This window comes from Massilia sp. LXY-5, assembly GCF_059801075.1.
In genome coordinates, this window is record NZ_JBNNEH010000007.1 from 169,142 (window position 1) to 226,137 (window position 56,996).

Below are 56,996 nucleotides of genomic sequence, written 5' to 3' on the forward strand. Positions count from 1 at the left end.
ACTGGGAACTCGATGCCACCGTGATCGACCAGTACGCGCGCCTGAACGACCAGCTGTCGGGGCGCCAGGTCGAGACCGAAGAGCGCCGCTACCAGAACAACCGTGCGATCGAGGCGACGGGGAATGCGCGCGGCGCCTACATCGAGCGCCTGCGCTACACGATCAAGACCTATTCGAAGAACATCAAGGACCTGGGCGGACTGGCCGGCATCGACGTGCAGGCCGACCCGGTGCGCCTCGAGAACGACGACGTGCAACTGGCGCAAGCCGGCCTGCATGTGCGGTTCAAGTTCGACGGCAAGGACCAGATCGGCATGAACGACGGCGAAGCCTCGGGCGGCCAGCAGGTGATGAAGTCGCTGGTCTTGCTGATTGGTTTGCTCAAGTCGGAAGAGGGCTCGGGCGGCTTCGTCTTCATCGACGAACCGTTCGCGCACCTGGATATCCGGAATATCCAGCTGGTCGGCGAGTTCCTGAAAAACACCGACGCCCAGTACCTGATGACGACGCCGCTGACGCACAATACCGACGTCTACGATCCTTCGGAACTGACGCTCATCACGAGCAAGAAGAAGAAGGACACGCAGTGGGCGCAGCCGATTTTCGTGCTGCAGAGAAGGAAAGAAGAGGCGAAAGCCGCATAAGAGAAGGGGCCCGCCGGGCCTCTTTTTTTTTGACCCTACTATTCGAAAAGCTGATTGCGCGAATCAGACTCCGCCGAGTATGCAGCACCCGGGAACTTGGGCACACTAGGAGCAAACCAGAACCATACAACAGGAGACAAGACATGAAACATGCAATGTCCAGGATCGTCATCGCAGCGGCCGCACTCGGCGTCGGCTTGCTGGCGCAGGCGGCGGAGAACACCATCAAGGTCGGCCTGGTCGCGCCCTTTTCCGGACCGTTTGCCGACTACGGCAAGCAGATGGAAGGCGGTATCAAAGCCTATATTGCGCAACATGGCAGTACCGTCGCGGGCAAGAAAATCGAGGTCCTGGTCCGGGACACGACGGGCCCCGCGCCCGAAATCGCGAAGCGCCTGGCCCAGGAGCTTGTCACGCGCGACAAGGTCGATTTCCTGGCAGGCTTCGGCCTGACGCCCGAAGCGCTGGCCGTCGCGCCGCTTGCCGAGCAGGCGAAGAAGCCGATGATCGTCATGAATGCGGCCAGTTCCATCGTGACGACCAAGTCGAACTACATCGCACGCGTATCGATGACGCTGCCGCAGAGCTCTGCGCCGATGGCGACCTGGGCGCTCAAGAACAAGATCCGCAAGGTGGTCACCCTGGTCGCCGATTACGCGCCCGGCATCGATGCCGAAACGGCCTTCAAGGAGACCCTCACCGCAGGGGGAGGGACGGTGCCCGAGACGATCCGCGTACCGCTGAAAAATCCGGACTTTGCGCCCTACATCCAGCGCATCAAGGACGCGAAGCCGGACGCGGTATTCGTGTTCGTGCCGCCGGGCGAGCACACGATCGCCTTCATGAAGGGCTACCGCGAGCGCGGGCTGGCCGAAGCAGGCATCAAGGTGATCGGCACCGGCGACCTGACGGACGACCATATGCTGCCGGCGATGGGCGACGCCACGCTGGGCGTGATCACCACCTTCCACTACTCGGCGGCGCACAAGTCGCCCGAGAACGCCGCCTTCCTTAAAAGTTTTGCGAGCGCCAACCCGGGCGCGGGCCGGCCCAATTTCATGGCCGTCGGCGGCTACGACGGCATGGCGGCGATCTACGAGGTGACGCGCCAGCTCAAGGGCAACATCGACGGCGACAAGGCCATGGCAGTGCTGAAGCGCCTGAAGCTGAACAGCCCGCGCGGGCCGATCATGCTCGATCCCGCCACGCGCGACGTGGTGCAGACGGAATACGTGCGCCGGGTCGAAAAGGTGAACGGCGAGCTGTTCAACGTCGAATTCGACCAGTTTCCGAACCAGAAGGACCCGGGGAAAAAATAGCGCTAGTGGCCGGCGGCGTCGCCGCTGGCAAACAGCGCGGCCACCATCTGGCGCAGCCAGCGATTCGAGACGTCGGCATGATAGCGCTCGTGCCAGTGCTGCTTGACCTGGTAAGCGGGCAGCTCCACCGGGACCGGCAGGAAGCGGACCGCTTCACTGCCGGCCATCGCGCTGGCATAGCGCTCGGGGACGATGGCCAGCAGCTCGGTCTGCGCCACGATGGAGGCAACGCCCAGGAAGCTGGGCAGGTTCAGCACCACGCTGCGCTCGATCTCCTCGCGCGCCAGGATCTTGTCGACGATTGCGTGGCCGGTGCCCGAGGTCCGTACGCGCACATGTCCCTCCTGCCCGAGCTGCTCCACCGTCAGCGCGGCGCCCACGCGCGGGTGCGTTTTCGCCACCAGGCAGACGAAGTGCTGGTCGAACAGTTTTTGCTGGTAGAAGCCGGCCTCCAGGTGCGGCATGAAGCCGACGGCCAGGTCGACCGTGCCGTCCGCAAGTTCGGCCGGTGTGTCGGGCGAAATCCGCGATATCTCGAGATGAATGCCCGGGGCGATACCGCGCAGGTGGTTGAGGATGCGCGGCAGGAGCACGATCTCGCTGATATCGGTCATGCAGATCCGGAAGCGGCGCGTGCTGGCGGCGGGATCGAACAGCGGCTGGTCGGCCAGCGCATGCTGCAGGGCCAGGATCGCGCGGCGCACGTCCCCGACCGCGTTCTGCGCGCGTGGCGTCGGCACCATGCCTTTGGCGGTACGGCTGAACAGCTGGTCGTTGAAATGCCCGCGCAGCTTGGCCAGGGCGAGGCTGACGCTCGACTGCGGCAGGCCGAGGTTGTGGGCAGCCCGGGTCACGTTCCCCGTTTTGAAGATCTCGTCGAACACCAGCAGCAGTTCCAGGTCGAATCGCTTCATCGCGTACCAGTATTTAAAATTCCGATTATAGCAATCAAGAACCATCGGTTTTCAACATACTGCTTTTCCGTCACAGTGTTGACTACAACATCAGGCAGCAGCTTTCAGGAGACCAGCCATGCAATTCCATCTCGACGGATTTCGGCCCGGTGACCCACAGCGTCACCCCGCTTCACCCCTTGCCCGGCCGCACACGGATGCCGTACCGGCACAGGTCGACGTACTCATCGTCGGTTGCGGGCCGGCCGGCCTGACGCTGGCGGCGCAACTGGCTGCGTTTCCGGAAATTCACACGGCGATCGTCGAGCAGAAAGAAGGGCCTCTTGAAAAAGGGCAGGCCGACGGCATCGCTTGCCGCACGATGGAAATGTTCGAGGCCTTCGATTTTGCCGGGCGCGTGCTGCAGGAGTCGTGCTGGATCAATGAGGTGACCTTCTGGAAGCCGGACGCACGGAACCCGCAGGACATCGTGCGCCATGGCCGCGTCCAGGACACGGAAGACGGCTTGTCCGAGTTCCCCCACGTGGTGCTCAACCAGGCGCGGGTCCACGATCTCTACCTCGAGACGATGCGCAACTCGCCCAGCCGGCTGGAACCCCATTACGCGCGCAAGCTGGTGGGCGTCAGCGTGGACGAGACGCGCGGGGACTATCCGGTGACGGTGACGCTGGAACGGACCGACCCGCAACATGCGGGGCAGCGCGAGACGGTGCGGGCGCGCTATGTCGTGGGCTGCGACGGCGCCCGCAGCGCCACCCGTGCAGCCATCGGCCGCGAACTGGCGGGCGAGGCCGCGCACCAGGCCTGGGGCGTGATGGATGTGCTGGCGGTGACGGATTTCCCCGACGTGCGCTACAAGGTGGCGATCCAGTCCGAAGCAGGCAGTATCCTCATCATTCCGCGCGAGGGCGGTTACCTTACGCGGCTGTACGTCGAGATGGACAAGCTGAGCGAAAACGAACGGGTGGCGCAGCGCCAGATCACGGTCGACCAGCTGATCGATGCGGCGCAGCGCATCTTCCATCCTTATCGGCTCGATGTGAAGGAAGTGGCCTGGTGGTCGGTGTACGAGATCGGCCAGCGCATCTGCGACAAGTACGACGACGTGGCAACAGGAGAGGAGGGCAGCCGGCTGCCGCGCGTCTTCATCGCCGGCGACGCTTGCCACACCCATAGTCCAAAGGCGGGCCAGGGCATGAATTGCTCGATGCAGGATGCCTTCAACCTGGGCTGGAAGCTGGCTGCCGTCCTGCGCGGGCAATGCCCGCCGGCGCTGCTACATAGCTACAATGCCGAGCGCCAGTCGGTGGGCAAGCAGCTGATCGACTTCGACAGCGAATGGGCCAGGATGATCAGCGACAAACCGGCCGACGGCACGGGCGCAGGCCTGGACCCGAAGGCGTTCCAGACCTATTTCGAGCGGCACCTGCGCTACACGGCGGGCGTCGGCACGCAATACGGCGCCTCGCTCCTCTGCGGTGACCTCAGGCACCAGGCGCTGGCCACCGGCTTCGCGGTGGGAACGCGTTTTCACTCGGCCGAGGTGCTGCGCATCAGCGACGCCAGGGTGGTGCAGCTGGGGCATGCAGGCAAGGCAGACGGACGCTGGCGTCTCTACGCCTTCGCCGGCAGGGACGGCGCCCTGGACGACAAGGGCGGCGTGCGCGCCCTGTGCCGCTTTCTCGACGACTCACCCGATTCGCCGGTGCGCAGGTACACGCCTGCAGGCCAGGATCCGGACGCCGTGTTCGACCTGCGCGCCGTGTTCCAGGAAAGCCACGCCGACCTGGAAGTCACTGCGATGCCCGCCTTGCTATGGCCGCAGAAAGGCCCATATCGCCTGCACGATTACGAAAAGGTATTCAGCGCCCGGCTCAAGCAGGGCCCGGACATCTTCGACCTGCGCGGCGTGGACCGCGAGCAGGGCGCCCTGGTGGTGGTGCGCCCCGACCAGTATGTCGCCCTGGTCCTGCCCCTGGATGCGCACGGGGCCCTGGCCGATTTCTTTGCGGGCTTCATGTTGCCCCAGGCCTGAGACAGGGCCCGGCAGCTTGCGTCAGGCCTGTTCGATGGCCTGGCGCAGGCGCCGCCGCCACAGCAGCAAGCCCACCGAATACGCCCCGAAATACCCACCCGTCAGCCCCACGCACAGCATGGTCAGCGGGCTGTCCGTGAACCGCGGCGCCGGTACGCCATTACCCTGCTGGCTTGCATACAGCTCGACCCCGATATACAGCACGCGCGCCACCAGGATCATGGCCATCACGATCCCGAGCCGCATCGGCGGCGTGAAGAAATAGCCGCCTTCGGTGTCTTCGTACACGGTGCGCTTGAGTGCGAACACGCCCCAGAACACGCCCAGCGCAGTACCGGCCACGAGCGCGCCCAGCGCATACGGCCGCGTGATCACTTCCGACAGCGACACCAGGATCATCCCGACGAACACCAGCACGCCCGTGTAATGGCGCGACATGATCGAGCGCTGGCGCGCCATCTGCGTTTTGAGGCGCGAATAGATGCGCCAGACGAGGATCGGCGTCAGCAGGAGCAGGGCGAGCGTGGTGATGGTCATCGGTCAGGCGTACTGGTTGAGTCGAAGGGGGCATTGTAACCGGGCGTCAGGCGGGCACGCACCATGGTAAGGTGACAACACCGTTTTCAGGAGACCAGACCCATGTTCGCATCCACTCCCATCCCGGTGCGCGCGCACCGCGCGCCCGATCCCGTGCCGGCCGACGAGCCGGCGCCGGAACCCTTCGATGCGCCGCATCCGCATCACGTGCCGGTCCATACGCCGGCCAACGAAGACCCGGTGCCGGATCCAAAACCGAGCCTGCATTAAAACAAAAGAGGTCCCCGCGGGGACCTCTTCGTTCTTGAGTACGAATTGAATCGAATTTAATCGAAGGCCCAGGCGTACAGCACATCGAGCGCCGAGTTCGTCCCTGCCTGGAACTGCAGGGTGAATTTCGGCGTCAGCTTGTAGCGCAGGCGCACCAGGCTCGAAGCCGTCCCTGCGCCCTGTTCGAAGCTGAGGTAGGCGCGCGAGGAGATGCGCTTGCCCACCGTGACCACGGTATTGGCCAAGCCTTCGGCGTTGCCGTTGCGTCCCTGGCCGATGCCCAGTTCATCGACGCCGAGCGAGTTCGCCAGCTTCGACTGGATGCCGCCGGTGCCGCCTTTGCCGCCCAGCAGGGCGCCGGCCGCGGCGCTCAGCACATCCTTCTCGTTGCCGCTGGTGCCCTCCATGCCATGGCCCAGCACCAGCCAGGACAGCTTTTCGCTGTCCGGCACGTTCGGCGTCGACACCAGCCTGGCTTGCGGCGAGCGCGCCGTGCCGCGCACCTGCACGCCGGCTTCGACATTCGTCTCGCTCAGCTGGTCACCCTCCGGACGCTTGCGCACCGCCAGCACGTCGAGCGTCGGATTGTCGTAGGGGCCGCTGAAGGTGATCACGCCGCGCTCGATCGCCAGCTTCTGGCCATAGGCAGCGTAGTTGCCGCTGGCGACGCGGATGCTGCCGTTGACACGCGGGGCGGCGCTGCCGACCATGCGGACCCGGGCACTGCCCTCGAGCATGGCGTCGATGCCGAGACCGCGCAGGTGGAAGTTGTCGCCCAGGTCGGCGCGCAGGTCGACGGTCAGCGGCATGTCGGCCTGCTTTTTCTGCGGCGGGATCGGCTTGCCGCGGCCGAGCACGATGACGTCGTCCGAGATCGTCGGCCGGCCCTGTGGCGCGAACTCGATCAGGGCGCGGTCGGCCTTGAAGTTGCCCTCCAGCGAGTAGCGGCTGGCGTCGCGCACCAGGGCCGCCTTGCCCGAGACGATCACGGTGCGGTCCGGACGCGACAGGGCTTCCAGTTTATCTGCCACCAGGTTCAGCTGCATCGCCGGGTCGCCGGCGCCGAAGCGGATCGAACCGTCGGCGGTGGCGCTGCCCTGCAGGCCCTGCAGGTAGAGGCGCTGCAGCACCAGCCGGTCGCCCGCGAGCTGGGCGCGCAGCTGGCCGCCCTGCAGGCGCACGCCCTGTTCGGGCCAGCGCACGGCGATCGCGTCGCCGTTGACGGTGCCGTTCAGGCTTGGGGTGCCGATGGTGCCGGCGCCGGTCACGGCCAGTTTCAGGCTGCCGTCGAGTTCGAGGTCGCGCTGGCCGGCGAAGGGCGCCAGCCAGGCGATCGAGGCCATGTCGGCATTCGCCGTCATGCGCAGCGGACTGTCGCGGTTGACCTTCCCGCCGATCATCTGGACGGTGCCGTCGACGCGCGCGCTGCCGGTGCGGGTGCCGTCGAGTACGAGCTGGGTGCGCAGCGCGCTGCCCTGCACGTCGGCGCGCACATCGAAGCTGCGCAGGCCCATCGCGACCGGCGTGCCGGCGCCGACCAGGGCGTCGCCGCCTTCGCGGAAGACGTGCACGCCGCCGGCCAGCGCAGGCGCGCCGCCGGTGGCGGTCGCGGTACGCAGGTCGAGCGCCCAGTCCGCGCCCAGGGTCAGGTTGCCCTGCACGTTTTCGCGCAGCGCTTCGGAGAACTGGCCGAGGTAATTCAAGGGCACGCCGCTTGCCGTGCCGCGGCTGTTCCAGCGCGGTCCCGTCTTGGTGAGCGTAGCGATGTTGACGGTACCCGCCGGCAGCCGGATCAGCGCGCCGTTGAACGCGAGCGACTCCGGTTTTGCCAGGCCGGCGATGCCGGCGCCGGGCGCGACGCCGATGCGCAGCGGTACCGGCTGCGCCAGGGTCATCGCATAACGGCCCTTGTTCTGCAGGGCTGCCAGGGTGCCGGCCCAGGCATTGCCGCTCCAGCCGCCGCGCACCTCGGTGGAGGCGTCGAAGTCGTCGCCACGGGCGGCGGCGCGCAGGCTGTGTGCCGCGCGCGTGCCGCTGGTCTGCAGGCTCGCTGCCGCGATGCGGGTCTCGCCGCTGGCCAATTCGGTGATCTGGATATCGCTGACCAGAGGATCGGCGCCGCCGCGCCCGGAGCCGAGATTCGCGCTGGCGCGCAGCGTTTTGACACTGTGCTTGCCGAGCAGGCGCAGGTTCTGGCCTTCCAGGTTGGCGGTGAGCGAGGGCGTGTCCATGGTGCCGCTGACGGTGCCGGCGCCGCGCAGCAGGCCGGCGTAATCGGGACCGAGCGCGCCCAGTTGCGGCGCATCGATGCGCCAGTCGAGGCGGTCGCTGCCGGCGCCGAAGCTGCCCTTGGCCGCGATCACGTTGGCGCCCACGTGCAGGTCGACATCGGCTCCCGAGACGTGGCGTTTATCGGCCGCCAGGCGCGCATAGCCCCACAACGGCGATTTCGCCAGCGTCGATTCCTCGAGTTTTAAATTCAGGGCGCCGCGCCAGTCGGCGCCGGAGCGGCCGCTGGCGTCGAATGCGCCATTGATCGAACCGGGCAGCGGGCTGCCGAAGGCGGCCGGATTGAAGCGCGCCATGTTGCCGCTGCCCTTGGCCTCGACGAAACGCGCGCCTTCGCCGCCGGCGAGCCAGGCTTCGCCGCTGACGTGCAGGTTGCTGTTGTTGGTTTTGCGCTGGGCTGCAATCCAACCCAGTCCGTTCGCGTCGGCGACGAAGGTCGTGCGCGGGTTGGCCATGGTGCCGGTGACGACGCCATTCGCATCGACCGCGCCGTACAGGTCGGCGCGCAGGCTGGCGAGCTGGCGGCCTTCGAGGCGCCAGGCCAGGCGTTCGCCCGGGGCGCCGAATGCGCCGTTCAGGTTGACCGTGTTCTGGCCGAGAGCGAGGTTGGCGTCCACCCCGCTGACGTGCTTCGCGTCGGCCGTCAGCTTGCCTTTACCGGACAGCGGCTGGTCGAAAAGACGGCTCGGACGCACGGCGAAATCGGTATTCACGCGCCAGCTCGGGGCCAGCACACCGTTGGCGTTCACCAGCGCATTGATGTCGGCTTGCGGATAGTCGCCCAGCGCCGCCGGATTGAAGCGGCTGGCGTTCGCGCTGAGCTTGAAGGCCTTGTCTTCGCCCAGTTTCATGTTGCCGCGCAGGTCGACGCTGCCGCTGCCCGCCACCAGGCGCGCCTCGGATACGTCGACCTGGTTGTTTTCCAGCCTGGCCTTGGCAGTCAGGCGCAGGCCGCTCTCGACCAGGCGCATGTCGAGCGATTGCACCTTGCCGACATTCGCCACCGCGATGTCGCCGGCGATTTTGGTCGCCTTCATGCTGCCGTGGATGCCCTTCAAATCGAAGCGGTCGGTGTGCAGGGCGAAGTTGGCGGTGCCGAGGCCCTCCTTGTCTTCTCCACGCTGCACGCTGCCGCTGCCGGTAAACCGTCCGGCGTCGCCGAAGTCGAGGACGACGTCGGCCAGGCGCATCGCATCGAGGTTGCCGCCCAGCTGGCCGCGGAAGGCGCGCAGCGGCAGGCGCTGCTGGTCGATGGTGCCTTTCGGTCCCTCGTTGACCAGGTTGACGCTGCCGGAAACGGCGCGCGCGTCGTCCAGTTTCGCGGCCACCGTCAGGCTTAGATCCGCCGTCGGCAACGAGGGATTGAAGAAGCCCGGATCGATGTTGTGGGCCTTGAGGTCCATGGTGCGCAGCGGGATCTTGGCAAACGGCGACAAGGTCAGGCGCGCGTCGCCACCCGCGCGGCCGGCGTTGCCGGTGGCATCCAGGGTGGTCAGGTTCAGGTCGCCGCCGGCGCGCAGTTTCAGCTGGGCGGGCGTGGCGCCGGGGCCGACGTGCGCCTGCGACAGGCTGGCGTTGGCGTCGAGTTTGAACGGTTTGGTTGAGGCGATCTTGCCGTCGGCCGCAACCTTGCCCCAGGGCGTGGAGGCGGACGTGTCGCTCAGCTGCCACTGCACCTTGTCGCCGTTCAGGCGCATGCGCACGTCGGTGATGACGGTGCTGGCACCCTTGTTCACGAAGGTCGCTTTCGCCAGCCGTGCATCGTCGAGCGCAATCTTGAAGGGCGGGGCGAGCGAGGCCGGCATCGTGGTCGGCTCGTCGGATTGCTTCAGGGTCTCCATGCGCAGGTCGGCCGCGTGCAGCTTGTTGATCTCGATGCCTTTCGAGAGCAGCTGGCGCGGCGACCATTCGAGATCGATGTTGGTCACCGTCGCCAGCTGGGTCTCGGTGCGCCAGACGATGCGGTCGATGTGCATGGCACCGTAGATCGAGCCGCGCACACCGGTCATGGTCAGCTTGCCGTCGGTCGCGCGCGCGGCGCGCTCCGCAATCATCTGCAGCGTCGTTTCGCGGCCCAGGTACCAGAGGGCGCCGCCGCCGACGACGCCGGTGGCAAGCAGGCCGATGGCGACGCGCCGCGGCCAGCGCCGCACCTTCGGGGCGGGCGTCCTGGCCGGGGTGGGAGGGGTGGTGTTGTGATCGTCCATCAGAACGTGAATCCAAGTGAGAAGTGCAGGCGCACCTTGCGCACCGCCTGGCCATAGGCGACGTCGACGTTGATCGGACCGACCGGGCTGCGCCAGCGCGCGCCGACGCCGTAGCCGTATTCCGGTTTCAGCTCCTTGAACTTGTCGGCGGCGTTGCCCGCATCGACGAAGAAGGCCACGCCCCATGGCGGACGGAACCAGTACTGGTATTCGGCGCCGCCGGTGAGCAGGTAGCGCCCGCCGACGATGGCTTCGCCTTCGCGCACGCCCAGCTGCTGGTAGCCGTAGCCGCGCACGGACTGGTCGCCGCCGGCACGGAACAGGAAGGTACTTGGTACGCCGACCTTGTCTTTCGAGACGACGGCGCCGGCTTCGCCCTTCAGGATCAGGGTGCCGCTGGTGCCGACCGGTTTGTAATAGACGCCGCGCGTATAGCCGCGGATGAATTTTTCATCGGTGAACAGCGGCAGCGGCGCAATGCCCAGCTGCCAGTTGAGCGCATAGCCGCGCGTCGGCTGCAGCAGATTATCCAGCTTGCGCCGGGTGACGCTGTAGGTCAGCGGAATGCTCTTGCTGTAGGCGTTATCGATGCCTTCGACCTTGCGCTGTTCGGCCAGCGCTTCCAGGGTGATGCTGCGTTCGAGTTCCGGCGTGCCCCAGGCGCGGCGGGCGGCCACGCTGGCGGTAGTGGTGATCTCGCCGCGCACATCAAGGCGCTCGAAGCCGCCGCCGATGCTGTCGTTGTAGCCGTTCGGTTTCGTCGGCCAGTAGAAATCGGCGCGGGCCAGCTGGTGCTTCTGTTCGTAGACCAGGTCGCTCTTCATGCGCTTGCCGAACACGCTCAGGTCGTCGTAGCCGAGCGAAGCACGCCCGCCGGTATTGGTCGAGAAGCCCAGGCCGACCTCGAGGTTCTTCTGCTTGTTCTCGGTGACGCGCACCAGCACCGGCAGCACGGTCGGGCCGGGCGCGGTGGGCGGCTTGACGCCGGTCGTGGCCTGGCCGGGCACGGTGTCCTGGCCGGCGGCGGCGGCTTGCCCGGCCGGGGCCGGGGCGTCTTCGTCGTCCTTCAGTTCCTTGATCTCGGCATTGAGCACGGCGCGCATGTCCGCGCTGACCTCGACGGTGGCGAAATACCCCGTTTCCTGCAGGCGCGACTGAAGGGCCTGCAGGGCCGCTTCGCTGTACATGTCGCCCGGCTTGATCTTGTTCAGGTTGGTGATCACCTCGCGCGGATAGCGCTTCAGGCCGCGGATGCGCAATTCGCCGAAGCGCATTTCGGGGCCGCTGTCGATGACCACGCGCAGCGAGGCTTTATAGGCGTCGGGATCGACGGTGGCGCTGGTTTCGACCAGCTGGGCGCGCGGGAAGCGCGACTGCATCACCTCGCGCAGCAAATCGCGCTTGGCCGCTTCCCAGTCGGCCTGGCGGAAACGCGCGCCGACCGGCAGCGACCAGCGGTTGCGCAGGGCAGCGGCATCATACGGGGCGCCGCCCTGTTCGAAGGGTACGAAGCCCTGCAGCACGAGGTCGAGGTCGCTCACCAGCACCGGCTGGCCGGGATCGACGACGATGCGTGCGACCGGGGTGGCGCCGCTCGTATCGAGTCCGGCGGTGATGCGCGGCGAATAATATCCTTCGGTGGCGATCAGGGTTTTCGCTTCCTCGGGCGCGGCTTTCACAAGGCGCTGCAGCTGTTCGAGGTCGACGCGCGGGTTGCCGCGCCAGCGCAGCAGGTCGAGGTTATCCTCGAGCAGGTCGTCGAGCTTGCCCGGGGCGTCGATGCGTACCGTGTAATTGATACCCTGTGCGTACGCAGCCTGTGCGCCCAGCACGACATATACGGACAGCATGATTTGTGCCAAAATCCGTGATTGCCTTGGTCCCGCCTGTGCGGTCCGGTGGGATGTTGCGAGAACCATGTGTCTCCGTCTCAGTGTAAAAGCTGAGCGAATCTTAGCGGAATTGCAAAAATAATGGCGAACGTTTAACTTCCCGGAAAACCACACATGCACGCTCCCGACACCGCCCTCGTCCTCTTCAGTGGAGGACAGGATTCGACTACCTGCCTGGCCTGGGCATTGCAGCGTTATGCGCGCGTGGAAACCATCGGTTTCGACTATGGCCAGCGCCATGCGATCGAGCTGACCGTGCGCCCGACCGTGCTCGAGAAGATGCGCGCGCTGTCGCCCGACTGGGACGCGCGCCTGGGTGAAGACCACATGGTCGACCTGTCGCTGATCGGCCGCATTTCCGATACCGCGCTCACGAGCAATGTGGCGATCGAAATGCAGGCGAATGGCTTGCCGAATACGTTCGTGCCCGGCCGCAACCTCCTGTTCATGACGGTGGCGGCGACGGTGGCCTACCGGCGTGGCCTGACGGTGCTGGTGGGCGGGATGTGCGAGACCGATTTCTCGGGCTATCCGGATTGCCGTGACGACACGATGAAGGCGCTGCAGGTGGCCCTCAATCTCGGCATGGCAACGCGATTGAAAGTCGAGACGCCGCTGATGTGGATCGACAAGAAGCAGACCTGGGAGCTGGCGGAGCAGGCGGGCGGGCAGGTGCTGGTCGACCTGGTGCGCTTCGAGACCCACACCTGCTACCTGGGCGAGCGCGGCGAGCGCCATGACTGGGGCTATGGTTGCGGCACCTGTCCGGCCTGCGAACTGCGTGCGCGCGGTTATGCGCAGTTCGCCGCCGAGAAAGCCTAGACAGCCACTTTCTGCACGGCGCGGTTGCGGCGCGCCCGGCTGACCAGGTACCAGATCAGGGCCAGCGGCAGTAACAGCGGTAACAGGAAGGGCACGATCGCCGCCGCAACGGCCAGGCCGGCGATCGCCATTGCGCCGACGATGACGACGCCCACGCCGGCCATCACGACCGCCAGCACCACGCCCACTACCAGTACCACGAGCAAGCCGATCAGCGTGCCGCCGCCTGCGAACAGGATGCCGAGCATGGCGCCGAGCGGGCCGTCGATCTCGTCGCCGTCGATGTGGAAACTGGCGTCGCCGAAGGTGAACAGCAGGTCCCAGAGCAGCAGGGCGCACAGGAACAGGATGAGGTAGGGGGCAATCTTTTTCATGGCGAGGCCTCGGTAGTGGAGTGGTATGGCTTTACTGTAAGCATCTGCGAAGTCGCGGGCGAGCGCTCTGCGACGGGCGGCGTATTCGGCGGGCCGGAGCGCAGATGGGGCCGACGAATGCCCGTCTTTTCGACCTTGTAATGCGCAGATCGCCGCCTATACTGACAGCCTGCTCTGTTGTAGGAGGGATCCCATGCATGTCGTCAATTCAACGATGAAGGTGCATCGCGGTGCACTACTGCCAGTCCGGCTGGACAGGGGACCGAAGGGGCCGCCATCGGCTCCGCCTGCCATCCCGCCGATCATCATCAACCCATTCAGTCGCGAAGCGCCAAAGCAACCGAATATCGATCCGGTGCGCGTGCCGCCCCCGCCTCCGATCCGGCGCCCCGGCCTGCCCAGCATGCGCATGTAGGCCTGATGCCGGCTGCGCCATATTTGTACAAACCAATCCCCGGTTCTTATTTGTTTGCTATCGCATCGACCCTGCTGTTCCTCTAAAATCTTACCTTTGGGCGATAGTCCCGCAGAAGGAAACAGCGAGCGATGAACGACGATGTAACTGACCTGGAACCGGGCGAGGACGATGCGCCGGTGCAGGAAGCGCGCCTGTGGCAAGGCAATGGCTGGACCGCACGCGTGATCAAGAACGAGGATGACGAGGGCTGGGCCGTCGCCATGTACAAGGATGGCGAACCGGAGCCGGCGCTGGTCGGTCCGTGGACCATGGGCCGCGACAAGAAAAACCCGAAGCCGCTCGACGTCAACGCCTTCAATACCCTGATCAAGACGGCCTCCGAGGTCATTCGCCGCCACGAGCAGCACCTGCACGCGATGCTGCATAAAAGCACCGTGGTGTGGTGGGAAGGCAGCGAACTGAAAATCACGCTCGATATCAAGCCGGACGACGATGACCCGTATGCGCTGCTGACCGCCGTCGACGAGATGGGCGAGCAGTTGGCCCAGGTGCGCGTGGCCGCCAACTTCAAGCTGACGCCATCCTCCGCGCAGAGCTGGATCGAGAACGGGTACAAGGCACCGCGCTGATCGACGCGCGCATCGGCGCTTTATATACCGTCACGCCACAGTTTCGCGCAAGGAGCGTGCTTTAAAGCCCGCCCGCTGCTAATATTTCCCTTGGGAATTAATTCTTCAAGGGAAGCCATGGAACGTCTTGACCGGCTCGAAGCGGTCCAGTCGATGTTGCTCGAAATCGGGCAGACGTCGACCAGCTGCAGCGACATCACCGAATTCATCCGCGCCGTGCACCGCGCCCTGGGCCGCATCATGTATGCGGCCAACTTCTACGTGGCGCTGTCGGACCGCGACGAGGGCACGGTGCGCTTCGTCTATTTCGTCGACGAATCCGACGAAGGCCCGCCGCTCAACCATCCGGTGCAGCTCGCCTCGCCGGACGAATCGCCCACCGCCTGGGTCATCCTGAATCGCCAGACCCTGGTCGTGACCGCCGCCGATTTCCAGGCGCGCGAAGCGCAGGGATCGAACTTCGGCGCCGGCAGTGCGGCCGAGCACTGGATGGGCTGCCCGCTGCTCGACCAGCAGCACCTGCCGCTGGGCGCGATCGTGATCCAGAGCTATAGCCCCGAGAATACCTATAGTGCCGAAGACCAGGCCCTGTTCGGCGTGATCGCCAACCACGTCTCGGTGGCGCTGCAGAGCCTGCAAAGCATGGACCGCCTGGAACGCGCCGTGCAGGAACGCACCGCGCGCCTGGCCCATGAAGTGGCCGAGCGCCGCCGCGCCGAGCAGGTGCAACATGCGCTCTATCAGATCGCGACCCTGTCCGCGAGCGCCGCCGACAAGGAGGTGCTGACCACCAGCCTGCACCGCATCATCGGCGAATTGATGGTCGCGGAAAACTTCCTGATCGGCCTCTACCATCCCGAAACGGACGAAATCAGCATTCCGTATTTTGTCGACCAGAAGGACACCACCGCTCCGGTCACGCGCTTCCCCTATGGCAAGGCGATGTGCTCCTACGTGCTCGCCTCGAAACAGGCGCAGCTGCACGACGCCGGCAGCTTTGCGCGCCTGGTCGCCAACGGTCTGGTGCAGGAGCCGCTGGGCAATGCCGGCATCGCCAGCTGGATGGGGGCGCCAATGCTGGTCCACGACAAGCCATATGGCGTGCTGGTCGTGCAGAGCTACGATCCGGCCGTGATCTACACCAAGGCCGACCTCGACCTGCTGGCCTTCATGGCCAGCCACGTCGCCGTCGCCCTGGCGCGGATGCAGGCCGACTACCGCCTGCGTAAAACGAAGGACATGCTGGAAGAGCAGAATGCCGCGCTGAACACGGCCCTGACGCAATTGCAGCAGGCGCAGGGCGAACTGGTGCGCCAGGAAAAGCTGGCCTCGCTGGGGCGCCTGGTGGCCGGCGTCGCGCACGAAATCAACACTCCGCTCGGCATCTGCGTGACGGCGACCAGCCACCTGGTCGAGGAATTGCGCCTGACGCGCGAAGAACTCGGCGCCGGCGAAATGACCGAGGACAGTCTGAACAGCTTCCTCGACATCATCGACCAGTCGCTGCGCATCATGACCACCAACACCCAGCGCGCAGCCAGCCTGGTGCGTAGTTTCAAGCAGGTGGCGGTGGACCAGTCTTCGGACGACATCCGCAGTTTCAATTTGCGCAGCTATCTGAACGAAGTGCTGCTGTCCTTGCAGCCGAAACTGAAAGGCCGGCCGGTGAAGGTGGAGGTCGATTGTCCGCCGGACCTGGTGCTGGAAAGCTATCCGGGCGCCGTCTCGCAGATCGTCACCAACATGCTGATGAATTCGCTGGTGCACGGTTTCGAGCACGACCAGAAGGGCGCGATTGCGATCCGCGCGGCGGTCGATGGCGATGTGGTGTCGCTGTCGTATGCGGACGATGGCGCCGGCATGGACCAGGACACGCTCGACAAGCTGTTCGATCCCTTCTTCACGACCAAGCGCGGGAATGGGGGCAGCGGGCTGGGGGCGCACATCCTGTACAACCTGGTGACCGGGCCGCTGGGCGGCAGCGTGCAGGTGCAGAGTGCGCCGGGGGAGGGCTTGCGTTATGCCTTGAGTTTCCCGCGCAGCCGGAAGGAGCAGAAGCTGGCGGCCTGATGCCAGTCAGTCAAGCGAGAACTGTTACGTTAGCCTTCGTGCACCGTAGGGTGGGCTCTCCGAAGTGAAGCTGTCATTGAAGCCATTGGCTTCAATGACCCCACGCGTGATACGGACCGGCTCCGATGTCGTGCTCGACGATCTTGAGGGCACGTATCACCGCGTGGGCACGGAGTGCCCACCCTACATGTTCACCTGTTCAATCCGGCCATTGCCGGTTGATCTCCACCGCCTTGTCCATATTCTTGATCAGCAAATCCACATAGTGCGGATCGAGATGCTGCCCGGCGACTTCGCGCAGGTAGTCGGTGACTTGCTGGGTCGGCCAGGCATCCTTGTAGACGCGCTTGTGGCTCAGGGCGTCGAACACGTCGGCGACCGCGACGATGCGCGCGTAGGGGTGGATGTCCTCTCCCTTCAAACCCTGCGGATAGCCGCTGCCGTCGTATTTCTCGTGGTGCTGGTGGGCGATCACGGCGGCGGCCTTCAGGATCGGGCGGCTCGAGCCGTCCAGGATCTGCAGGCCGACTGTCGGGTGCTGCTTCATGACTTCCCACTCTTCCGGCGTCAGGCGGCCAGGTTTCAACAGCACCGCGTCCGGCGTCGCGATCTTGCCGATGTCGTGCATCGGCGCGGCGTGCATCAGCACCGCCGTCTCGTCTTCCGGCAGTCCGGAGGCCTGGGCCAGCAAATGACAGACCTGCGCCATGCGGCGCACGTGGTTGCCGGCCTCGTTCGAGCGCGATTCGACCACGTCGCCCAGGCGCAGGATGAGTTCGGCCTGGGTGTCGGTGATTTCCTGGTTCAGCAGGATGTTATCGAAGGCGATCGCCACGCCCGAGCAGAACACTTCCAGCAATTGCGCGTCGATGTCGGAGATTTCTTCGACGCCTTGCAGCACCAGCAAGGACGCCTTGCCGCTGTTGTTCGGGAAGTAGCCGACATAGGTGTCGCCATACAGTTTCGAGATGCGGTTGTGGCGCGCCTCGTCCAGCTGCGCCACCAGGGCCGGGTCGATGCCGTCGCCGAATTCGCCGATCTTGGCCAGCACCTCGTACTGGCTTTCTCCGCTGATCATGCTGGCGCCCTTCAGGCGCAGCAGCATGCTCTGTTCCAGGCGCAGCAGGGCGACGACCTGCTGCAGCAGGCCGCTGGCGAAATCCTTTAAATTGCGCTGTTTGAAGATGTGCGAGGAGGCGGCCAGCACGCGCTCCAGGCCTTCGCGGTAGCTCACCTGCACGCGGCGGGCATCTTCGACCTTCATGATGTCGCGGTAGGCGCGCAGCGCGGCGAAGGTCGTGGTGAACAGTTTCGTCCGGTCGAGCTCCGTCTTTTCCTTGTAGTCGTTGATGTCGTAGTCGACGATCACGCGCTCTTCGGGCGCCTGTCCCGGCTGGCCGGTACGCAGCACGATGCGGCTGAACTGGTTGTCCAGGTCTTGCCGCATCCAGCGCGCCACCTCCAGACCGCTGTCTTCGCGCTCCATCACCACGTCGAGGAAGACCAGCGCGATATCCTTTTCGCGCGCCAGGATTTCCTTCGCTTCGGCGCCGCTGTAGGCATGCAGGAAGCTCAAGGCCCGGCCGTCGAGGCGGAACCGGTTCAGCGTGAGCTTGGTGATGTCGTGGATATCCGGCTCGTCATCGACGAGCAAAACTTTCCAGGGCGCGAGCTTGGGCGTAGCGGCAGACAAAAAAGACATAACGTTTCCGATACCGTAAGGTCGATACGAACGAAACAACGGTTAAATGTAAGTCGAATCGATTGTAGTACGGCTACGCAGCATTAACAACAGGCAATACATTGGGACGGAATGCAAGGAATACGGAAGTGTTGGCTGGATGAGTCAATAGCCTCTAGTTATACCTCTTCTGGCACTTCTCGCAGAAGAAACTGCGCCGGTTGGTGCGGCCGAGGTGGGCCTTGGACAACGGGATGTCGCAGCGCGGACAAATCTTCTTGGCATGGGCCAGCCAATGCTGCTTGAGGACATACTGTCTCTTCCAGCCGAGGAAATCGAAGCTGTACTGGCGCGCTTCCTCGACCAGGGCGCGCAGCTTGGGGGCGGGCAGGGCGCCCACCGTCGAGGCCGGATGTACGCGGATCCGAAACAGCACTTCGTTCTTGATGATGTTGCCTACGCCCGAGAAGATGTCCTGGTCCAGCAAGGCGTCGCAGGCCAGCATCTCGGGACAGGCACGCAGCTTCTTGCGCGCCTGTTTCGGGTCCCAGGTCTCGCTCATGACGTCGGCGCTCCAGTCGTACTGGCTGTCGAGATCGGTATCGATCTCGCGCACCGCGCAGGCATAGAAGTTCAGCACCTCTCCCTCGGCCGTGCGCAGCCACAGGCGCGGCACTTTGCCCTCGCGCTCTTCGTTGACGCGGTAGGTGCCGAACAGCAGGAAGTGGATGCGGATCGCCATGTTCGGCAATTCGATAAGGAAATGCTTGCCCCAGGTGCGCAGCGACACGATCGTCTGGCCGAGCAGGCGCGTCGGGTCGATGGCCCTCACGTTGCCGCCGGCTTCGACGATTTGCCGGCCGACGAAGCGGGCCGTTTCTTCCTTCAAAATAAAAAGCGATGGTCCTTCTGGCACGGGCAACCCTCCTTGAAAACCAAGAGCGCCTACCAAAACCGCCATGGCGGCGTTGCATCGTCTCGCCGTACAGTCGTACTGTCTTCGACGATGCGCCTTGCCCTGACGCTTTTGTTAGGCGCTCTAAGTCTGCGCCTGCCGGGTGAGCCTGGCTGTGCGAGGACTAACAATCGGATACAGAATTTACCTGGCGTAGACGTCGCCATGCGCCAAAGGGGCGTATATTTGCATGGTAAAAATCAAGATACCGAAAGCGAGGAATCGCCATGAAGAACGTGATTCGACAACTGGCCTTGAGCGGCCTGCTGGCGCTGGCGGCCGGCGCGGCCTCGGCCGATGTGACCGTGAACTATATCCAGCCCGAGCGCTTTTCCGACCTGCCGTTCGCGCCCTGGGAACGTGAAGCGGTGCTGAAAGACCTGACCCAGCATTTCGCCAGGCTCGGCGCGCAGTTGCCGCCGGGGCAGAACCTGCGCATCGATGTGCAGGACATCGACCTGGCGGGACGCGAATACCCGACCCGTGGTGCGCGCGACCTGCGCATCGTCAAGGAAAACGGCGTCGACTGGCCGCGCATCGACCTGCATTACGCGATCGAGAGCAATGGCCAGGTGGTGCGCGGCGGCGACGTGAAGTTGCGCGACATGGCCTTCATGGACCGCATCGGCCGCTATACCGACGGCGACTCGCTGCGCTACGAAAAACGCATGATCGACGACTGGTTCTATTCGACGATCATGCCGCGCGAACGCGCCGCGCGGCGCTGAGCATCGCCCGCCTTCCATGAACCGATAATGCCGGCATTGCCGGCATTATTTTTATGCGCACGCCCAACATGTCGCCCCGAGTGCGCCGATCAACATGCGTGCTGTATCAAACCGGCGGAATCGATCGAATTGACTGCGCAATTTACATGTCGTCACATTCGTTTGCTGAACTAGAGGTATATTTGTGTCGTTGCATCCAATCACAATTGGCAATACGACAAATAAGGAGTCGTCATGAAGAAGGTAATTCATATGCTCGCTGTCACCGGTTTGCTGGCGCTGGGCGCCGGCCCTGCTTCGGCAGAGGTAGTCGTCAATTATGTCCAGTCCGAGCGTTTTGCCGACTTGCCGACGGACGCGCGGGAGCGTACCCGGGTGCTGAACGAGCTGACTGCACACTTCGTCAAACTCGGTGCCCAGCTAGCGCCGGGGCAGATCCTGCGCATCGACGTCGACGATATCGACCTGGCCGGACGCAGGGTGCCGACGAACGGCACGCGCGAAGTGCGCACCGTAAGCATTGCCACGGACTGGCCGCGCATCAATTTGGAATTCGAGTTGGAAAGCAATGGGCAGATCGCGCGCAGCGGCAAGGTAGAGTTGCGTGACATGGGGTTCATGGACCGTTCCAACCGCTATTACGATGGCGACGCGCTGCGCTTTGAAAAACCGATGATCACCGAATGGTTCCATGCGATGGTCGCGCCGCGACAGCATTACGCTAGCCGCTGAGCCTTGCCCTGCGGGCTGCGCGTCGTACGTGCCAGCCAAGCATAACGGTGAACACTACCTCCATGCCGGCTGCCGCCGGCATGGTCTTTTTCACTCCGCGTTTTTCCCCGCCACACCCGGCATCCGCTTGCCGATTTCGCGCACCTGGTAGTCCGACGGCACCGCGAACAGGGCCGCATCCGGCTCGCCGCGCTTGAGGTTTTCCAGGCGGTAGACATAGTCGCCGCTGCGCGGGTCGCTGTGTTTCGCATACACCGTCACCTGCAGGTCCGGCGCATACCAGGTTTCGTCGCTCACCACGATCGGGTTGCGGTTGCCCACTTCGCCGGCCGGGATCTCGTAGCTGCGCTGCTTGCCTTCGGCCTTGACGCCGTTGAAGTCGCGCGTGCCGAGATCGCGGCTGACCGCTTTCGCCGCCCATTTGTTGTCGCCCAGCGCGCCGGAGATGGCGCCGGCGATCATCGGACCGATGCGAGGGCCGATCTCCGCGGCCTCGGTGCCGGGTGCGCGCGGCAGGCGGATCACACGCACCGTCTCGCGGCGGCCATCCTGGTCGCCGGCGCGCTCGTCCTCCACCCGGCGCTCGACGCGGACGGTGACGCGGTCTTCGCCATCGGCCCGTTCGTGTGGCGGCAGGCGTCCTTCCTGGCGCAACCGTTCGACCTGTGCCCGCGCCGTTTCACGCGCGGTGCGCGCCGTTTCGCGGGCGGTTCGGGTGATGCGCTCGATCTCGGCGCGGGAAGGCAGGCGCTGCGCGGTGTGTGTCTGCGGGTGCAGGATCCAGGTCGCACCCAGCACCGGATCGTTGATCGTCACCGTGCGCAATTCTCCCTGGGCGTTGCGCAGCTCGTGGCGGGTGCGGCCGGCACTGTCGCGGTAGCTGGCCGAACTCGTGCGCCGTTCGATCTGGTTACCGTCCGGGAGTTGCTGCAGCCGCTCGGAGACGGCCTGGGCGCTGTACGGCGCATTCTTCACCGCTTGCGCATGACCGCGCTGGACGATGCGGACATCCTCGCCCGGGTGGCTCCATTCGCCCTGCGGCGGCAGGGGCGGGGCGGTTTCATCGGCCAGGGCAGGCAGCGCAAAACAGGCGAGCAGGGCAGCGAGCAGCAATCGGTTCGTGTTCATGGTGTCCTCGGGGGTGAATAAAACGGTCAATCGATGGAAGTCAGGCGCAGGGCCAGCGGTTCGCCGCCGGCGCCCACCAGCATTTCGGCGCGCACCGCCTCGCCCGCGTTTTCCGGCGTGACCGGCAGGCCGAGCGCGGCCAGCATGGTGCGCGGCACTTCGGTCTCGACCAGGCGCGGGTCGGGTTCCGCTTCGATGCGCTCGAAGGAATCGAGCGCGATGAAGGCGGCGCCGCTGTCGATGCGTACCAGCGGCTGCAGCTGCGACTCTCCCGCCAGGTGCGGCGGCAGCATCAGCAGTCCGAACACGGCGGCGGTGACCAGCAGGCAGGCGGCGGTCGCGCTCCACTCGAGCAGGCCGAGGCGCCGGTACCAGGGCCGCTGCCGGGCGAACTGGCTGGTAAAAGCCTGCATCAATTCCTTTTCCACGCAGCGCGGGGCGTCGACGCCGGCGAGGGCGCTGCGCAGCTGCGCCAGGCGGGTGTCGAGTTCGGGGTTGTCGTCATGCGTCATGATCGTGTCCTTGTCAGGAGGCTTGCGGGGCGTGGCTGCGCAGCGCCCTGGCCAGTGCGGCGCGTCCGCGCGCCAGGCGCGAGCGCACGGTGCCGATGTCGACCGCGCAGATCGTGGCGATCTCGAGGTAGGACAGGCCGTGCAGTTCGTAGAGGATGACGGCCTCGCGGTAATGCGGCGCCAGCCGGGCCAGTGCGCGCCGCACTTCCTCGGCGGACTCGCTGGCCAGCACCCGGTCCAGCGGACATGCGCCGTCGGCCGCCGGCTCCGGTGCATCCTCGTCCGGCTCGGGCAGGGGCGCTTCGCGCCGGCGCGGTTCCTCGTGTTTCAGGATCAGCAGGCGCGCCACGCCGAACAGGAAATTCGACAGCGAACCGCGCAGGGGATCGTAGGAAAGGCGTCCGGTGAGCAGACCCATGAAGGCTTCCTGCACGGCGTCGGCGGCGGTGCCGGCCGAGCCGCAGCGCAGCAGGGCGAAGCGGTACAGCGGGCCCTGGTGGCGCCGGTAGAGCGCGGCAAAGGCCTGCGCATCGCCGCTGCGCATCCTGCGCAGCAGCTCGTCGTCGGAAGTGGTCGGGGTGATGGGCATGGTGGTCATCTCTCACCCGTATTCCGGTTTCAAGGCCGGAAAGTTCCAACTATTTTTCGCGATGGGTGCCGGTGTTCAGTCGATCCAGTTCACGCGGTCGAACTTGGCGCGGAATCCTTCGGGCATGGCAACGACCTGGCTGGTCTTGTAGTTGAAGAAGACAAAGCCGGACTTGGCCATGGCGACCAGGGCCTTGTCTTTCGGTCGCGTGATGCGGAAGGTGATGTCGCCGCCGTATTTATTGAAATCCATGACGCCGACTTCGAACAGCAGCTGGTCGCGTGCATGCGCTTCGGCGCGGTAAGTGGTGGCCAGGTCGGTGACGATGATGCCGGTGCCGTCGCGCTCGGTTTCGGGGACGCCGAACTCGAACAGGAAGCGGGCGCGCGCCTCGGAGATCATCGAGATCATCGAGTCGTTGCCGAGGTGGTTCGCGCCGTTGATGTCGGTCACGCGCACCGTCAGCGGCGTGGAATAGTAGTACTGGTCTTCGGGGAAGTGGAGTTGTAAGCGTGCCATCCCATAATTTTACCTTCGGAATCCCGATAAACCTACTGCGCGTCGGATCTCCGGTCTGCGGTGCTCGCTGTACGCTTGTACAGCTCCGCTCCTCAACCGAAGCTCCTTCCGCTCGCTACGGTTTCTCGAGATTCCGTCAGCCCGCGCTGCCCCGCACCAGCTTGAAGATCCGCCCGCTTTCACTGACCACATACAGCTCGCCGGCCCCGTCGCGCCCGAAGGAGACCACCCGGCCGGCAGTGTTCAGGTTCCAGTCGCGCTGTTCGGCGACGCCGGCGTCGCCGGCAAAGAAGCTTTTAATATAGCCGCGGCAATAATCCGAATAGAAATAGCGGCCCGCGAGTTCCGGTATCGCCGTTCCGCGGTAGACATAGCCGCCGGTAATGGAGCAGCCATTCACGTTGTTCGCGCCATGTTCGTATTCGAAGACGGGAAGCGTGAGGCCGGTGCGGTTGCAGGTGGCGGCCTCGAAGCAGGCCGTGCCCTCGAGAATGTCCCAGCCGTAGTTCAGGCCGCCTTGCGAGGAACTGGCCAGGTTCACTTCCTCGCGCGCGGCCTGGCCGACGTCGGCGATATACAGGCGCTCGCCGTCGAACGCATAGCGCCACGGATTGCGCAATCCGGCGGCCCAGATCTCGGGCCGGCGTCCGGGCTGGTTCAGGTAAGGGTTGGTGACGGGGATCGTGTAGGGCTGGCCGCTGTTGGCCGTGCGCACGTCCACGCGCAGCAGCTTGCCGAGCAGGACGCCCAGGTTTTGCGCATTCCCGAACGGATCGCCGGCGCCGCCACCGTCGCCCAGCCCGGCATACAGCATGCCGTCCGGCCCGAAGGCGACCAGGCCGCCGAAATGGTTCGTGAACTGCGGATGGGCGGCGCGCAGGATGACCAGGCCCGAAGTCGGATCGGCGACGTTCGGTGTGGGCGAGCTGGCGTAGCGTTCGACGACGATGTTCTGGGCCGTGTCTGTGTAGTACACGTAGAAGTAGCCGTTGCTGGCGAAGTTGGGGTCGAAGGCCATCGACAGCAGGCCGCCTTCGCCGCCCGTGAATACGTTCGCGCTGATGTCGAGCCAGGCTTGCGTGAGCACGCTGCCGTTGCGTACGACCCGGATCACGCCGCGCCGCTCAAGCACGAACAGGCGATCGTCGCCGGGCGGGGCGGTGACGAAGGTGGGGCTGGTGAAGGTGGGGCCGATGTCCGCCAGCGCCAGGGCGAGGGCCGTGCCGGCATAAGCGATGGTCGCCGTGGCAGTGCCGCCGGCCGTCACGACCACGCTTTGCACCGCCGGGGTGGGCGTATAGGTCGTGCCGCCGAGCGTGATGCTGGACGCGGCCACGCTGTAGCTGCCGGCCGCCAAGTCAGGCAGCGTTTGCGTGCCGGCCAGGTCCCTGGAAAAATTATTCGGGCCGGTGATGCGCACGGCCGCATTCAGGCCCGTGGGCAGGCCAGTGACCGCCACTTGCAGCGAGCCGGTGGTCGCCGTCGGGGGAGGGTTGGAAGTGCCAGGAGTGCCGGGATTGCCGCCGCCACCGCCACAACCGGCAAGCAGGAGCAGCAGGGACAGGATGAACATCCGTACGCGATCGACCAGCATGGTGGGCCTCCAGGACGGAACGTCTCTGGGGGAGATTCTGCCAGTGTTCATCAATTGGCTGCGCACGTCAGCGCCCGTCAGAGCCCCCATGGCTGCGTTGCATCTTCTGAGGGCTTCGACAGGCGCTTATAGCGCGTGGTTCCTAGGGTGCCGCAGCTGCGCGCTGACGGGTTTTCGCAACGACCCCGGACGGGTCGATCAGCACGACGAATTCCGTAAAGCGCCCGCCGCCGGCCGGCGACTGGTAGAGCCAGGCTTCGTAGCCGCTGTCGAAGACCACGCTTTTCGTCTTGCCGAAGCTCGCGAGCAGTTCGGCCTTGGTGGTGCGGCCGGGCACGATCGAGGAGGCAAGGCGTTCGGCCGGTGCCTGGGTGCCGGGCGTGGCCTGGCCGATGGCGCAGCCGGCCAGCAGCAGGGCCAGCACGAGGGGCAGGAAACCGGCGCGTTTCATCGGCCGGCCTCCGGCGGCTGCGCGCCCGGCGCCGCGTCCGTCATGTAATCGAATTCGACCAGGGTATCGTCGGGCCAGCTCTTGTCCCACAGGGGCGCGTAATAAGTGCGGTCGAGCAGCACCTGGCAGTCGCAGAAGCGCAGCATCTCGGCCGTCTGGTCGCCGCCGGCGTAGAGCATCTTGAAAGGCAGGTCCTCGACCCGGTTGCCGGCGCGCAGGCGCACGCCGAACAGCGGGCGGTCGGCAAAGAACAGGTAATTGCCGTTCGGGCTATTGCAGACCTGGTCGGCGCTCGTCAGGGCGTTCGACAGCCAGGCGAACAGTTGCGAATTGTTCGACACCAGCCCGGCTTCGGTGCCGACGCGGCACTCCAGGCGCAGGTCGCCGAGTCGGCGCGTATCGGGCGGCAGGCCGGGGCTGCGGATCAGGGCGCGCCAGGTCATGCTGGTGGTCTTGCGGTTCGCGAGCACGGCGGCGTCTTCCTTGAGCGCCTGCTCGTTGCGGGGAAGCACAAAACTGTTATCAGGCCCGATCGGCACCGGCACCGAGACCGTGTCGCCGGCCACGCGCAGCTTGATGCCCTCCATGTTGACGTCGGGCGTGCGCGGCAGCAGCTGGAAACGCAAAGGGGCGTTGGGGGCGAAGGCATGCTCGCGCTCGAAGCGCTCCATGCCCTTGATCATCTTGCGGTAGGATTTGTCGACCGGATCGCGCGTCGTCGAGACGGTCACTTTCGCAGCCGGCTCCTGTGCCGCAGCTGCTCCCGCCGCCGAGACGGCGAACGCGAGCAGGAGGAAGGGCAGGAGCCGGCGCATGGCTTACCAGTAACGGACCCGGCCGGTGTCCATGTGGACGAATTGCGAGTCCGGGTAATAGCCGACCCCGCCGGCCTTCATCGACATGGCGGCCTTGTGCAGCTGGGCCAGGTCCTTGCCCGGCATGCGGATGTCGATCGCCTTGCCGTCCATGTGCATGCTGTGCGTGGCCACGCCGCTGGAGGCCGCCGCCAGCTTGGCATTCGATTCGGGCGAACGGTAGCCGGAAATGATGTGCAGCACCTGGTTGTCGCCGAATTTTTCGCTGACCTCGTTGAGCAGCACGATCAGTTTCGGATCCATCTCGGCGATCTTGTCGTTGCGGTGGTCGCGCAGCAGTTTGTTGATATCTTTGAGCGCGTCCGGAATGAACTGGCCTTCGGCCCAGAAAACACTACGCAGGCTTTCACCAGTATGGGTGTTGTACAGGCGCAGGGTGCGTTCGGCGGGAGCCGGCTGGGCAGCTTTTGCCAGGACCGGCATGCCGATTGCGGATGCGAGCACAACAGAGCTTTTGAGGAAAGAGCGTCGCTGGTTCATTGAACATCCTTACGCAAGTTCAGAAACAACGATGATACGCCGATTTCGCTATCTTTGCTGAAAAGCGCGGTTTTTGCGACACGATGACGGTTGATTAACAACTTTTAAAGGAGGTTTGCATGCAATTCAGTCAACTGGGATGCCGAACGTTAACTCTTGCATGCCTTGCCGGCGCACTCCCGGCCCTGGCCCAGGTCCAGGCCAGCGGCGAGCCGCCGGCAGTGAAGGGCTGGCGTACTGAAACCGTCACCGACGCGCTGCCGCAAGCCTGGGGCATGGCCTGGCTGCCCGATGGCCGCATGCTGGTCACCGGCAAGGAGGGCACGCTGCACCTCGTGAGCGGCAACAAGGTGCAGGCGGTGCCGCTCGAAGGATTACCGGCCCTGATGACGAGCGGCCAGGGCGGCCTGCTCGATATCGCCCTCCACCCGGCCGACAAGGGGCCGAAGCTGCGCGTCTACATGACGATGGCCAACGGCAGCAGCGGCGAGAACCGGACCATCCTCGTACGGGGCGTGTTCGACGGCAGCAAGGTCTCCGGCATCCAGACCCTGTTCACGGCGTCTCCCTCGAAGAGCGGTACGGAACACTTCGGTTCGCGCCTGGCCTGGCTGGCGGACGGCACCCTGCTGATGAGCATCGGCGACGGCGGCAATCCGCCCCAGCGCGTAGGCAACATGCTGGCGCGCGACCAGGCCCAGAACCTGGCCAGCGACAACGGCTCGATCCTGCGTCTGACCGCGGAGGGCAAGCCGGCGCCGGGCAATCCGCTGGCCGCGCGTCCCGGCGCGCGCCCGGAAATCTGGTCCTACGGCCACCGCAACATCCAGGGCCTGGTGGTCGATGCGGCGAGCGGGCGCGTGTATGCGAGCGAGCATGGCCCGCGCGGTGGCGACGAGATCAACCGTATCGAAGGCGGCAAGAATTACGGCTGGCCGCTCCAGACCTTCGGCGCCGACTACAGGACGCGCGAGCCGGTCGGCAAGCACAGCGTGCCGGGCATGGTCGATCCGCTGGTCGCCTGGGTGCCGTCGCCGGCGCCCTCGGGCCTGGCCTTCTACACGGGCACGGCCTTCCCGCAATGGCGCGGCAGCCTGTTCAGCGGCAGCCTGGCCGCCATGGACCTGCGCCGCATCGCCCTCGACGGCGACGGTAAAGTCGTGCGCCAGGAAAAGCTCGATATCGGCAAGCGCGTGCGCGACGTGCGCCAGGGGCCGGACGGGCAACTGTATGTGCTGACCGACGAGGAGCATTCGCGGATTCTGCGCATCGTGCCCGACAAACCCTGAGAGCGCCCGAAAAAAGCCTCATGGCGGCGTTGCACCTTCTCGCCGTACTGGCGTACTGTCTTCGACGGTGCGCCTTGCCCTGAGACTTTTGTCGGGCGCTCTGGCGCTCTGGTGCGTGCGCCGCCGCCGGACTGATTGTCCGATACTCGATCGACAAGGAGGAAGCGATGGACGACTTTTCAATTGATCTGGCCGGCACAGCCCTGGTGCTGATTGACCTTCAAAACGGCAACATGGCACGCGAGCTGGCGCCGTATTCGGCGCAGGCCGTGCTCGGCAACTGCGTCCTGCTGGCACAGGAAATGCGCAACCGCGGCGGCATGGTGATTTTTGTGCGCGTATTGATGAACGAGCTGCAGTCGCCGCCGGCGGATGCTCCGCTGCGCGCAGCCGGCGCGCCGCCGCCGCCGCCCGACGCCTCGCATTTCGCGCCGGAGGCGGGTGTCGAGGCGACGGACATCGTGATCACCAAGCGCCAGTGGGGCGCCTTCTATGGCACCGAGCTCGACCAGCTGCTGCGGCGACGGCATATCAAGACGCTGATTCTTGGCGGCATTGTCACGAACATCGGCGTCGAGTCGACCGCGCGCGCGGCCTATGACCGTGGGTATGGACTCGTGTTCGCCGAGGACGCGATGAGCGGCATCACGGCCGAGGCGCACGCGTTTGCGTGCAAGAACATGTTCAGGATGATGGGGAAGGTGAGGACGACTGCGGAGCTGATCGACGCGTTGCAGGCGGGGACCGGAGAAGCGTAGGGTCATGGAGGCCATTGGCCTCCATGACCCCTGCAATACGTGTTACGCCGCGTCGCGCACCTGCGCCGTAATCTCGTACGAGCGCAAGCGCGCCGCGTGATCGAAAATCTGCGAGGTAATCATCAGCTCGTCCGCGCGTGTGTGCGCAATGAATGCCTTCAACTGCTGCGCCACCGTCTCCGGCGAGCCGATCGCCGAGCACGACAGCACCCCGTCGAGCATCATCCGTTCCGACGGCCCCAGCGCTTCGAGGTAGCCGCGCACCGGCGGCTGCAGACGCGTCGGACGGCCGCTGCGCAGGTTCACGAAGGCCTGCTGCATCGAGGTCGCGCGGAAATGCGCTTCCTCGTCGGTGTCCGCGGCGAACACATTAAAGCCGAGCATGACATAAGGCTTGTCCAATTGCGCGGACGGCTTGAAGTTCGCGCGGTACAGTTCGATCGCCTGCATCATCATCTGCGGCGCGAAGTGCGAAGCGAACGCATACGGCAGGCCGAGGTGGGCGGCCAGCTGGGCGCCGAACAGGCTGGAACCGAGGATCCACAGCGGCACGTTCAAACCGGCACCGGGCACGGCGCGTACCTGGCGCCGCGGCGAATCGGCGAAATAATCCTGCAGCTCGAGAACGTCCTGCGGGAATTCGTCGGCATCCGACGACAAGTTGCGCCGCAGGGCGCGCGCGGTGATGTGGTCGGAGCCGGGCGCGCGGCCCAGGCCGAGGTCGATGCGGCCCGGGAACAGCGATTCGAGCGTGCCGAACTGTTCGGCAATCACGAGCGGCGAATGGTTCGGCAGCATGATGCCGCCGGCGCCGACCCGGATGGTCGAGGTGCCGGCCGCAACATAGCCCATCAGCACCGAGGTGGCGGCGCTGGCGATACCGGGCATGCCATGGTGTTCGGCCAGCCAGAAACGGTTGAAACCCCAGCGTTCGCCATGCTGGGCGAGGTCGAGGGAATGGTGGAAAGAAGTGCGTGCGTCGCTGCCTTCGGCAATGGGCGACAGGTCGAGTATCGAGAAAGGAATCATGCGTTCCATGATACGCCGAAGGATTTATTTTCGCTGGCGACGCCACGAAACCGTGGCGCGGCGGGGCGCCGGCGTAAAGATTGACCGGCAGAATTTGCCTGCCTATCATGGCCAGTTTCTTCGCCCGGCCTTGCGCCCGCTTCTGCGCCCGCGCCGCGTCCGCCATCTCTTCCTGCCCAGGTTTTCCATGCGTCCTTTTTCTCTCCGCCGCTCCCTCCGGTACCAGGGCGCGCTCGCCGCTGTGGGCCTCGCCGTCCTCGTCTCCGGCTGCACCGGCTTGCCGGGCGCGCAGCCGCGCCAACTCGACCGCACCCAGTTCGCCCGCATCGACGCCGCGATCGACCAGGCGATCGCCGAGCGCCGCCTGCCGGGCGCGGTCTTCCACCTGGAACGCGAGGGTGCCGTCCACGAGCGCGCCTACGGCCGCTTCAGCTACGAGGCCGATGACGGTCCCAATCCAGCGCCGGTGACGACGCACACCGTGTTCGATGCCGCGTCCTTGAGCAAGGTGCTGGCGACGGCGCCCTCGGTCCTGCTGCTGGCCGAAGACGGCAAGCTCGACCTGGACGCGAAACTGGTCGACTATTTCCCCGAGTGCCGGGGCGGCGGCAAGGAGGCGATCACGATCCGCCACCTGCTGACCCACACCTCGGGCCTGGCGGCCGGCTTGCCGGGCAAACCGGCCTGGCGTGGCGACGAGACAGCCCACGCCATGGCCTGCGCGCAAACGGTGACCCATGTGCCGGGAACGTATTTCCGCTATTCGGACATCAACTACATCCTGCTCGGCCAGCTGGTCCGGCAAGTGTCCGGCATGGGCCTCGACGTGTTTGCGCGCGAGCGCCTGTTCGGGCCGCTGCGCATGGCGCATACCGGCTACCTGCCGCTGCGCCGGATGGACGCCGGCGCGATTGCACCGACGCACAAGGCGGCCGACGTCGGCGAGCCGGTCCTGCACGCGGACGTCGGCGCGGGCGGCATGCTGCAGGGCGTGGTCCACGATCCGACGGCGCGCCGCATCGGCGGCGTGGCGGGCTCGGCCGGCGTGTTCAGCACGGTGGGCGACATCGCCCGCTACGCGCGCATGCTGCTTGCAGGGGGCGAACTCGATGGCGTGCGCGTGCTCTCGCCCGAGAGCGTGCGCCTGCTCACGACGGTGCAGAGCCCGCCGGGTATCGCCGCGCTGCGCGGCCTCGGCATGGACATCGACTCGCCGTTTGCCCAGCGTCCGCGCGGCACGCTGTTCCCGGTCGGCAGCTACGGCCACACGGGATTCACCGGCTGCGTGCTGTGGATCGATCCCGGTTCGCGCAGCTTCTACGTGTTCCTGTCGAACCGCGTCTACCCGGACGACAAGGCCAATGTGCTGCCGCTCTACACCGAGATCGCCACCCTGGCGGCACGGGCCGCAGGTGTCGGCGCAACAGGGGGAGTGCGGGGTGTGGCGGCCCCCTGACAAGTGTCGGATATCTTTCCAAAAGGCTAGCGTGCGCTGCTCTCCCGTCGACCTCTCTAAACTCGGCCACTTCAATAATGTCGGTATGTCATTGATATTGTTGAGCTTTCCACCGCCCCGAAATGCAATATAAGGAGATGAACATGAATAAGCTTTTGAAAGGCCTGCTGGGAACCGCAGTTGCCGCCGCGATGGCAGTTTCGTTCAACGCCAGTGCACAATCGACCAGCACCGAGCAGACGGGTAGCGCGAGCGCACAGTCCGGCGACCACGCCAAGGCGACCACGCACAAGAGCGCGGCCAAGAAGCAGAAGAAACACAAGAGCAAGTCCAGCAGCAGCGCGAGCGGCAGCAGCGGCTCCAGCGGCTCCTCAAGCAGCGGCTCGATGGGCACCAGCGGCAGCGGCAGCGCCAGCGGCACCAGCGGCAGCGGCATGACCAGCGGCTCGGGCAGCAGCAGCGGCACCTCGGGTACGTCGGGCACCAGCGGTACCTCGGGCACGAGCGGCTCGATGGATAGCGGCACCTCGGGCACCAGCGGCACGACGGGCGCAACGGGCACCAGCGGCTCGATGGGCAGCGGCGCCAGCGGTACCAGCGGTTCGATGGGCACCGGTACCAGCGGTTCGATGGGCACCGGTACCAGCGGCATGAGCGGCTCGACCGGCACCGGCACCAGCGGCTCGATGGGCACCAGCGGCACCTCGGGCACTTCCGGCACGACCGGCACCTCGGGCACTTCCGGTACGACCGGCACCTCCGGCACCGGCACCGGCACCACCACGACCGGCACCGGCCGCTGATCCAGCGGGCGCATCCGTCAGCGGATGCGCCTGCGCAGGCACGGTATGCAAAAAAAACACCAGCCCGCGGGCTGGTGTCGTCGTTTGTGCGGCAGTTAGATTTACACCTTGCGCACGAATTCGGTCTTAAGGCTCATCGCCCCGAACCCATCGATCTTGCAATCGATGTCGTGGTCGCTGTCGACCAGGCGGATGTTCTTGACCTTGGTCCCCTGCTTGATGACGCCGCCCGACCCCTTCGGTTTCAGGTCCTTGATGACGGTGACGGTGTCGCCGTCCTGCAGGATGTTGCCGGCCGCGTCGCGGTAGACGCGCGCCGTCTCGGCGGCTGCACCCGTTTGCGCCGACCACTCATGGCCGCATTCCGGGCAGACGAGACTGGCGCCGTCCTCGTAGGTATAGGCGGACTGGCAAACGGGGCAGGGAGGCAGGGACATGAGGTGCGAGGACAAGGGAAACGGCGAGTATAGCGCCTGTCCGCCTGCCTTGCCGGTCAGGATTCGTTCTCGAGCATCGATCCGGTACGGCGATAGCGCTCATGCCAGGCGAACGCCTTTTCCAGCACGTGCGGCGTGTGGCCGCCGCGCTCCTGCGCCTCGCGCACATACGCGCGCAGCATGTCCTGGTAGGGCGCGGCCACGCAGTTGGCGATGATCGCCTCGGCGCGCTCGCGCGGGGCCAGCGCACGCAGGTCGGCCAGGCCCTGCTCGGTGACGATGATGTCGACATCGTGCTCGGTATGGTCGACGTGCGGGACCATCGGCACGATCGATGAGACCCTGCCGTCCTTGGCGGTCGACTTGGTGGCGAAGATCGACAGGTAGGCGTTGCGCGCGAAGTCGCCCGAGCCGCCGATCCCGTTCATCATGTGGGTACCGGCGACGTGGGTCGAATTCACGTTGCCGTAAATGTCGGCCTCGAGCGCGGTATTGATGGCGATGATGCCGAGCCTGCGGATCACCTCGGGGTGGTTCGACACCTCCTGCGGGCGCAGCACGAGCCGCTCCTTGTAGCGGCCGAAGTCGCCGAAGACCTGGGCGCTTTTCTGGGGCGACAGCGTGATCGAGGAGCCCGAGGCGAAATCGAGCTTGCCGGCGTCGAACAGGTCGAAGGTCGAATCCTGCAGCACTTCCGAATACATCGTCAGGTGTTCAAAGGGGCTGTCGCAAAAGCCGGCCATCACGGCGTTGGCGATCGTGCCGATGCCGGCCTGCAGCGGCAGCAGGCTGCGCGTCAGGCGGCCGGCCTCGATCTCGTTTTCGAAGAAGCGCACCAGGTGGCCCGCAATCGCCGCGGTCTCGGCGTCCGGCGGCAGGATGGCCGAGGTGCTGTCCGGCTGGTCGGTGATCACGATCGCCGCGATTTTCTCCGGCGGGATGTCGATGGCGAGTGTGCCGACGCGGCCCTCGGCCGACATCAGCGGGATCGGCTCGCGCATCGGGCGTTTCTTCGGGATCCAGATGTCGTGCAGGCCCTCCAGCGCGCGCGACTGCGCCAGATTGATCTCGACGATCACCTTGTCCGCCAGGATCGCGAAGCTGGCGCTGTTGCCGACGGACGTGGTGGGCACGATGGCGCCGGACTCGAGGATGCACACCGCCTCGATCACGGCGATGTCCACCGGCTTCATGTGGCCGGCGCGCAGCACCTCGACGGTTTCCGACAGGTGCTGGTCGATGTACATCACTTCTCCGCGGTTGATCGCGGCGCGCAGCACGGGGTCGACCTGGAACGGCATGCGGCGCGCCAGCGCGCCTGCTTCGGTGAGCAGGCGGTCGGTGTCGTTGCCGAGCGAGGCGCCGGTCAGCAGCGTGATTTTCAACGGTTCGCGCCGCGCCCGTTCGGCCAGCGCGGCCGGCACCATCTTGACGTCGCCGGCGCGGGTGAAGCCGCTCATGCCGACGGTCATGCCGTCGCGGATCAGCTCAGCCGCCTGGGCCGCGCTCGTGACACGTTCGCGCAGCAGCGGGCAGCCGATGCGCTCCTGGTAGGTTTCGATGTTCATGTATCGCCTTGCCTTGGTGGGCCTGGTACTGCGCCCGGGGTGGGGCCGCGTCAGCGCAGCCAGTTATTGACGGGGGTGAGCGGGGGCGGCAGGTCGGCGTCGCCGAGCGCGTCGCGCATGTCGATCTCGATGGCGCGGCAGATGGCGTCGAGCGGCAAATCGTTCGGCGACAGGCCGAACGGCTCCTCGATCTCGTCGCCCAGCGCGTCCAGGCCAAAGAAGGTGTAGGCGACGATCGCCACCACGAGCGGCGTCATGTAGCCGATCGTATCGACCAGGCCGAAGGGCAGCAGGAAGCAGTACAGGTAGGCGGTGCGGTGCAGCAGCAGCGTGTACGAAAACGGCACGGGCGTGTTCTTGATGCGCTCGCAGGAGGCGGCGGTCGCCACCATCGCCGAGATGGTCGCATCGAGCGTGGCGGCGCGCACGCTGTCGACCAGGCCGGCGCGCCGGCAGCGCGCCAGGTCCTCTCCCATTTCCAGCATCAGCGCCTGGTGCAGGTTGACGCGGCCGCGCATAACGTCCCACTCGGCCGGGTGCAGGTGCGCGGCGACGTCGTCCCCGGCGTCGCTGCGGCGCAGGTTGTGGCGCAGCGCATGGGCAAAGGCGACCGTGCGCCGGATCATCCGGGTGCGCAGGTGTTCGGCGGCAGGCTTGTTGGCCTCGTCGTCGACCAGGCTCAGGCACTGGCGCGCGAAGTTACGGCTGCGCAGTACCAGTTCGCCCCACAGCTTGCGGCCTTCCCAGTAGCGGTCGTAAGCGGAGTTGTTGCGGAAACCGAGGAAGATCGCCAGCGGCAATCCCATCAGGGTGAAGGGGATGGTGGTCAGGTGGATCGTGTGGCCCCACAGCCCATGCGACAAGGTGACCAGGATCGCGAGCAGCGTGGTGACGGTGAGGCTTTTCCAGATGCTCGGCAGGATCGAGCCGCGCATGGTGAGGAAGAGGCGCAGGCCGTTTGGACGGTCGCGGACGATCATGGCGCCACTCCGAATGGGGTGTCAGGGGCGCTGGCGATCTGGTAGCTCATGCTGGAAACGGTAGTGACGATGACGGTGCAACCGCGCCGGCGGTATGCGCCGGTGCGGTAAAAGTGGAAGGGCCATTCTCGCCGCCGATTGCGTAATTGCCCAATTCACATTCCAGATGCCGGTTATTGATCAGGTGAATGTTTGTTCTTGAGTCAACACTTGAAGCGGTCGTTCGCCTCACTCCTGGGGCGTGGGCACCAGCTTGCGCACATCGAGTCCCTGGCCCGACAGGCGCGCCACGAGCGCGTCATAGGCCGATTTTTTCACCGTCGGCGTGCGCGAGAGAATCCACAGGTAGTCGCGCCCCGGTTCGCTGACCGCCGCCAGCCCGTAGTCGCGGTCGAGGTCGATGATCCAGTAGTCGCCCCAGACTTGCGGGATGAAGGACAGCGCGGCCGGGGCGAAGCGCACTTTCAGGCGCGGCGAATCGGCGCCGCCGACCTGGCGCGCCACGCCGATGGCGACATCGGTCCCGCCGTCGGCCAGGCGGCAGCGGTTCTCGACCTGCACCCGGCCGTCGGGCAGGGCGGTGTAGGTCGCCTTCGTGAAACCGGCGCACTTGCGCTGGAAACGGTTCGGGAACTTCGCGATCTCATACCACTCGCCGAGGTAGCGCGGCAGGTCGAGCGAGGGGATGGTCGCCAGGTCGCTGCGCGGGTTCGCCTCCTTGCTGGCGGCCCAGGCCTTCATGCCGACCAGGACGACGGAGGCCAGCAGGGTTCCCTTGATCAGGGCGGGAGTCAAGCGCTTGTTCATGGTGATCCTCGTTCTTCGATACCGCCATGGTAGGGCTCAATGACAAACCCGGCCGCACGAATCACAGCGCGCCCGTGCAGCCTTGGTGCGGACGAAAAAAAGCCAGCCGCGGAGGGCTGGCATGATGCGGCTGGCCGCGCGCGGGATTTATCCTGCGGACTTGGCCTGGGCCGCCTGCAGCTGCTCGCGCAGCTGGTGGACGGGCACTTGCGTGTAGTCCTTGTTGAATTCCTGCTTGATCACGGCCTTGACGTGCGGGTCGAGATTGTTGCGCAGCGTACCGAGGAATTGCGGCGACGCCGACAGCACGAGCTGCTGGTAACGGCCTTCCTGCTGGGCTTTCAGCAGATATTGCGAGAGGTCCTTCGCGAACAGCTCGGTTTCGTGCTCGGCCGGGGTCTGGTTCGGTTCGTATTGGCTATTCGGCGCCCCGGCGGCTGCGTTGTGCTGGGCCGGGCCTCCTTGCGCCCCGCCGATGTTGTGGCCGCTCTTGCCGGCAGCCAGGGTCCCGAGCTGGTCGGTTTCGGCTTCCTGCGCCCGCAGGCGCGCGCCGTTGTTGATCATGTCTTCCAGTTCTTGCAGTGGTTCTGCTGGACCGTCCTCGGAGAAGAACCTTGCCCGGCCCGCATTGGCCGTGATAATCCAGGTTGTTGGCATGCTACCCCCTGTCAGTAATGAATCATGAATGATGTTCGATCCCGCAACCAGGCGATGCTCGGCGCGGCACGAGTGCGAACGCATAAGACTGGCAATCGCATACAGATGAGCCCTGTCAGGATCCGTCGACGCCTGCGCACACCCGTCATGGGCACTGCGCGGACCGGCGCCAGGCCAGTCCAGGACAAGCTGGCACCCTGTCGATGGATCGACCGCCGTGACGGAGGGCGGAATACGAATGAGTTTGACGGAAGGTTCATCTGCACGATCGTCGCGTTGATCCAGTGTAGCACCAGGGTCCATTACCCCGACGCACCGTTCCGAACCGCATGTGCGCGCCAGTGCGGGGGCGGCCTGGGGCAGAATCGAAGTCGATGACGCAATCCATCAACAGGAGATCGACTATGGCAAACGAGCAAGCAAACAAGGCCAGACAAGCAGCCTTGAGAGACATTTCTTCGCAGGCAGCCCGATGCAGCGCACACTGATCGTCATCGGCCTCGTCGTTGCCGCCGTCGGGCTGGCCTGGCCCTGGCTGCGCCGGCTGCCCTTCGGGCGCCTGCCGGGCGACATCCACATCGTGCGCGAAGGCTTCAGTTTTCATTTTCCGATCGTCACCTGCATCGTCATCTCGATCGTCGTTTCGGTCATTCTCTGGATGTTCCGGCGCTGACGGCGGCGGAGCCCGGCCTGTCGTTTCCACACGTCAGTAAAAAATAAAAGTTATCTTTAAGAAAACTTCGCCTTTATAATTTTGTTTCTTATTTTTAATAATAAAATGACAGGTGGAGAGCATGGTTTTCGGAAAATCGGCAATGGCCGGGATGCTGGCTGCGGCGCTGGTCGCGGGCTGCGGCGGTGGCGGTGGTGGTAGCTCGGCAGGCGGCGGCTCGGTTGGCACGGCACCGGGGACCAGCGGCCAACCGGTGGGCAATACGAATGGAAGCTGGTTGACGCTGACGCCGGGCGTGGTGACAGTCACCTCCTACGAGGGCGAAAGTGCCGGCTTCAAGGTCAGTGCCGTGTCGAGCCGCACCTTCGACAAGCCCTTCAACGCGGCGGTCGTCGACAGCAAGGGCGTGGTCACGACCGAGATGTCCTTGACCAAGGTCTCGGACCTGCAGTACACCGTTGAGCTGCACACGAAAGCGGCGGCAGCCGGCACTTACACGACCGACCTCGAACTGCGCCTGTGCGAGGATGACCCGCTGGTCTGCCGCACGCCGCTGGCAGGCTCGCCGTGGAAGATTCCGGTGACGCTGACTGTCGCCACGGCCACGCAGGCGCAGGGACGCCTGACACTGACGCCGGCGACATTCGACCTGACGACCTACCAGGGCGAGCCCGCGTCGTTCTCGCTGCGCGCGAGCGCGGTTTCGCCCTTCACGCAGGGCGTCAGGGCAGCCGTCTTCGACAGCACCGGCGTACTCGCCGCGCCGGTGTCGATGCGCGAGCTCACGAGCGGCCAGTTCAGCGCCGACCTGGCGACTGCGTCGACGCTGGGAGTGGGCGAGCACAGCGGCTCGCTCGAGCTCCGCGTGTGCTACGACGACCCGGCGACCTGCCGCTCTCCCGTGAGCGGCTCGCCGTGGCGCGTGCCGGTGAAGGTCAGCGTGAAACCTGCCATCAACTTGACGACGCTGAGCACGATTGCATCGCTGTCGCCATGGAGCACCTACAACGGGACCGCCGCACAGAATCCCTACGTTCCCGCCAGCTTCGATCCGACAGCGTTCAGCCGTCGCTGGAACCAGCCGGTCAGCGCCGGCATGACGACGAGCGCCCCTGTCGCCGACAACGGCAAGGTGTTCGTCATCCGCAACAGCGCCAGCAAATGGGAACTGTCCGCCATCAGCGAAGCGAGCGGCGCGGAACTGTGGCGCTACGATATCGGTGCCGCCACCGGCCCCAATCCGCTGGCAACCGGGAATGGCAAGGTGTTCGTGCGCTCGACGGGTAACGGCGGTTCCTTCCTGTGGGCCTTCGACCAGGCCAGCGGCCAGTTGCTCGGCAAGACGCTGATCAATACGGCACCCGAGCTGCACCAGGCACCGACGGTCATCGGCGACATCGTCTACATGGGCAACACCGCAGGATTGGAAAAGTTCAATGCAACGACCAGCCTGATCGAGTGGAGGACGGGCATCCAGTTTGCCGGCGGCCTCTGGACGCCGGCAGTCAGCGGCCACTTCGCCTATACGGTCCAGTACGACAGCCTCGTTGCAATCGATACCGACAACGGCAGTACCGTATTCCGCCTCCAGGACCCTGTTATTGCCGGAACCAGCGGTCAGCCGAAATCGCTGGTCGTGGGCGATAACCTGGCCATCGCCAGGATCGGCTACCAGCTGGTGGGCATCGACTTGCAGTCGCATGCACGGACCTGGACAGCCGGCGGCAGTACCGTGGGACAGCATGCGCTGGCGAACGGCACCTTGTATTCGCTGGCAGACGGCGGCATGGCGCTGGAAGCACGCACGGCTGCTACCGGGGTGTTGGAATGGAAGACCGGTTGGCTTTTCGAGAACTCGAACGGCATGGACAAAGGGCGCATGATCGTCAGTTCGAACCTGGTGTTCATCAGCGGGCCCTCCAGAACAGTCGCGGTCGACCGGACCACCCACCAGGTCGTGTGGATATATCCGTTCGGCGGCGAGCTGGCGCTCTCGGACCGTGGCGTGCTGTATATCGCTTCGTCTTCCGGCAACCTGTACGCCATCAACCTGCGCTGATCCACTCGCGCACGACGACGCCACCTCCGGGTGGCGTTTTTTTTTCGCCTTGCACGCAGTCGCGTTTTCGATAGCGACTGTATTGACGGGCGTTGTGCGAAAGCGGCATGCATATGCGATTGCCCTTCCCATTGCTTGGCACTGCCGGGCTTTTCCATTAGGATCGCCCGATTACAACATCGAAACTCGGAGTAAACATGAAGCGTACCCTGTGCAGCAGCCTGATCGCGGGCTTGTTCGTCACCGGTATTCACCTTGCGGCCCACGCCGGCGGCAACGACGACCATCCGAAGGCGGCGGCCGCCGCTGCACCAGTCGCCACCGTCTCCGGTGTCGACGTCGCCGCCATCGACACCGGCGTGCGCGCACAGGACGACTTCTTCCGCTACAGCCAGGGCAAGTGGCTGAAGGACGTCGAGATCCCGTCCGACCGCGCCAGCTGGGGCGCTTTTAATATTGCCCAGGACAAGGTCGAGGACCAGGTACGCACCATCATCGAGGGCGCCGCTGCCGACAAGGGCGCGCGCAAGGGTTCGAACGCGCAGAAGATGGGCGACTACTACGCCAGCTACGTCGACGAGGCGCGCCGCAACGAACTGGGCCTGGCGCCCCTGAAGGCGGAACTGGCGCGCGTTGCGGCCCTGAAGGACAAGCGCGGCATCGCCGCCCTGGCGGCGCACTTCTCGCGCATCGGCGCCGGCGCGCCGCTCGACATGTATGTCCACCAGGACAACAAGGACTCGACGCGCATGATCGTCGACGTCAGCCAGTCCGGTCTCGGCATGCCGAACCGCGACTACTACCTGCAGGACGAGGCGCGCCTGAAGGACATCCGCGCCAGATACCAAAGCCACGTCGAGAAGATGCTGGCGCTGGCCGGCCATGCCGACGCCGCCGCAGCCGAACAGGCGGCCCGGATCGTGGCGCTGGAAACGGGGATCGCGCGCGTGCAGTGGAGCGCCGTCGAGAACCGCGATCCGGTCAAGGGCTATAACAAGATGGGCCTTGCGCAACTGAAGGCGCTGACGCCGAACTTCGACTGGAGCGCCTGGATGAAGGGCGTCGGCGCGGCGGGTCAAGTCGACTCCCTGATCATCAGCCAGCCGACCTATTTCGCGGGCCTCGACAAGATCATCGCCGCCACCCCGCTCGACACCTGGCGTTCGTATTTCGAATTCCGCCTGCTGAGCGCCTACGCACCTTACCTGTCGCAGGCTTTTGTCGACGAGAGCTTCGCCTTCCGCGGCAGCGTGCTGGCCGGGACCAGGGAGAACCGTCCGTTGGCGAAGCGCGCGATTGCCCAGGTCAACCGCGACCTGAGCGAAGTGGTGGGGCAGGCCTATGTCGAGCAGCACTTCCCGGCCGAGCGCAAGCAGCAGGTCGAAGCGATGGTCAGGAATTTCATCATCGCCTTCCGCGAAGGCATCCAGACGCTCGACTGGATGACGGACGATACCAAGAAGCAGGCGCAATTGAAGCTGTCGAAAATGAAGGCGAAGATCGGTTATCCGGACAAGTGGCGCGATTACTCGTCGCTGGACATCGTCCGCAACGACCTGGTCGGCAACGTGCTGCGCGCGCGCGAATTCGCGCACCAGTACGGCATCAATAAACTGGGCAAGCCGGTCGACCGCGCCGCCTGGAGCATGTCGCCGCAGACCGTCAACGCCTACTACAGCCCGGAGCTGAACGAAGTCGTGTTCCCGGCCGCGCGCCTGCAGTATCCGCTGTACGACACGGAGGCCGAACCGGCGATCAACTACGGTGCGGTCGGCATCTCGATCGGCCACGAGATCAGCCATGCCTTCGACGACCAGGGGTCGCAATTCGACGGCGACGGCAACCTGCGCAACTGGTGGACCAAAGAGGACGCCGACCAATTCGCCGCGCGCGGAAAGGTGCTGGTCGCCCAGTACGGCGGCTACAGCCCGCTGCCGGGCTATCACCTGAATGGCGAGCTGACCCTGGGCGAGAACATCGCCGACAACGCCGGCGCCATCATGGCCAGCCGCGCCTACAAAATCTACCTGGCGGGGCGCCCGGCACCGGTGATCGACGGCTTCACGGCCGAGCAGCGCCTGTTCATGGGGCTGGCCCAGGCGCGGCGCGGCAAGGCGCGCGACGCCGCCCTGATCTCCCAGGTGAAATCGGACCCGCACTCGCCGTCGGAATTCCGCGTCAACGGCAGCCTGCGCAACCACCCGGGCTTTTACGAGGCCTTCGGCGTGAAACCGGGAGATAAAATGTACCTGGCGCCGGAGCAGCGCGTGATCTTCTGGTAAGTCGTGCGTAAAACGGTATCCGGCGCGGCGGCGCCGGATACAAAAATTACACAATTTGCTGTGCCGGATGTGACAATCCGCGCAATTTCAGCCCCCCTGCGGATGCTAGAGTTGGCGTTTTCATCGTCCGCCGACCTGCATGACCACGAGCCCCCGCATCCTGCCGCGCCTGGCCTGCCTCCTGATCCTGGCAGCGCTGGCATGGCTCGCCTTTGCTCGTTCCATGGCGCCCAGGCGGCCGCAGACGCCGGCGGCGCCGCTGCCGTACGAGGTGCACCAGGTCGTCTTCGATAACGCCGGCATCGGCCTCGAAGGCACGCTGACCGTGCCGCGCACGCCGGGTCCGCATCCGGCGGTCGTGCTCATTCCCGGCTCGGGCGAAGTGGACCGCGACGGTTCCCTGTTCGGCCACCATTTCTATCTCGTGCTGGCGGACGACCTGACCCGGCGCGGCTTTGCCGTGCTGCGCAGCGACAAGCGGGGCCTCGGCCGCTCGGGTGGCGATTTCGCCAGTGCGACCAGTTTCGATTTCGTCTCCGACATCCAGGCCGGTCTCGCCCTCCTGCGCGGCCGCCCGGATATCGATGCCGACCGCATCGGGCTGGTTGGCCACAGCGAAGGGGGCCTGGTCGGCAGTATCGTGGCGGCCAAGGCGCCGCGCATCGCCTTCCTGGTGCTGATGGCGGGGAGCGGACTTCCGGCGCGAGACCTGCTGCTGTCGCGCACACGGCGCCGCATGGCCCAGGATGCGCCCGATCGCATGCAGCAGGAGCTGGCGCTGCAACAGGCCGTCCTCGCCGAGGCGAGCGTGCCGGGCAGCGCCGCCGAGCGCAAGGCGGCCGTACGCACCCTGTATCGCGCCGCAAACAGCCGCTATGGGCGTCCCTGGTCGGAAGACGAACTGGCGCCGGTCCTGACGCCCTGGATGCGCACGCTGCTCAGGATCGATCCCCGGCCGCTGCTGCGCCAGGTCGCGTGTCCGGTGCTGGCCCTGGTCGGGGAGAAGGACGAGGTCGTGACGGCCGACGAAAACATTCCGGCCCTGCGGCAGGCGCTGGCAGCCAATCCGCAGGCACAGGTCCAGCGCCTGCCCGGCCTGAACCACTTCTTCCAGAGCGCGCGCACGGGCGCACTGGCGGAAGCGGCCGATATCGAGGAGACGATGGCGCCGCGCGCGCTGGCGCTGATCGGTTCCTGGGCGGTGGAGCAGGCGAAGCGAGCGCCGGCTCGATAAGAACGCACTAACGGCGCACGCCGAAGACCTGGGTCCAGTAGACAAAGCCGGGCATCCTTGCGCGGCTGATTTCGTAGCCCGCGCCCATCTCCGTAAACGCCGGATTCATCAGGTTGGCGCAGTGGCCCGGGCTGTCGATCCAGCCGGCGACCGCTTCGCTTGCCGAAGGCTGGCCGGCCGCGATGTTCTCGCCGATCAGGCGCCAGCTGTAGCCGGCGCGTGTGGCGCGCACCGCAACCGTGCTGCCGTCCGATCCCTCGTGCGCCATATGACGGCGCGCCGCCATGTCGCGGCTGTGCGCCAGCGCCGCCGCGCCCAGCGCATCGTTCCAGGCCAGCGGCGCGGCCGCGGCGAAGGCGCGCTCGCCGCAATTGCGCGCAACCGCGCGCGCGGCGTTCACGGCATCGAGGATCTCGCGCCCCACCACGTCCTGCGCGGGCAGGTGCAGGGGCAGCAGGGGCCGGGCCAGCACGATGGTCCATTCCTGCCCCTGGCGGACGACGCCGATGTCGCTGTAGGCGGGATTCGCCAGCACGCGGCAGTAGGGCTGGCGGATCGCGTCCATCACGCCGGCGGCATCGGGCGCGCCGCGCGTAAAAATGACTTCGACCTGGGCCGCGTCGTAGCCGACGCGTTCGAGCTCGTATTCGGGAAAGGAGCCGGTGCCGAAACGCACCCGCGCGAGCAGCGGATTGCTCGTCAAGGCCGGTGCCGGTGCGCGACGGGTGCCGCCGCACTCGCCCGGGCTGGCGCGCCAGTCGTTGATCAGCGCCACCAGACGGGCGTCGTTCTGCGCCTGTGCGCCGCCGGCAAGAAGCGCGGCAGCGGCGAGGACGACCCTGAAGCCGGCATGGCGCATCGGCGCGGCGGCGCTGCAGCGGTCAGCGGCGGCAGGAGAGGCGCAGGGTGTCGCCTTGGCGCGCCACGACCCGCATCGCTTCGCTGTCGTCGCACCGGTAGGTGACCTGCAGGCGCTTGACCTTGCCCGGAGCGGAATCGCCACACAGCTGGTCATTGGCAACGACCCTGCCGTTATTGCGTTCGACCTGGTCGCGCACGGACCGGCGCGCATTGCAGGTCATGCCGCGCACGCCATAATTGGCTTCCTCAATGCGCAGACCGCCTCTGTCCTGGCCGGGGCCGGGGCCACGCTCCTCGCGGGCAGCGGCATAGCCGTCCTCGTAACCACGGCGATAATCGGCGCTCTGCGCAAAAGCGGACGTGGAGGCGGCAGTCAAGGCCAGGACGGCGGCGACGCGCATGATGTGTTGTTTATAAATGCTCATTTTTTTCTCCTTTGTGATCAACCTATGTCAAGCTTGCTCCGAAAATCCGGAGTGCTCTGTTCGCACGGACACAGTGTCTCAGCGAAACCGGAAAAAATCTGCCGCCTGACTGTAAGTAGGGTTTCAATCTGTAAGCAGGGAGGACAGCGTGCTGGACTGCGTGCGTCGAGCTCAGCCCCGGCTGCCGACCGTGCCAAGCTTGCCGAGCGCATCATGCGAAGCGCCGTCGGCTGCCAGCATCGGCGAGATGTCCGGATCGCGCGAAAACGCGTCGGCGAAGAAGGAAACGAAGTGGCTGATCTTGATCGAGGGCCGGCGCGCCGGCTGGAACACGACGTTCAGCGGCAGCGGCGGCAGCCGGTAGCGGGTCAGGATCGGTTTGACGCGGCCGGCGCGGATGTCGTCGCCATACACCCACTGCGGCGTGTAGCAGATGCCCAGGCCCTCGACCACGGCCTGGCGGATCGCCTCCGAACTGTTCGACTGCAGGTGGCCATTGACGCGCACGGCGTGCTGGCCGCCTTCCTCGTCCTGGAAGTTCCACTCGTTCATCGTGGCGAGACCCGTGTAGACGATGCATTGATGATCGCGCAGCTCGTGCGGATGCTGCGGCTCGCCGTGGCGCGCCAGGTAAGCGGGGGAGGCCAGCGCGGCGCGGTGCGCGGTGCCGATGCGGCGCGCGATCAGGCGGCTGTCCTTCAGTTCGCCGACGCGGAAGGCGACGTCGATTCCGCCCACGACCAGGTCGACGAAGCCGTCGTCCAGTTGCAGGTCGATCTTGAGTTGCGGATAGCGCTCGAAAAAGGCGGGCAGGCGCGGCACGATGTGCAGGCGCCCGAACGAGGCCGGGGCAGCCACGCGCAGCACGCCGGCGATGTCGTTCTCGGTGCGCTGGATCTCGACCCGCGCTTCTTCCAGCGTGTCGAGCACCTGGCGGCAGCGCTCGTAATAGCGCTTGCCGGCTTCGGTGAGCGCATGGCTGCGCGTCGAGCGCACCAGCAGTTTCGCGCCGAGCAGGGTCTCCAGCGCCTGGATCTGCTTGCTGATGCTCGATTGCGTGGCGCGCTCCTCGCGCGCGACGGCCGAGAAGTTGCCGGTCTCGACGACCCGGACGAAGGTTTCCATCAGCCTCAAGCGGTCCATATCTGCTCCATCTATTCCCGGTTGGAATAAATCATATCATTCGTGCGGCCTACCCATAGTCTCCAGGAATACGCATACTGGTGACTGTAGTGGCCGCCGGCGTCCGCTCCCTGACAGCGCAGCGACCGGCGGCCCGATCATTCCAATCTACGAACAAGGACCGAACATGAGCCACAAACTTTTTGAGCCCGCCCGCATTGGCGACATCGAGGTTGCCAACCGTGTCGTGATGGCCCCGCTGACCCGCAGCCGCGCCGACGAAGCCGCCGGCGACGTGCCGGGCAGCCCGATGAACGTCGAGTACTACCGCCAGCGCAGCAACGCCGGCCTGATCATCAGCGAAGGCACGCAGGTCTCGCCGGTCGGTAAAGGCTACATGGCCACGCCCGGCATCTACTCGGACGCCCAGGTCGAAGGCTGGAAGCCGATCACCCAGGCCGTGCACGAAGCCGGCTCGAAGATCGTGGCCCAGATCTGGCACGTGGGCCGCGTGACCCACCCACATCTCACCGGCGGCGCGCAGCCGATCGCTCCCTCGGCCGTGGCGCCGAAAGTGGTCGCTTACACCCACGCCGGCAAGGTCGAGGCACCGGAGCCGCGCGCCCTGGCGCTCGATGAGATCAAGGAAATCGTTGCCGAATACCGCCGCGGCGCCGCGAATGCGATCCGCGCCGGTTTCGACGGCATCGAACTGCACGGTGCCAACGGCTACCTGATCGACCAGTTCCTGCGCGACGGCGCCAACAAGCGAACCGACGAATACGGCGGCTCGATCGAGAACCGCGTCCGCTTCGCGCTGGAAGTCGTGGACGCCGTGGTCGCCGAAATCGGCGCCGGCCGCGTCGGCATCCGCCTGTCTCCGGTGACGCCGGCCAACGACCTGGCCGACAGCAACCCGCAAGCCGTGTTCGGCCATCTGGTCGAGGAACTGAACAAGCGCAATATCGCGTTTATTCACTTCGTCGAAGGCGCCACCGGCGGCCCGCGCGATATTCCCGGTTTTGATTTCGAATGGGCGCGCAAGACCTTCAAAGGCACGTATATCGCCAACAACGGTTACGACCGCCAGATGGCGATCGATGCGGTCGAATCGGGCCGCGCCGATGCAGTCGCCTTCGGCCGCGCCTATATCGCCAATCCGGACCTGGTGCAGCGCCTCAAGTTGAATGCGCCGTTCAATACGCCTAACCCGCAGACCTTCTATGCGCCGGGCGAGGCCGGGTATATCGATTATCCGACGCTGGACCAGGCGGCCTGATTGCCTGAGCTGCAGTAATGAAAAACGCCAACCCGAGGGTTGGCGTTTTTTTTTGCAGCAACGTGTCGATTTCATGCATCATCGTTCGTCGTCAGGATGCAGGACTGATCCATTCCACCTTTAACAGACGAGGAACGCATGAACAAGAACGTGATATTCAATCTCCCGGTCAAGGACCTGGAAAAATCCAAAGCCTTCTTTGCCGCACTGGGCTTCGGTTTCAATCCCGACTTCAGCAACGAGCAGGCGGCCTGCGTGGTCGTCCTCGAAGGCAGCATCTACGCGATGCTGACGACCGAAACGTTTTTCAAGTCCCTGATCAACAAGCCGGTGGTCCAGGCCCGGGAAGCCAACGAGGTCGTCATCTGCCTGAGCTGCGAGAGCCGGGAAGAGGTCGACAGCCTGATCGCCAAGGCCACCGCCGCCGGCGCCCGCATTCCCCATCCGCCCGAGGATAACGGCTTCATGTATGACCAGGGCTTCGAGGACCTCGACGGCCATTTGTGGAACCTGGTCTGGATGGCGCCCAAGGGGTGATGCGGCTGGCCGTGCCGTAGCCCGGCGCCGGCACCGGATGACCTGCACGGTGGATCGACAACGCCAGCCCGCGGGTTGGCGAATTTGTTCATGCATCGTTATTCATTGCCTGAGCGTGTACACCGGCGCTTCGCTCTCTCCCTTTTCCACCATGGCCAGCGCCCGCTGCAGGCTGGCGCGCAAGCCCTCGTCCTTGTTGGAGGCAAGCAGCTGGCGCAGGATGGCGGCGTGCGCCGTTTGCTGGGCCTGGGCTGCCGGCACCGCGATGTCCGGTTTCACACCGACGTGCTCCCAGCTGGTCCTGGTGACGGGATTGATCGCCTGCCCCCTTGGGATGGCGACCACGATGCCATGTCCGACAGCGAAAGGACTGACCGGATTGGCGCCGCCGCCCGTGGTTTCGCCGACAAGCGTTGCCCGTTTCTGGGTTTGAAAATCGTAGGCGCATTCCTCGCCGCCGGAAAAGGTGCGGGCCGAGGTCAGCACGTACACGGGTTTGTCGTAGCGCTGCGTGATTGCCGTGCTGGTCCAATATTGCTGGGTGGTATTGGTCGGCCTGTCATAAATGTCGTTCAGATGGCGCTCGTCGCCCAGCGGGAAGAAATGGCTCATCAGGTAAGCGACGCTGGCCGGACGTCCGCCGCCGTTGCGGCGCAGGTCCAGGATGAGCGCATCCGTTCCCGACAATAAGCTCAGGGCGGCGGTGTAGGCGGGGCCGACGAATTCGGTCGGCCCGAAACCGCGCAGCTCGATATAGCCGACATTGCCCGCCAGGCGTTCCACTTTCTCGATGCCATAACCCAGCTGGGCCGTACGGTCGCGCTGCGCTTCCATTTCCGCGCGGTCAGGTACCTCATTCTCACCGCTGCGCTCACGGAAACGCTCGTCATGCACGGCCCGGAAATGCTTGTCCTTGCTCAGTTCGCGCAAATCCTGCGACAGCGCGGCACTGAATGCCTGTGCGCTCGTTGCCATGGCATAGCCGCCATCGGCATTCTTCTTGACGATGGTGGCGGCAACCCGTTGCGCCACGTCGGGGAGGACGTAATTCGCTTTCAGTTTGGTCGCAAGTGTCTGCACGACCTCCTGGCGTGCCGCATTGCTCAATGGCGCATCCGGTGCCGCGAGGGCTTGATGCGACAACAAACTGCCTGTGATGAGCGCTGCGATTGCATAGTTCCTGACTGCCATGTCTGCCTCCGGAGTGAAGATGAGATGCCTGAGCGTAGCGGATGAGCAGCCAGAGAAGTTGCGCCGAGTGACGAATGGTGGAATAGACGGGTCGAAAGTGGGTTTGCTGCGGATTAACGAATCGGGCGCCGGCCGGCTCGGCAGTACAATCGAGCGCACCTTCCACGAAAAAAAATCTCCATGCGTAGCCCTGCCATCCTTGCTTCCGTGCTCGCGCTTGCCGCGGCACCGTCCCACGCCCAACCTGCCACCCAGCCCCTGCAAGTGAAAATCGGCACGGCGTCTCCACTGTCCGGCACCGGCGCCCACCAGGGCAAGGACATCGAAAACGGCGCCCGCATGGCGATCGACGAGCTCAACGCCAAGGGCATCGTGCTCGGCGGGCGCAAGGTGCAGTGGGTGCTGCAGCCCGAAGACGACGCGGCTGACCCGAAGACCGGCGCGGCCGTCGCGCAAAAGCTGGTCGATGCAAAAGTCGCGGCCGTGGTCGGCCACCTGAATTCGGGCACCACGGTGCCGGCCTCGAAGATCTATGCGAATGCCGGCATCCCGCAGATTTCTCCGGCGGCCACCACGCCGCTCTACACCCACCAGGGTTTCAAGACCGCCTTCCGCGTCGTCGCCAACGACAACCTGGTCGGGCGCACGCTGGCGACCTATTCGATGAATACCCTGAAGGCAAAGAAGATCGCGGTGATCGACGACCGCACCGCCTTCGGCCAGGGCCTGGCCGACGAATTCGTCAAGGGCGTGAAGGCAGGGGGCGGCGGCGCCAGCGTGGTCAGCCGCCAGTTCACCAACGACAAGGCGACCGATTTCAACGCCATCCTGACCCAGATCCGCGCGCGCGATCCGGACGTGATCTTCTATGGCGGCATGGATGCCGTGGCCGGCCCGATGCTGAAACAAATGAAGGCGCTCGGCCTGCGCGCGAAACTGGTGTCGGGCGACGGCGTCTGCTCGGAAAAGATGCCGCTGCTGGCGGGCGACGCGCTGGTCGACGACAAGGTCTATTGCGTGGTTGCGGGCGGCGTCACGGGCCCGCAGGAAGCCGGCCTGAATGCGTTCACACAGCGCTACCAGCAACGCTACAAGCTCCCGGTGGAGACCTATGCGCCCTATGCCTACGATGCGGTGATGGTGTTTGCGAAAGCGATGCAGAGCGCGAATTCGAGCGATCCGGCCATATTCCTGCCGGCGCTGGCAAGCGTCCAGTACGAAGGCGTGACCGGCAGCATCGCCTTCGACCCGAAGGGCGATCTGAAAAATGCCGCGCTGACCTTGTACACCTATCGCCAGGGGAAAAAGACGAAATTGCAGGTGCTGCGCTAACCTGCAATTCGATCGGCGGCACGGCGCTCGAGCTGGTGATCGCGGCGGTGAATATCCTGACCATCTGCCGGATGGTGCGCGAGGCACGGGCGGTCGAGGCGGCATGAGCCGCCCTCAACTCAAGCCTGCGCCGCCGCGATCAGTTCGATCCGGTTGCCGAAGGGATCCTCGATGCCGGCACGGCGCCGTCCCGCTACCTGCGCTTCTTCGCGCACGGCCACCTCCTGCCTGCGCAGCAGCGCGCAATAGCCTTCGAAATCCTCGACGATGAAGGCCGGATGCGCCTTTTTCGCGGGCACGAAATCGGCCTGGCTGCCGATGTGCAGTTGCGTCGCGCCCGTGACGAACCACATGCCGCCGGAGGCGTTCAGGGGCGCGGGTTTCGGTATTTCGGAAAGACCGAGTACGCCGCCGTAGAAGGCGCGGGCGGCGGCGTCGGCGCCGGGAGGAATGGCGATCTGGACGTGGTCGAGTCCGGCGATATGGGGCATGGGAGTCTCCGCGGTGGTGGACATAAGTCGTCCCGCATTATCGCATCCGCCTGGAGCGGACACTCAGGCCGCCAGCGCAGCTTCCAGGCTGGCGAGCACCTGCGCCAGAGGCTGCGGCCGCGCGAACAGATAACCCTGCATGACGGGGCAGCCGTTGGCGGCCAGGAAAGCGGCCTGTTCCCGCGTCTCGACGCCCTCGGCCACCACGCGCAGGCGCAGGTGGCCGGCCATCGCCAGGATCGAGCGCACGATGGCGTCGCCATCGCCGCCATCCGGCGTGTCGCGCACAAAACTCTTGTCGATTTTGAGTTCATACAGCGGCATGCGCTTCAGGTAGCCCAGGTTCGAATAACCGGTGCCGAAATCGTCGATCGAAAAACGGATGCCGATCGCGGCCAGCGCGTGCATGCGGGCGATCGTGGCGTCGCGGTCCTTGATCAGCAGGCCCTCGGTCAGTTCCAGAATGAGTTGATCGGCCGGCACCCCGGTCTCGGCCAGCACGGCGCGCACCTGGGCCACGAAGTCGGCCTGGCCGAACTGCATCGGACTGACATTCACCGACAGCGGCAGCGGGTGGCCGGCGGCGTTCAGGCGCAGCCAGGCCTGGCAGGCTTGCTGCAGGGCCCAATGCCCCAGCGGCACGATCAGGCCGCTCGCTTCGGCGATCGGGATGAACACGTCCGGCGGCACGAAGCGGCCGTCGGCGCGTTGCCAGCGCATCAGCATTTCCGCGCCGCCCGGCTTGCCGTCCGCGTCGCATTGCAGCTGCAGGTGCATCAGGAGTTCGCCGCGCTCGATGGCGCCGGCCAGGTCGCGCTCGAGCGTCAGGCGCTGTTCGGATTCGGCGCGCATGGCCGCTTCGAACAGGGCCACGCGGTTGCGGCCGCGCGCCTTGGCGTGGTACATGGCGGTGTCGGCCTCGCGCAGCAGGTCGTCGGCGCGCTGGCCCGGATGCGGCAGCAGGCTCACGCCCAGGCTGGCCGAGGCGTTGTAGCGGTTGCCGCCGACCTCGACCGCATCGGATAGCGCATCGCGCAGCCGCTCGGCGTGGGCGAGGGCGGCGCTGCGCGCGCTGTCGTGGTCATGGCCGATGCGCGGCAGCAGGACGACGAATTCGTCGCCGCCGATGCGGGCCACCGTGTCGTGCTCGCGCATCAGTGCCGTCAGGCGGGCCGCAACACTGCGCAGCAGCGCGTCGCCGGTCGCGTGTCCGCGCGCATCGTTGACGTATTTAAAATGATCGAGGTCGATGAAGACGACGGCGCCCCAGCCCTGGCCGGACTGGGCTTCAAGCAGCAGGGCGTCGAGGCGCTCGAGCAGGAAGCGCCGGTTCGGCAGTTCCGTCAGCACGTCGTAATAGGCGAGGCGGTGGATCGCGGTGGCCGCCTTCTTGCGCTCGCCGATGTCGCGCCCGACCACGACACAGTGCGTATGCGTGCCGGCTTCGTCCAGGAACGGGGTGATTTCGATTTCGGTCCAGAAAGGCAGGCCGGCCTTCGTATACGTCGTCAGCTCGGCACGGGCCCGCGCGCCGCTGCGCATGGCCTCGCTCAGCCGCTCCACGGCGGCCAGGTCGGTGTCGGCGCCGCCGAGCATCAGCATGCTGCGCTCGAGCACGGCCTCGCGCGTATAACCGGTGCTGCGCACGAACGCATCGTTGGCGAACGTGATGGGCCAGGGCACCTCGGGCGTGCCGTTGGTGCGCACGATCAGCACCATGTCATTGAGCTGGGCGACTGCGGCGGCCGTCAGGCGCAACTCGGCGTTCAGGCTGGACAGGGTGTCCTTACCTTCCTCCAGCGAACGCGCGACCCCGTGCAGGTGACCGAGCGAGGCCACCAGTTTTTGCAGCAGGGTACTGCAGGACACCGTGATCAGCGCGCCGACGAACAGGAAATTGAGGGCAATCGTCCATGCGGGCAGGACCGATGCATCCGGCGTGGCGCCGCCGGCGTGCAGATAGCCCCGGATGCTCAGCACCAGCACCAGCAGGGTGCTGGCGCCGAGGGCCGCCAGCGCCGAACGCCGTCCGAGCAGGACTGCGGCGAACACGGGCGGCGCAATCAGGTAGAGCTGGGCCACCTGGCCGACGTTGACGATCATCCCCACCGAAACGAGAAACACGATCGCGATGAAGTGAAATACCCGCGTCCGGTAGGCCCAGCTGTGCAGGCGCCAGAGCGCGAACAGCCAGCCGATGGCGACGAGGTCGACCGCCACCAGCGACCACAGGCCTTGTCCGGCGGCGAGCGCGATGCTGGGAATCGCCGTGCCGATGCCGAGCACCAGCACGATCGTCAGCAAGCGGGAAAAAATGTGGGTGCGCCAATGCGCAATATCGATAAGGGGCGCCACGCAATGCCTTTTGAATCGCCGCAGCGAAATGTTGTCTATTAATACAACTTGTTGCTGCAATGCACTACTATATCGTAATGGATCCGGCTTGTCGTGGTATCGCCGTCCTCCTGTTGCGTATCGGCATCGCCAGCCTGGCGCCTCCGCTGCCGGAACCAATCGGCCCGCCGCAGGTCTGAAATTCAATCGGCTGCGGCAGGGACGATGGTCTTGGCGTGTTTGGAAAAAGGGGGGAGAATGGTCGTCTTGGGCGGTCGACATTCCATGACAGGAGTTGATGAGCATGAGCCCGGGTGCGCATGACCACACCATTCCGGCGGAACTGGAGAATACCTGTGCCCTGGAGGCGATCCATCTGCTGGGCACTGTCCAGTCCTACGGGTTCGTGATGGTGGTGGACCTGGCGAGTCGCTGCATTGTCCAGGTCTCCACGGGGATCGTGAAGCATTGGCCAGGCTTGCAGGATGCCGCTGCGCTGATCTCGCGGCCGCTGTCCGATTGCGTCGCGGCCGTGGACGGCAGCGACGCGCTCGACATCGACGCCCTGTCCGCCGCGCATCTCGTCGCCTTGCCCTGGCGCCCCCGGTTCGAACAGGCAGATCTGCCGGAGCAGCCTGCGGCCCTGCACTGGGAATGCCTCGGTCACCGCTGGGGGCAGTTCGCGGTGCTCGAATGGCTGCCGGCGAACGGTAACGGCGACGAGCAGCGCCGGCAAAACCAGATCTTCGCCGGCTTTGGCGAAGTGATCGCCCGTCTGCGCCGCGCCGAGGGACTCGACGCCTTCTTTCGCGCCTGCGTCAAAGTGATCCAGGAAGTCAGCGCCTTCGACCGGGTGATGATTTACCGGTTCATGCCCGATGGCTGCGGTGAAGTCGTGGCCGAGCACACGTCGAAGGAGTACCAGCAAAAATACCTGGGCTTGCGCTTTCCCGCCTCCGACATTCCCAGCCAGGCGCGCACCCTGTATCTCACCAATAAATTGCGGCTGCTGGCCGATGTCGAAGCGCCGATGGATGGGCTGGTTCCGCCGCGCCTGCCGACCGGCGAGTTACTCGACCAGAGCCACTGCATCCTGCGCGGCCTGTCCGATGTACACCTCGTGTATCTGCGCAACATGGGCGTGCGCGCCACGATGACCTTGTCCATCGTCTGCGACGGCAAGCTGTGGGGGCTGATCGCCTGCCACCATCACCAGCCGCGCACGCCCCCGTACCAGATCCGCGAAAACATGCGCCAGATCGCCGAACTGCTGGCGGAAATCGCCAACATGCGCATCGAGGCCTTGTCCCACCTGGAAACGGTGCGCCACCGCCTGACGCTGGACCACTTGCTGAACCAGTTCCATCAGGCCCTGCTCCAGGATGGCGACATCACCAACGAGCTCGAACTCTGGCTGCCCGAGCTGTTGCCGGCATTTGATGCCAGCAGCCTGGGCGTGCAGATCGGTACGCTTGCCTTTATCGGCGGACCGGCCAGGCGCCAGGGCGCCACGCACCAGATCCTCGACGAGGTCGGCGCGCGTCTCGATCTGCAAGACCCGCGCCCCCAGGTCTTCATCTGGGACGACCTGCTGACTTCCAGGAAACGCTCGCTGCTGTATTTGCCGGACGCAGCCGGCCTGCTGCTGGCGCAACGCCATGACGAGGACATCATCTTTTGCTTCCTGACGCGCGAAGAAGTGGTGCAGCAGGTGCGCTGGGGCGGCGAGCCGGTCAAGGACGTCGTGGCCCTTCCGAATGGCCGCATCCGCCTCGAGCCGCGCCGCTCCTTCGCCGTCTGGCAGCAGTCGGTGAAGGGACATTCCGATCCGTGGCTGCAGGCGGATGGGGAGGCGCTGCAAAACCTGCTGCGCATCCTCAGCGAGGTCAACAAACTGCAGGTGAACCGCAAGATGCAGGAAACCCTGCACTGGCGCGCCCACCATGACCATCTGACCGGGCTGTACAACCGCCGCGCCATGGAGGACGAGGTAGCGCGGCGCCTGGACGACGGCCAATACAACACCGCGCTGATGCTGCTCGACCTCGACCATTTTAAAAAGATCAACGACACCTACGGCCATGAAACGGGCGATCTGGTACTGCAGCAACTGAGTCTGCGCCTGAAAGCGGTGATGCGGGAAAATGACTTGCTGGCACGCCTGGGCGGCGATGAATTCATGCTGCTGCTGCAGATCCCGCACCCGAGCGCGGCCACGGCGCTCACCTTTGCCGAGCGCCTGCACGGGGCCGTTTCCGGCCCGTTTGACATCAAGGGACAACAATTTCGCCTCGGGATTTCGGTGGGTATCGCGATTCCGCCCGGCCACGGCCGCACAGTCAGCGAATTGCTGCGCCACGCCGACCTGGCGCTGTACCAGGCCAAATCCCTGGGCCGCTGTCGCAGCATCGTGTTCGAGCTGGCGATGGCGGCCGACCAGCGCGAATACTACCTGCTCGAACGTGACCTGGACGAGGCGGTCGAACGCAATCAACTATCCCTGGTGTTCCAGCCGAAGGTCGACCTCATCAGCCGTAAAGTGGTCGGCCTCGAGGCACTGGTGCGCTGGAACCACCCAACCCGGGGCCAGAACAGCCCCAGCGCCTTCATTCCGATTGCCGAACACAGCGACCAGATCATCCGCATCGACCGTTGGGTCATGCGCAGTGCGATCGCGGAACTGGCCCGTCTGCGCAGCCAGGGCCTGGCCCGCCTGCCGATCGCGATCAACCTGTCGATCGCCGATATCCTGTCGCCGAACCTGGTGGCCTACCTCACCGAGCTGCTCGACGAGTACAAGGTGCCGGCGAGCGCCCTGGAAATCGAGGTGACCGAGTCCTGCTTCATGCGCCAGCTCGACGAGACGCAGAGCGTGTTACGCGCGCTGAACGAGACCGGCATTTCCACCGCGCTGGACGATTTCGGCACCGGTTTTTCCTCGCTCAGTTACCTGCGCCAATTGCCGCTGCAATGCCTCAAGATCGACCAGTCGTTTACTCGCAGCATGTTGCAGGACGCGAACGCGGAAAAGCTGACCCAGGCGATTGTCGCGATGGGGATTGCGCTCAGGATGACGATCGTGGCGGAAGGGGTGGAGACGCGCGAGCAGATGAACTGGCTGCTGGCGCACGGCTGCCACATCGGCCAGGGATACTACTTCAGTCCGCCGGTGCCCGCGCAGGATGTGCAGCAGGTGATCGAGCGGCTGGAGATACGCTTGTCGGCCTGAACCCTGTATTGTTCACCAGCGGTCGTGCTACCCTCGCCGCCAGGCGAACTCACACAAGGCGACTGCCCAATGAAAATGATCGATCGTGCCGCCACCCGGCAGGCACTGCCGTTTAACGCCCTGATCGACGCGATCGCACGCATGTTCGTGAGCGGATGCCAGGTGCCGCCCCGGCACGTGCATGCGGTCGGCGACGGCAAGGGGGCGGAGGGGACCGTGCTCATCATGCCGGCCTGGCATGGCGATTACATGGGCATCAAAACCGTCAACATCTTCCCCGGCAATGCCGCGCGCGGCCGGCCCGGCCTGTATTCCACCTATATCCTGTACAGCGCCGCGACCGGCGAGCCCCTGGCGCAAATGGACGGCAACGAAATCACCTCGCGCCGCACCGCGGCCGCTTCCGCGCTGGCGGCGCGCCACTTGGCGCGGCCCGACGCACGGCGCCTGGTCGTTGCCGGTTCCGGCCGCGTTGCCAGCCTGCTTCCGGAGGCCTACCAGGCCGTGCTGCCGATCGAGGAGGTCACGGTCTGGAGCCGCAACCCGGAAGCGGCACGCCGCCTGGCCGGTGAGTTGAGTCTGGAAGGATGCAGCGTGCGCGCCGGCACCGACCTCGCGCAGGCGGTCCGCATGGCCGACATCGTGTCCTGCGCGACGCTGGCGACGGAACCCATCATCCGCGGCGAGTGGCTCGCGCGCGGCAGCCATCTCGACCTGATCGGCGGCTTCACGCCGGCGATGCGCGAAGCGGACGACGCCTGCTTTACGGGCAGCCGCCTGTATGTCGACACCGTGGAGGCCTTGCAGAAATCGGGAGATTTGCTGGGGCCCATGTCACGTGGCGTATTTGCCGCGGAAGATGTCGCGGGGACACTGGAATCGATTTGCCGCGGGCAGGCGGGCAGGGAGGATGGGGGCGTGCGGACCGTCTTCAAGTCGGTCGGCACAGCGCTCGAAGACCTGGCCGCCGCGATCCTGGTGTATGAAGGATAGGGCGTCGGATGCCGATCTGCCGGTCCCGCAACGAAACGCCAACCGGCATGGGTCGGCGTTTCGTCTGACGCTGTTCCTGGTCGACGGGAATCGATTCGCCGGCACCAGGATGTTCCATCTGCACTGCTAGGATCCGGGGTGCAGGACCACCTTGGTCCAACCGTGGTCGCGCACGTCGAAGTGCTGGTAGGCGTCAGGCGCCTGGTCCAGTTTCAGCTCGTGGGACACGATGAACGACGGCTTGGCCCGGCCGGCGTGGATGAGGTCGCGCAACTGCCGGTTGTAGGCCTTGACGTTGCACTGGCCGGTGGCGATGCGCTGTCCCTTGAACCAGCACATGCCCCAGTCGAACGCGATCTGTCCCTTTTTCTCGAGTTCGTCCGATGCATTCGGGTCCTGCGGAATGAACACGCCGACCACCCCGATCCCGCCCGTGAACTTGACTGACGCAACCAGGTTGTTCATCGTCAGGTTGGGGCGCTCGTGGCGGTGCGGCGAGGGATCGT

Annotated in this window: 50 protein-coding genes (2 of these 50 running past the window's edge); 22 read left to right on the forward strand and 28 right to left on the reverse strand. The window is 65.4% G+C overall.

The annotated features are described in order from the left end of the window. Nucleotides 1-644, forward strand: the 3' portion of a protein-coding gene (locus tag ACI48I_RS21955) for an ATP-binding protein (protein ID WP_498575399.1). Its footprint begins 2,179 nt before the window's first position; only the last 644 of its 2,823 coding nucleotides appear in the window; the start codon falls outside the window, past its left edge; its stop codon occupies nt 642-644. A 143-nt stretch (nt 645-787) separates the two neighbouring features. After that, nucleotides 788-1,963: an ABC transporter substrate-binding protein gene (locus ACI48I_RS21960; protein ID WP_498575400.1), complete on the forward strand. Its 1,176-nt coding sequence runs from the start codon at nt 788-790 to the stop codon at nt 1,961-1,963. 2 nt (nt 1,964-1,965) lie between these two features. Here ACI48I_RS21960 and ACI48I_RS21965 read toward each other — a convergent pair whose 3' ends face one another. Beyond that, on the reverse strand, nt 1,966-2,877 hold the full coding sequence (locus ACI48I_RS21965) for a LysR family transcriptional regulator (RefSeq protein ID WP_193687345.1): 912 nt from the start codon (nt 2,875-2,877) through the stop codon (nt 1,966-1,968). Nucleotides 2,878-2,995: 118 nt separating this feature from the next. Here ACI48I_RS21965 and ACI48I_RS21970 point away from each other — a divergent pair, with 118 nt between their 5' ends. Further along, complete coding sequence (locus ACI48I_RS21970) at nt 2,996-4,912, forward strand: FAD-binding monooxygenase (protein WP_498575401.1); 1,917 nt, start codon at nt 2,996-2,998, stop codon at nt 4,910-4,912. A 21-nt stretch (nt 4,913-4,933) separates the two neighbouring features. Here the strand turns inward: ACI48I_RS21970 and ACI48I_RS21975 are convergent, their stop codons facing one another. Continuing rightward, a complete protein-coding gene (locus ACI48I_RS21975; protein WP_193687343.1) occupies nt 4,934-5,449 on the reverse strand; it encodes a CcdC protein domain-containing protein in 516 nt (171 codons plus the stop codon). 102 nt (nt 5,450-5,551) lie between these two features. Between ACI48I_RS21975 and ACI48I_RS21980 the strand changes: the two genes are divergently transcribed. Next, nucleotides 5,552-5,719: a hypothetical protein gene (locus tag ACI48I_RS21980; protein ID WP_193687342.1), complete on the forward strand. Its 168-nt coding sequence runs from the start codon at nt 5,552-5,554 to the stop codon at nt 5,717-5,719. Between the two features lie 56 nt (nt 5,720-5,775). On the opposite strand, the gene ACI48I_RS21985 is transcribed toward ACI48I_RS21980, so the two are convergent. Both ACI48I_RS21985 and ACI48I_RS21990 read right to left on the reverse strand, forming a co-directional pair. Continuing rightward, entirely contained in the window at nt 5,776-10,215 is a 4,440-nt protein-coding gene (locus tag ACI48I_RS21985) for a translocation/assembly module TamB domain-containing protein (protein WP_498575402.1), read from the reverse strand. Then, a complete protein-coding gene (locus ACI48I_RS21990; protein WP_498575403.1) occupies nt 10,215-12,065 on the reverse strand; it encodes an autotransporter assembly complex protein TamA in 1,851 nt (616 codons plus the stop codon). Before ACI48I_RS21990 ends, ACI48I_RS21985 begins: the two co-directional genes overlap by 1 nt. 156 nt (nt 12,066-12,221) lie before the next feature. Here ACI48I_RS21990 and queC point away from each other — a divergent pair, with 156 nt between their 5' ends. Continuing rightward, a complete protein-coding gene (gene queC, locus ACI48I_RS21995; RefSeq protein ID WP_498575404.1) occupies nt 12,222-12,929 on the forward strand; it encodes a 7-cyano-7-deazaguanine synthase QueC in 708 nt (235 codons plus the stop codon). On the opposite strand, the gene ACI48I_RS22000 is transcribed toward queC, so the two are convergent. Beyond that, nucleotides 12,926-13,303, reverse strand: coding sequence for a hypothetical protein (locus ACI48I_RS22000; protein WP_498575405.1), 378 nt, complete (start codon nt 13,301-13,303; stop codon nt 12,926-12,928). The two genes, queC and ACI48I_RS22000, sit on opposite strands and share 4 nt — an antisense overlap. A gap of 546 nt (nt 13,304-13,849) precedes the next feature. On the opposite strand from ACI48I_RS22000, the gene ACI48I_RS22005 reads away from it, so the two are divergent. Continuing rightward, nucleotides 13,850-14,350, forward strand: coding sequence for a hypothetical protein (locus tag ACI48I_RS22005; RefSeq protein ID WP_193687337.1), 501 nt, complete (start codon nt 13,850-13,852; stop codon nt 14,348-14,350). A gap of 117 nt (nt 14,351-14,467) precedes the next feature. After that, on the forward strand, nt 14,468-16,420 hold the full coding sequence (locus ACI48I_RS22010) for a GAF domain-containing sensor histidine kinase (protein WP_498575406.1): 1,953 nt from the start codon (nt 14,468-14,470) through the stop codon (nt 16,418-16,420). A 199-nt stretch (nt 16,421-16,619) separates the two neighbouring features. Here ACI48I_RS22010 and ACI48I_RS22015 read toward each other — a convergent pair whose 3' ends face one another. Together ACI48I_RS22015 and ACI48I_RS22020 are read right to left on the reverse strand one after the other, a co-directional pair. After that, entirely contained in the window at nt 16,620-18,122 is a 1,503-nt protein-coding gene (locus ACI48I_RS22015) for a response regulator (RefSeq protein ID WP_193687335.1), read from the reverse strand. Between the two features lie 154 nt (nt 18,123-18,276). After that, nucleotides 18,277-19,017: a DNA-formamidopyrimidine glycosylase family protein gene (locus tag ACI48I_RS22020; RefSeq protein ID WP_498575407.1), complete on the reverse strand. Its 741-nt coding sequence runs from the start codon at nt 19,015-19,017 to the stop codon at nt 18,277-18,279. Nucleotides 19,018-19,283: 266 nt separating this feature from the next. On the opposite strand from ACI48I_RS22020, the gene ACI48I_RS22025 reads away from it, so the two are divergent. Continuing rightward, the gene (locus tag ACI48I_RS22025) at nt 19,284-19,784 is read left to right on the forward strand and encodes a DUF3016 domain-containing protein (RefSeq protein WP_498575408.1); all 501 of its coding nucleotides are present in this window, start codon (nt 19,284-19,286) and stop codon (nt 19,782-19,784) included. Nucleotides 19,785-20,018: 234 nt separating this feature from the next. After that, nucleotides 20,019-20,516, forward strand: a complete 498-nt coding sequence (locus ACI48I_RS22030) for a DUF3016 domain-containing protein (protein ID WP_498575409.1) — start codon at nt 20,019-20,021, stop codon at nt 20,514-20,516. Between the two features lie 90 nt (nt 20,517-20,606). Here ACI48I_RS22030 and ACI48I_RS22035 read toward each other — a convergent pair whose 3' ends face one another. From ACI48I_RS22035 to mepK, 8 genes are all read right to left on the reverse strand, one after another. Continuing rightward, nucleotides 20,607-21,644: a hypothetical protein gene (locus tag ACI48I_RS22035; protein WP_193687332.1), complete on the reverse strand. Its 1,038-nt coding sequence runs from the start codon at nt 21,642-21,644 to the stop codon at nt 20,607-20,609. 26 nt (nt 21,645-21,670) lie between these two features. Further along, nucleotides 21,671-22,156 carry a hypothetical protein gene (locus ACI48I_RS22040; RefSeq protein ID WP_193687331.1) on the reverse strand — a complete coding sequence of 162 codons (486 nt, stop codon included), beginning with the start codon at nt 22,154-22,156 and terminating at the stop codon, nt 21,671-21,673. Nucleotides 22,157-22,169: 13 nt separating this feature from the next. Further along, complete coding sequence (locus ACI48I_RS22045) at nt 22,170-22,754, reverse strand: RNA polymerase sigma factor (protein ID WP_498575410.1); 585 nt, start codon at nt 22,752-22,754, stop codon at nt 22,170-22,172. A 66-nt stretch (nt 22,755-22,820) separates the two neighbouring features. Next, nucleotides 22,821-23,264, reverse strand: a complete 444-nt coding sequence (locus tag ACI48I_RS22050; protein ID WP_498575411.1) for a thioesterase family protein — start codon at nt 23,262-23,264, stop codon at nt 22,821-22,823. Between the two features lie 136 nt (nt 23,265-23,400). Beyond that, nucleotides 23,401-24,858, reverse strand: a complete 1,458-nt coding sequence (locus ACI48I_RS22055; protein WP_498575412.1) for a PQQ-dependent sugar dehydrogenase — start codon at nt 24,856-24,858, stop codon at nt 23,401-23,403. A gap of 142 nt (nt 24,859-25,000) precedes the next feature. Continuing rightward, complete coding sequence (locus tag ACI48I_RS22060) at nt 25,001-25,309, reverse strand: hypothetical protein (RefSeq protein WP_498575413.1); 309 nt, start codon at nt 25,307-25,309, stop codon at nt 25,001-25,003. Further along, nucleotides 25,306-26,124 (reverse strand): hypothetical protein, encoded by an 819-nt coding sequence (locus ACI48I_RS22065; RefSeq protein ID WP_498575414.1) that lies wholly within the window; start codon nt 26,122-26,124, stop codon nt 25,306-25,308. The genes ACI48I_RS22060 and ACI48I_RS22065 overlap by 4 nt, the downstream gene beginning before the upstream one ends. 3 nt (nt 26,125-26,127) lie before the next feature. Further along, nucleotides 26,128-26,664, reverse strand: coding sequence for a peptidoglycan L,D-endopeptidase MepK (gene mepK, locus ACI48I_RS22070; RefSeq protein ID WP_193687325.1), 537 nt, complete (start codon nt 26,662-26,664; stop codon nt 26,128-26,130). Between the two features lie 119 nt (nt 26,665-26,783). On the opposite strand from mepK, the gene ACI48I_RS22075 reads away from it, so the two are divergent. Both ACI48I_RS22075 and ACI48I_RS22080 read left to right on the forward strand, forming a co-directional pair. Next, nucleotides 26,784-27,953 carry a PQQ-dependent sugar dehydrogenase gene (locus tag ACI48I_RS22075; RefSeq protein WP_498575415.1) on the forward strand — a complete coding sequence of 390 codons (1,170 nt, stop codon included), beginning with the start codon at nt 26,784-26,786 and terminating at the stop codon, nt 27,951-27,953. Between the two features lie 167 nt (nt 27,954-28,120). After that, nucleotides 28,121-28,711 (forward strand): isochorismatase family protein, encoded by a 591-nt coding sequence (locus ACI48I_RS22080; protein ID WP_193687323.1) that lies wholly within the window; start codon nt 28,121-28,123, stop codon nt 28,709-28,711. 42 nt (nt 28,712-28,753) lie between these two features. Here ACI48I_RS22080 and ACI48I_RS22085 read toward each other — a convergent pair whose 3' ends face one another. After that, nucleotides 28,754-29,740 (reverse strand): LLM class flavin-dependent oxidoreductase, encoded by a 987-nt coding sequence (locus tag ACI48I_RS22085; RefSeq protein WP_193688840.1) that lies wholly within the window; start codon nt 29,738-29,740, stop codon nt 28,754-28,756. Between the two features lie 187 nt (nt 29,741-29,927). On the opposite strand from ACI48I_RS22085, the gene ACI48I_RS22090 reads away from it, so the two are divergent. Both ACI48I_RS22090 and ACI48I_RS22095 read left to right on the forward strand, forming a co-directional pair. Further along, a complete protein-coding gene (locus tag ACI48I_RS22090) occupies nt 29,928-31,196 on the forward strand; it encodes a serine hydrolase domain-containing protein (protein ID WP_498575416.1) in 1,269 nt (422 codons plus the stop codon). Nucleotides 31,197-31,339: 143 nt separating this feature from the next. After that, nucleotides 31,340-31,999 (forward strand): hypothetical protein, encoded by a 660-nt coding sequence (locus tag ACI48I_RS22095; RefSeq protein ID WP_498575417.1) that lies wholly within the window; start codon nt 31,340-31,342, stop codon nt 31,997-31,999. Between the two features lie 101 nt (nt 32,000-32,100). Here the strand turns inward: ACI48I_RS22095 and ACI48I_RS22100 are convergent, their stop codons facing one another. The 5 genes from ACI48I_RS22100 to ACI48I_RS22120 form a co-directional block, all read right to left on the reverse strand. Next, a complete protein-coding gene (locus ACI48I_RS22100; RefSeq protein ID WP_498575418.1) occupies nt 32,101-32,436 on the reverse strand; it encodes a zinc ribbon domain-containing protein YjdM in 336 nt (111 codons plus the stop codon). 56 nt (nt 32,437-32,492) lie between these two features. Continuing rightward, the gene (scpC, locus tag ACI48I_RS22105) at nt 32,493-34,004 is read right to left on the reverse strand and encodes a succinyl-CoA:acetate CoA-transferase ScpC (RefSeq protein WP_498575419.1); all 1,512 of its coding nucleotides are present in this window, start codon (nt 34,002-34,004) and stop codon (nt 32,493-32,495) included. 50 nt (nt 34,005-34,054) lie between these two features. After that, nucleotides 34,055-34,984, reverse strand: a complete 930-nt coding sequence (locus tag ACI48I_RS22110; RefSeq protein ID WP_498575420.1) for a bestrophin family protein — start codon at nt 34,982-34,984, stop codon at nt 34,055-34,057. A gap of 228 nt (nt 34,985-35,212) precedes the next feature. Next, entirely contained in the window at nt 35,213-35,791 is a 579-nt protein-coding gene (locus tag ACI48I_RS22115; protein ID WP_307727328.1) for a lipocalin family protein, read from the reverse strand. Between the two features lie 147 nt (nt 35,792-35,938). Further along, nucleotides 35,939-36,448: a host attachment protein gene (locus ACI48I_RS22120; RefSeq protein WP_193687317.1), complete on the reverse strand. Its 510-nt coding sequence runs from the start codon at nt 36,446-36,448 to the stop codon at nt 35,939-35,941. Nucleotides 36,449-36,920: 472 nt separating this feature from the next. Between ACI48I_RS22120 and ACI48I_RS22125 the strand changes: the two genes are divergently transcribed. The 4 genes from ACI48I_RS22125 to ACI48I_RS22140 all read left to right on the forward strand — a co-directional run bounded on the left by ACI48I_RS22125 (nt 36,921) and on the right by ACI48I_RS22140 (nt 42,696). Then, nucleotides 36,921-37,121, forward strand: a complete 201-nt coding sequence (locus tag ACI48I_RS22125) for a DUF2905 domain-containing protein (protein ID WP_498575421.1) — start codon at nt 36,921-36,923, stop codon at nt 37,119-37,121. Nucleotides 37,122-37,242: 121 nt separating this feature from the next. Beyond that, the gene (locus ACI48I_RS22130) at nt 37,243-39,180 is read left to right on the forward strand and encodes an outer membrane protein assembly factor BamB family protein (RefSeq protein ID WP_193687315.1); all 1,938 of its coding nucleotides are present in this window, start codon (nt 37,243-37,245) and stop codon (nt 39,178-39,180) included. Between the two features lie 197 nt (nt 39,181-39,377). After that, entirely contained in the window at nt 39,378-41,462 is a 2,085-nt protein-coding gene (locus ACI48I_RS22135) for a M13 family metallopeptidase (protein WP_498575422.1), read from the forward strand. 139 nt (nt 41,463-41,601) lie between these two features. After that, complete coding sequence (locus ACI48I_RS22140) at nt 41,602-42,696, forward strand: alpha/beta hydrolase family protein (protein WP_498575423.1); 1,095 nt, start codon at nt 41,602-41,604, stop codon at nt 42,694-42,696. Nucleotides 42,697-42,703: 7 nt separating this feature from the next. On the opposite strand, the gene ACI48I_RS22145 is transcribed toward ACI48I_RS22140, so the two are convergent. From ACI48I_RS22145 to ACI48I_RS22155, 3 genes are all read right to left on the reverse strand, one after another. Beyond that, a complete protein-coding gene (locus tag ACI48I_RS22145; RefSeq protein WP_498575424.1) occupies nt 42,704-43,555 on the reverse strand; it encodes a CAP domain-containing protein in 852 nt (283 codons plus the stop codon). Between the two features lie 22 nt (nt 43,556-43,577). After that, the gene (locus ACI48I_RS22150) at nt 43,578-43,982 is read right to left on the reverse strand and encodes a hypothetical protein (RefSeq protein ID WP_193687311.1); all 405 of its coding nucleotides are present in this window, start codon (nt 43,980-43,982) and stop codon (nt 43,578-43,580) included. A 171-nt stretch (nt 43,983-44,153) separates the two neighbouring features. After that, nucleotides 44,154-45,125, reverse strand: coding sequence for a LysR family transcriptional regulator (locus ACI48I_RS22155; protein ID WP_193687310.1), 972 nt, complete (start codon nt 45,123-45,125; stop codon nt 44,154-44,156). A 166-nt stretch (nt 45,126-45,291) separates the two neighbouring features. On the opposite strand from ACI48I_RS22155, the gene ACI48I_RS22160 reads away from it, so the two are divergent. Both ACI48I_RS22160 and ACI48I_RS22165 read left to right on the forward strand, forming a co-directional pair. Continuing rightward, nucleotides 45,292-46,383 (forward strand): alkene reductase, encoded by a 1,092-nt coding sequence (locus ACI48I_RS22160; RefSeq protein WP_193687309.1) that lies wholly within the window; start codon nt 45,292-45,294, stop codon nt 46,381-46,383. Between the two features lie 138 nt (nt 46,384-46,521). Continuing rightward, nucleotides 46,522-46,920 (forward strand): VOC family protein, encoded by a 399-nt coding sequence (locus tag ACI48I_RS22165; RefSeq protein WP_193687308.1) that lies wholly within the window; start codon nt 46,522-46,524, stop codon nt 46,918-46,920. 102 nt (nt 46,921-47,022) lie between these two features. Here the strand turns inward: ACI48I_RS22165 and ACI48I_RS22170 are convergent, their stop codons facing one another. After that, nucleotides 47,023-48,063: a S41 family peptidase gene (locus tag ACI48I_RS22170; RefSeq protein WP_498575425.1), complete on the reverse strand. Its 1,041-nt coding sequence runs from the start codon at nt 48,061-48,063 to the stop codon at nt 47,023-47,025. A gap of 228 nt (nt 48,064-48,291) precedes the next feature. On the opposite strand from ACI48I_RS22170, the gene ACI48I_RS22175 reads away from it, so the two are divergent. After that, entirely contained in the window at nt 48,292-49,443 is a 1,152-nt protein-coding gene (locus ACI48I_RS22175) for a branched-chain amino acid ABC transporter substrate-binding protein (protein ID WP_193687306.1), read from the forward strand. A 119-nt stretch (nt 49,444-49,562) separates the two neighbouring features. Here the strand turns inward: ACI48I_RS22175 and ACI48I_RS22180 are convergent, their stop codons facing one another. After that, nucleotides 49,563-49,934 carry a VOC family protein gene (locus ACI48I_RS22180; RefSeq protein WP_193687305.1) on the reverse strand — a complete coding sequence of 124 codons (372 nt, stop codon included), beginning with the start codon at nt 49,932-49,934 and terminating at the stop codon, nt 49,563-49,565. Between the two features lie 63 nt (nt 49,935-49,997). Then, complete coding sequence (locus tag ACI48I_RS22185; RefSeq protein ID WP_498575426.1) at nt 49,998-52,289, reverse strand: putative bifunctional diguanylate cyclase/phosphodiesterase; 2,292 nt, start codon at nt 52,287-52,289, stop codon at nt 49,998-50,000. Between the two features lie 277 nt (nt 52,290-52,566). Here ACI48I_RS22185 and ACI48I_RS22190 point away from each other — a divergent pair, with 277 nt between their 5' ends. Together ACI48I_RS22190 and lhpI are read left to right on the forward strand one after the other, a co-directional pair. Next, the gene (locus ACI48I_RS22190) at nt 52,567-55,497 is read left to right on the forward strand and encodes a bifunctional diguanylate cyclase/phosphodiesterase (protein WP_498575427.1); all 2,931 of its coding nucleotides are present in this window, start codon (nt 52,567-52,569) and stop codon (nt 55,495-55,497) included. A 69-nt stretch (nt 55,498-55,566) separates the two neighbouring features. Next, the gene (gene lhpI / locus ACI48I_RS22195; protein ID WP_498575428.1) at nt 55,567-56,490 is read left to right on the forward strand and encodes a bifunctional Delta(1)-pyrroline-2-carboxylate/Delta(1)-piperideine-2-carboxylate reductase; all 924 of its coding nucleotides are present in this window, start codon (nt 55,567-55,569) and stop codon (nt 56,488-56,490) included. Between the two features lie 126 nt (nt 56,491-56,616). Here the strand turns inward: lhpI and ACI48I_RS22200 are convergent, their stop codons facing one another. Beyond that, nucleotides 56,617-56,996: the 3' portion of a glutathione-independent formaldehyde dehydrogenase gene (locus ACI48I_RS22200; RefSeq protein ID WP_498575429.1), read on the reverse strand. It continues 769 nt past the right edge of the window; only the last 380 of its 1,149 coding nucleotides appear in the window; the start codon falls outside the window, past its right edge; the stop codon is at nt 56,617-56,619.

Coding starts and splice junctions, on each gene's coding strand:
- ACI48I_RS21960 (WP_498575400.1), top strand. CDS start 788: ATGAAACATGCAATGTCCAGGATCGTCATCGCAGCGGCCGCACTCGGC.
- ACI48I_RS21965 (WP_193687345.1), bottom strand. CDS start 2,877: ATGAAGCGATTCGACCTGGAACTGCTGCTGGTGTTCGACGAGATCTTC.
- ACI48I_RS21970 (WP_498575401.1), top strand. CDS start 2,996: ATGCAATTCCATCTCGACGGATTTCGGCCCGGTGACCCACAGCGTCAC.
- ACI48I_RS21975 (WP_193687343.1), bottom strand. CDS start 5,449: ATGACCATCACCACGCTCGCCCTGCTCCTGCTGACGCCGATCCTCGTC.
- ACI48I_RS21980 (WP_193687342.1), top strand. CDS start 5,552: ATGTTCGCATCCACTCCCATCCCGGTGCGCGCGCACCGCGCGCCCGAT.
- ACI48I_RS21985 (WP_498575402.1), bottom strand. CDS start 10,215: ATGGACGATCACAACACCACCCCTCCCACCCCGGCCAGGACGCCCGCC.
- ACI48I_RS21990 (WP_498575403.1), bottom strand. CDS start 12,065: ATGCTGTCCGTATATGTCGTGCTGGGCGCACAGGCTGCGTACGCACAG.
- queC (WP_498575404.1), top strand. CDS start 12,222: ATGCACGCTCCCGACACCGCCCTCGTCCTCTTCAGTGGAGGACAGGAT.
- ACI48I_RS22000 (WP_498575405.1), bottom strand. CDS start 13,303: ATGAAAAAGATTGCCCCCTACCTCATCCTGTTCCTGTGCGCCCTGCTG.
- ACI48I_RS22005 (WP_193687337.1), top strand. CDS start 13,850: ATGAACGACGATGTAACTGACCTGGAACCGGGCGAGGACGATGCGCCG.
- ACI48I_RS22010 (WP_498575406.1), top strand. CDS start 14,468: ATGGAACGTCTTGACCGGCTCGAAGCGGTCCAGTCGATGTTGCTCGAA.
- ACI48I_RS22015 (WP_193687335.1), bottom strand. CDS start 18,122: ATGTCTTTTTTGTCTGCCGCTACGCCCAAGCTCGCGCCCTGGAAAGTT.
- ACI48I_RS22025 (WP_498575408.1), top strand. CDS start 19,284: ATGAAGAACGTGATTCGACAACTGGCCTTGAGCGGCCTGCTGGCGCTG.
- ACI48I_RS22030 (WP_498575409.1), top strand. CDS start 20,019: ATGAAGAAGGTAATTCATATGCTCGCTGTCACCGGTTTGCTGGCGCTG.
- ACI48I_RS22035 (WP_193687332.1), bottom strand. CDS start 21,644: ATGAACACGAACCGATTGCTGCTCGCTGCCCTGCTCGCCTGTTTTGCG.
- ACI48I_RS22040 (WP_193687331.1), bottom strand. CDS start 22,156: ATGACGCATGACGACAACCCCGAACTCGACACCCGCCTGGCGCAGCTG.
- ACI48I_RS22045 (WP_498575410.1), bottom strand. CDS start 22,754: ATGACCACCATGCCCATCACCCCGACCACTTCCGACGACGAGCTGCTG.
- ACI48I_RS22050 (WP_498575411.1), bottom strand. CDS start 23,264: ATGGCACGCTTACAACTCCACTTCCCCGAAGACCAGTACTACTATTCC.
- ACI48I_RS22055 (WP_498575412.1), bottom strand. CDS start 24,858: ATGCTGGTCGATCGCGTACGGATGTTCATCCTGTCCCTGCTGCTCCTG.
- ACI48I_RS22060 (WP_498575413.1), bottom strand. CDS start 25,309: ATGAAACGCGCCGGTTTCCTGCCCCTCGTGCTGGCCCTGCTGCTGGCC.
- ACI48I_RS22065 (WP_498575414.1), bottom strand. CDS start 26,124: ATGCGCCGGCTCCTGCCCTTCCTCCTGCTCGCGTTCGCCGTCTCGGCG.
- mepK (WP_193687325.1), bottom strand. CDS start 26,664: ATGAACCAGCGACGCTCTTTCCTCAAAAGCTCTGTTGTGCTCGCATCC.
- ACI48I_RS22075 (WP_498575415.1), top strand. CDS start 26,784: ATGCAATTCAGTCAACTGGGATGCCGAACGTTAACTCTTGCATGCCTT.
- ACI48I_RS22080 (WP_193687323.1), top strand. CDS start 28,121: ATGGACGACTTTTCAATTGATCTGGCCGGCACAGCCCTGGTGCTGATT.
- ACI48I_RS22085 (WP_193688840.1), bottom strand. CDS start 29,740: ATGATTCCTTTCTCGATACTCGACCTGTCGCCCATTGCCGAAGGCAGC.
- ACI48I_RS22090 (WP_498575416.1), top strand. CDS start 29,928: ATGCGTCCTTTTTCTCTCCGCCGCTCCCTCCGGTACCAGGGCGCGCTC.
- ACI48I_RS22095 (WP_498575417.1), top strand. CDS start 31,340: ATGAATAAGCTTTTGAAAGGCCTGCTGGGAACCGCAGTTGCCGCCGCG.
- ACI48I_RS22100 (WP_498575418.1), bottom strand. CDS start 32,436: ATGTCCCTGCCTCCCTGCCCCGTTTGCCAGTCCGCCTATACCTACGAG.
- scpC (WP_498575419.1), bottom strand. CDS start 34,004: ATGAACATCGAAACCTACCAGGAGCGCATCGGCTGCCCGCTGCTGCGC.
- ACI48I_RS22110 (WP_498575420.1), bottom strand. CDS start 34,984: ATGATCGTCCGCGACCGTCCAAACGGCCTGCGCCTCTTCCTCACCATG.
- ACI48I_RS22115 (WP_307727328.1), bottom strand. CDS start 35,791: ATGAACAAGCGCTTGACTCCCGCCCTGATCAAGGGAACCCTGCTGGCC.
- ACI48I_RS22120 (WP_193687317.1), bottom strand. CDS start 36,448: ATGCCAACAACCTGGATTATCACGGCCAATGCGGGCCGGGCAAGGTTC.
- ACI48I_RS22125 (WP_498575421.1), top strand. CDS start 36,921: ATGCAGCGCACACTGATCGTCATCGGCCTCGTCGTTGCCGCCGTCGGG.
- ACI48I_RS22130 (WP_193687315.1), top strand. CDS start 37,243: ATGGTTTTCGGAAAATCGGCAATGGCCGGGATGCTGGCTGCGGCGCTG.
- ACI48I_RS22135 (WP_498575422.1), top strand. CDS start 39,378: ATGAAGCGTACCCTGTGCAGCAGCCTGATCGCGGGCTTGTTCGTCACC.
- ACI48I_RS22140 (WP_498575423.1), top strand. CDS start 41,602: ATGACCACGAGCCCCCGCATCCTGCCGCGCCTGGCCTGCCTCCTGATC.
- ACI48I_RS22145 (WP_498575424.1), bottom strand. CDS start 43,555: ATGCGCCATGCCGGCTTCAGGGTCGTCCTCGCCGCTGCCGCGCTTCTT.
- ACI48I_RS22150 (WP_193687311.1), bottom strand. CDS start 43,982: ATGAGCATTTATAAACAACACATCATGCGCGTCGCCGCCGTCCTGGCC.
- ACI48I_RS22155 (WP_193687310.1), bottom strand. CDS start 45,125: ATGGACCGCTTGAGGCTGATGGAAACCTTCGTCCGGGTCGTCGAGACC.
- ACI48I_RS22160 (WP_193687309.1), top strand. CDS start 45,292: ATGAGCCACAAACTTTTTGAGCCCGCCCGCATTGGCGACATCGAGGTT.
- ACI48I_RS22165 (WP_193687308.1), top strand. CDS start 46,522: ATGAACAAGAACGTGATATTCAATCTCCCGGTCAAGGACCTGGAAAAA.
- ACI48I_RS22175 (WP_193687306.1), top strand. CDS start 48,292: ATGCGTAGCCCTGCCATCCTTGCTTCCGTGCTCGCGCTTGCCGCGGCA.
- ACI48I_RS22180 (WP_193687305.1), bottom strand. CDS start 49,934: ATGCCCCATATCGCCGGACTCGACCACGTCCAGATCGCCATTCCTCCC.
- ACI48I_RS22190 (WP_498575427.1), top strand. CDS start 52,567: ATGAGCATGAGCCCGGGTGCGCATGACCACACCATTCCGGCGGAACTG.
- lhpI (WP_498575428.1), top strand. CDS start 55,567: ATGAAAATGATCGATCGTGCCGCCACCCGGCAGGCACTGCCGTTTAAC.